General features: G+C 63.7%; 50 protein-coding genes and 1 pseudogene (2 of these 51 running past the window's edge). 29 read left to right on the forward strand and 22 right to left on the reverse strand.

Annotated features, from left to right (window positions below):
* Together QCE83_RS14675 and QCE83_RS14680 are read right to left on the reverse strand one after the other, a co-directional pair.
* Positions 1-621: the 5' portion of an IclR family transcriptional regulator gene (locus tag QCE83_RS14675; RefSeq protein WP_309811937.1), read on the reverse strand. Its footprint begins 228 nt before the window's first position; 621 of the gene's 849 nt are visible here — the first part of the coding sequence; its start codon is at positions 619-621; the stop codon falls past the left edge of the window.
* 115 nt (positions 622-736) lie between these two features.
* On the reverse strand, positions 737-1,489 hold the full coding sequence (locus QCE83_RS14680; protein ID WP_309811938.1) for an IclR family transcriptional regulator: 753 nt from the start codon (positions 1,487-1,489) through the stop codon (positions 737-739).
* Between the two features lie 161 nt (positions 1,490-1,650).
* Between QCE83_RS14680 and QCE83_RS14685 the strand changes: the two genes are divergently transcribed.
* Together QCE83_RS14685 and QCE83_RS14690 are read left to right on the forward strand one after the other, a co-directional pair.
* A complete protein-coding gene (locus QCE83_RS14685) occupies positions 1,651-2,637 on the forward strand; it encodes an AAA family ATPase (protein WP_309811940.1) in 987 nt (328 codons plus the stop codon).
* Entirely contained in the window at positions 2,634-4,379 is a 1,746-nt protein-coding gene (locus QCE83_RS14690; RefSeq protein WP_309811942.1) for a cobaltochelatase CobT-related protein, read from the forward strand. Before QCE83_RS14685 ends, QCE83_RS14690 begins: the two co-directional genes overlap by 4 nt.
* Here the strand turns inward: QCE83_RS14690 and QCE83_RS14695 are convergent.
* The 4 genes from QCE83_RS14695 to QCE83_RS14710 are packed head-to-tail and all read right to left on the reverse strand — an operon-like array spanning position 4,302 to position 8,548.
* Positions 4,302-5,270, reverse strand: a complete 969-nt coding sequence (locus tag QCE83_RS14695; protein ID WP_309811944.1) for a GTP-binding protein — start codon at positions 5,268-5,270, stop codon at positions 4,302-4,304. The two genes, QCE83_RS14690 and QCE83_RS14695, sit on opposite strands and share 78 nt — an antisense overlap.
* Positions 5,267-6,925: an amidohydrolase gene (locus QCE83_RS14700; RefSeq protein WP_309811946.1), complete on the reverse strand. Its 1,659-nt coding sequence runs from the start codon at positions 6,923-6,925 to the stop codon at positions 5,267-5,269. Before QCE83_RS14700 ends, QCE83_RS14695 begins: the two co-directional genes overlap by 4 nt.
* Positions 6,922-8,325 (reverse strand): sodium:solute symporter family protein, encoded by a 1,404-nt coding sequence (locus QCE83_RS14705; protein ID WP_309811948.1) that lies wholly within the window; start codon positions 8,323-8,325, stop codon positions 6,922-6,924. Before QCE83_RS14705 ends, QCE83_RS14700 begins: the two co-directional genes overlap by 4 nt.
* A 13-nt stretch (positions 8,326-8,338) precedes the next feature.
* Positions 8,339-8,548: a DUF3311 domain-containing protein gene (locus QCE83_RS14710; RefSeq protein ID WP_309811950.1), complete on the reverse strand. Its 210-nt coding sequence runs from the start codon at positions 8,546-8,548 to the stop codon at positions 8,339-8,341.
* Between the two features lie 320 nt (positions 8,549-8,868).
* Here QCE83_RS14710 and QCE83_RS14715 point away from each other — a divergent pair, with 320 nt between their 5' ends.
* The 3 genes from QCE83_RS14715 to QCE83_RS14725 all read left to right on the forward strand — a co-directional run bounded on the left by QCE83_RS14715 (position 8,869) and on the right by QCE83_RS14725 (position 12,193).
* The gene (locus tag QCE83_RS14715; protein ID WP_309815366.1) at positions 8,869-10,218 is read left to right on the forward strand and encodes an FAD-binding oxidoreductase; all 1,350 of its coding nucleotides are present in this window, start codon (positions 8,869-8,871) and stop codon (positions 10,216-10,218) included.
* A gap of 30 nt (positions 10,219-10,248) precedes the next feature.
* Entirely contained in the window at positions 10,249-10,638 is a 390-nt protein-coding gene (locus QCE83_RS14720; RefSeq protein ID WP_309811952.1) for a nuclear transport factor 2 family protein, read from the forward strand.
* Between the two features lie 115 nt (positions 10,639-10,753).
* Entirely contained in the window at positions 10,754-12,193 is a 1,440-nt protein-coding gene (locus QCE83_RS14725; protein ID WP_309811954.1) for an amino acid permease, read from the forward strand.
* A gap of 6 nt (positions 12,194-12,199) precedes the next feature.
* Here the strand turns inward: QCE83_RS14725 and QCE83_RS14730 are convergent, their stop codons facing one another.
* Positions 12,200-12,964, reverse strand: coding sequence for an IclR family transcriptional regulator (locus QCE83_RS14730; protein ID WP_309811956.1), 765 nt, complete (start codon positions 12,962-12,964; stop codon positions 12,200-12,202).
* 213 nt (positions 12,965-13,177) lie between these two features.
* Here QCE83_RS14730 and sauS point away from each other — a divergent pair, with 213 nt between their 5' ends.
* The 7 genes from sauS to QCE83_RS14765 all read left to right on the forward strand — a co-directional run bounded on the left by sauS (position 13,178) and on the right by QCE83_RS14765 (position 21,890).
* Entirely contained in the window at positions 13,178-14,653 is a 1,476-nt protein-coding gene (gene sauS / locus QCE83_RS14735) for an acylating sulfoacetaldehyde dehydrogenase (protein WP_309811958.1), read from the forward strand.
* Positions 14,650-16,254 carry an AMP-binding protein gene (locus tag QCE83_RS14740; protein ID WP_309811960.1) on the forward strand — a complete coding sequence of 535 codons (1,605 nt, stop codon included), beginning with the start codon at positions 14,650-14,652 and terminating at the stop codon, positions 16,252-16,254. Before sauS ends, QCE83_RS14740 begins: the two co-directional genes overlap by 4 nt.
* Before the next feature lie 61 nt (positions 16,255-16,315).
* Positions 16,316-17,659 (forward strand): MFS transporter, encoded by a 1,344-nt coding sequence (locus QCE83_RS14745; RefSeq protein ID WP_309811962.1) that lies wholly within the window; start codon positions 16,316-16,318, stop codon positions 17,657-17,659.
* 105 nt (positions 17,660-17,764) lie between these two features.
* Entirely contained in the window at positions 17,765-18,874 is a 1,110-nt protein-coding gene (locus QCE83_RS14750; protein WP_309811964.1) for a nucleoside hydrolase, read from the forward strand.
* A gap of 102 nt (positions 18,875-18,976) precedes the next feature.
* Positions 18,977-19,840: a sulfite exporter TauE/SafE family protein gene (locus QCE83_RS14755; protein ID WP_309811966.1), complete on the forward strand. Its 864-nt coding sequence runs from the start codon at positions 18,977-18,979 to the stop codon at positions 19,838-19,840.
* On the forward strand, positions 19,837-20,148 hold the full coding sequence (locus QCE83_RS14760) for a DUF1634 domain-containing protein (protein WP_309811969.1): 312 nt from the start codon (positions 19,837-19,839) through the stop codon (positions 20,146-20,148). Before QCE83_RS14755 ends, QCE83_RS14760 begins: the two co-directional genes overlap by 4 nt.
* A 119-nt stretch (positions 20,149-20,267) precedes the next feature.
* Complete coding sequence (locus tag QCE83_RS14765) at positions 20,268-21,890, forward strand: FAD-dependent monooxygenase (RefSeq protein WP_309811971.1); 1,623 nt, start codon at positions 20,268-20,270, stop codon at positions 21,888-21,890.
* Positions 21,891-21,894: 4 nt separating this feature from the next.
* On the opposite strand, the gene QCE83_RS14770 is transcribed toward QCE83_RS14765, so the two are convergent.
* A complete protein-coding gene (locus QCE83_RS14770; protein WP_309811972.1) occupies positions 21,895-22,713 on the reverse strand; it encodes a methyltransferase domain-containing protein in 819 nt (272 codons plus the stop codon).
* A 198-nt stretch (positions 22,714-22,911) separates the two neighbouring features.
* Here QCE83_RS14770 and QCE83_RS14775 point away from each other — a divergent pair, with 198 nt between their 5' ends.
* Positions 22,912-23,658 carry a glucose 1-dehydrogenase gene (locus tag QCE83_RS14775; RefSeq protein WP_309811974.1) on the forward strand — a complete coding sequence of 249 codons (747 nt, stop codon included), beginning with the start codon at positions 22,912-22,914 and terminating at the stop codon, positions 23,656-23,658.
* Here QCE83_RS14775 and QCE83_RS14780 read toward each other — a convergent pair.
* Together QCE83_RS14780 and QCE83_RS14785 are read right to left on the reverse strand one after the other, a co-directional pair.
* Positions 23,655-25,127: an MmgE/PrpD family protein gene (locus QCE83_RS14780; RefSeq protein ID WP_309811975.1), complete on the reverse strand. Its 1,473-nt coding sequence runs from the start codon at positions 25,125-25,127 to the stop codon at positions 23,655-23,657. The genes QCE83_RS14775 and QCE83_RS14780 overlap by 4 nt on opposite strands.
* Positions 25,128-25,156: 29 nt before the next feature.
* The gene (locus QCE83_RS14785) at positions 25,157-26,635 is read right to left on the reverse strand and encodes an MmgE/PrpD family protein (RefSeq protein ID WP_309811977.1); all 1,479 of its coding nucleotides are present in this window, start codon (positions 26,633-26,635) and stop codon (positions 25,157-25,159) included.
* A 119-nt stretch (positions 26,636-26,754) separates the two neighbouring features.
* Here QCE83_RS14785 and QCE83_RS14790 point away from each other — a divergent pair, with 119 nt between their 5' ends.
* Positions 26,755-27,456, forward strand: coding sequence for a GntR family transcriptional regulator (locus QCE83_RS14790; protein ID WP_309811979.1), 702 nt, complete (start codon positions 26,755-26,757; stop codon positions 27,454-27,456).
* 169 nt (positions 27,457-27,625) lie between these two features.
* Positions 27,626-30,211, forward strand: coding sequence for a bifunctional aconitate hydratase 2/2-methylisocitrate dehydratase (gene acnB, locus QCE83_RS14795; protein WP_309811981.1), 2,586 nt, complete (start codon positions 27,626-27,628; stop codon positions 30,209-30,211).
* Between the two features lie 93 nt (positions 30,212-30,304).
* Here acnB and QCE83_RS14800 read toward each other — a convergent pair whose 3' ends face one another.
* Positions 30,305-30,703, reverse strand: coding sequence for an FKBP-type peptidyl-prolyl cis-trans isomerase (locus QCE83_RS14800; protein ID WP_309811983.1), 399 nt, complete (start codon positions 30,701-30,703; stop codon positions 30,305-30,307).
* Between the two features lie 156 nt (positions 30,704-30,859).
* Between QCE83_RS14800 and QCE83_RS14805 the strand changes: the two genes are divergently transcribed.
* Together QCE83_RS14805 and QCE83_RS14810 are read left to right on the forward strand one after the other, a co-directional pair.
* The gene (locus tag QCE83_RS14805; protein ID WP_309811985.1) at positions 30,860-32,074 is read left to right on the forward strand and encodes an AAA family ATPase; all 1,215 of its coding nucleotides are present in this window, start codon (positions 30,860-30,862) and stop codon (positions 32,072-32,074) included.
* Between the two features lie 102 nt (positions 32,075-32,176).
* Entirely contained in the window at positions 32,177-32,809 is a 633-nt protein-coding gene (locus QCE83_RS14810; protein ID WP_309811988.1) for a LysE family translocator, read from the forward strand.
* Positions 32,810-32,815: 6 nt separating this feature from the next.
* Here the strand turns inward: QCE83_RS14810 and QCE83_RS14815 are convergent, their stop codons facing one another.
* Entirely contained in the window at positions 32,816-33,778 is a 963-nt protein-coding gene (locus tag QCE83_RS14815) for a 3-hydroxyacyl-CoA dehydrogenase (RefSeq protein ID WP_309811990.1), read from the reverse strand.
* Positions 33,779-33,809: 31 nt separating this feature from the next.
* Positions 33,810-34,571 (reverse strand): SDR family NAD(P)-dependent oxidoreductase, encoded by a 762-nt coding sequence (locus tag QCE83_RS14820; protein ID WP_309811994.1) that lies wholly within the window; start codon positions 34,569-34,571, stop codon positions 33,810-33,812.
* 133 nt (positions 34,572-34,704) lie between these two features.
* Between QCE83_RS14820 and QCE83_RS14825 the strand changes: the two genes are divergently transcribed.
* A complete protein-coding gene (locus QCE83_RS14825) occupies positions 34,705-35,640 on the forward strand; it encodes a LysR family transcriptional regulator (RefSeq protein WP_309812002.1) in 936 nt (311 codons plus the stop codon).
* A gap of 6 nt (positions 35,641-35,646) precedes the next feature.
* Here QCE83_RS14825 and QCE83_RS14830 read toward each other — a convergent pair whose 3' ends face one another.
* Positions 35,647-37,041 carry an MFS transporter gene (locus QCE83_RS14830; protein WP_309812004.1) on the reverse strand — a complete coding sequence of 465 codons (1,395 nt, stop codon included), beginning with the start codon at positions 37,039-37,041 and terminating at the stop codon, positions 35,647-35,649.
* Positions 37,042-37,393: 352 nt separating this feature from the next.
* Here QCE83_RS14830 and QCE83_RS14835 point away from each other — a divergent pair, with 352 nt between their 5' ends.
* The 5 genes from QCE83_RS14835 to QCE83_RS14855 all read left to right on the forward strand — a co-directional run bounded on the left by QCE83_RS14835 (position 37,394) and on the right by QCE83_RS14855 (position 42,654).
* Positions 37,394-38,251, forward strand: a complete 858-nt coding sequence (locus QCE83_RS14835) for a CoA ester lyase (RefSeq protein ID WP_309812007.1) — start codon at positions 37,394-37,396, stop codon at positions 38,249-38,251.
* The gene (locus tag QCE83_RS14840) at positions 38,248-39,678 is read left to right on the forward strand and encodes an MFS transporter (RefSeq protein WP_309812009.1); all 1,431 of its coding nucleotides are present in this window, start codon (positions 38,248-38,250) and stop codon (positions 39,676-39,678) included. Before QCE83_RS14835 ends, QCE83_RS14840 begins: the two co-directional genes overlap by 4 nt.
* An 11-nt stretch (positions 39,679-39,689) precedes the next feature.
* Entirely contained in the window at positions 39,690-40,619 is a 930-nt protein-coding gene (locus QCE83_RS14845) for a CoA ester lyase (protein WP_309812011.1), read from the forward strand.
* Positions 40,600-41,823, forward strand: coding sequence for a CoA transferase (locus tag QCE83_RS14850; RefSeq protein ID WP_309812014.1), 1,224 nt, complete (start codon positions 40,600-40,602; stop codon positions 41,821-41,823). Before QCE83_RS14845 ends, QCE83_RS14850 begins: the two co-directional genes overlap by 20 nt.
* Positions 41,824-41,913: 90 nt before the next feature.
* Complete coding sequence (locus QCE83_RS14855) at positions 41,914-42,654, forward strand: GntR family transcriptional regulator (protein ID WP_309812016.1); 741 nt, start codon at positions 41,914-41,916, stop codon at positions 42,652-42,654.
* Here QCE83_RS14855 and QCE83_RS14860 read toward each other — a convergent pair whose 3' ends face one another.
* Positions 42,655-43,617: a LysR family transcriptional regulator gene (locus QCE83_RS14860; protein ID WP_309812019.1), complete on the reverse strand. Its 963-nt coding sequence runs from the start codon at positions 43,615-43,617 to the stop codon at positions 42,655-42,657. It abuts the gene before it with no gap.
* A gap of 162 nt (positions 43,618-43,779) precedes the next feature.
* On the opposite strand from QCE83_RS14860, the gene QCE83_RS14865 reads away from it, so the two are divergent.
* The 5 genes from QCE83_RS14865 (at position 43,780) to QCE83_RS14885 (ending at position 48,436) form a co-directional block, all read left to right on the forward strand.
* Positions 43,780-45,147, forward strand: coding sequence for an acyclic terpene utilization AtuA family protein (locus QCE83_RS14865; protein ID WP_309812021.1), 1,368 nt, complete (start codon positions 43,780-43,782; stop codon positions 45,145-45,147).
* Entirely contained in the window at positions 45,144-45,482 is a 339-nt protein-coding gene (locus QCE83_RS14870) for a DUF4387 domain-containing protein (protein ID WP_309812023.1), read from the forward strand. Before QCE83_RS14865 ends, QCE83_RS14870 begins: the two co-directional genes overlap by 4 nt.
* A 52-nt stretch (positions 45,483-45,534) precedes the next feature.
* Positions 45,535-46,893: an MFS transporter gene (locus QCE83_RS14875; RefSeq protein WP_309812025.1), complete on the forward strand. Its 1,359-nt coding sequence runs from the start codon at positions 45,535-45,537 to the stop codon at positions 46,891-46,893.
* Entirely contained in the window at positions 46,890-47,768 is an 879-nt protein-coding gene (locus QCE83_RS14880; RefSeq protein ID WP_309812030.1) for an MBL fold metallo-hydrolase, read from the forward strand. The genes QCE83_RS14875 and QCE83_RS14880 overlap by 4 nt, the downstream gene beginning before the upstream one ends.
* 74 nt (positions 47,769-47,842) lie before the next feature.
* On the forward strand, positions 47,843-48,436 hold the full coding sequence (locus QCE83_RS14885) for a nitroreductase family protein (RefSeq protein ID WP_309812032.1): 594 nt from the start codon (positions 47,843-47,845) through the stop codon (positions 48,434-48,436).
* Positions 48,437-48,843: 407 nt separating this feature from the next.
* On the opposite strand, the pseudogene QCE83_RS35130 reads toward QCE83_RS14885, so the two are convergent.
* From QCE83_RS35130 to QCE83_RS14895, 3 genes and pseudogenes are all read right to left on the reverse strand, one after another.
* Positions 48,844-48,978, reverse strand: a pseudogene (locus tag QCE83_RS35130) (RHS repeat-associated core domain-containing protein); the annotation flags it as partial.
* 3 nt (positions 48,979-48,981) lie between these two features.
* Positions 48,982-49,287: a hypothetical protein gene (locus QCE83_RS14890; protein ID WP_309812035.1), complete on the reverse strand. Its 306-nt coding sequence runs from the start codon at positions 49,285-49,287 to the stop codon at positions 48,982-48,984.
* Complete coding sequence (locus tag QCE83_RS14895; protein ID WP_309812038.1) at positions 49,287-51,140, reverse strand: RHS repeat-associated core domain-containing protein; 1,854 nt, start codon at positions 51,138-51,140, stop codon at positions 49,287-49,289. Before QCE83_RS14895 ends, QCE83_RS14890 begins: the two co-directional genes overlap by 1 nt.
* Here QCE83_RS14895 and QCE83_RS14900 point away from each other — a divergent pair.
* Positions 51,139-51,333, forward strand: a complete 195-nt coding sequence (locus QCE83_RS14900; protein ID WP_309812041.1) for a SymE family type I addiction module toxin — start codon at positions 51,139-51,141, stop codon at positions 51,331-51,333. The two genes, QCE83_RS14895 and QCE83_RS14900, sit on opposite strands and share 2 nt — an antisense overlap.
* A gap of 42 nt (positions 51,334-51,375) precedes the next feature.
* Here QCE83_RS14900 and QCE83_RS14905 read toward each other — a convergent pair whose 3' ends face one another.
* The 4 genes from QCE83_RS14905 to QCE83_RS14920 all read right to left on the reverse strand — a co-directional run.
* A complete protein-coding gene (locus tag QCE83_RS14905) occupies positions 51,376-51,675 on the reverse strand; it encodes a hypothetical protein (protein WP_309812044.1) in 300 nt (99 codons plus the stop codon).
* 12 nt (positions 51,676-51,687) lie between these two features.
* The gene (locus QCE83_RS14910) at positions 51,688-56,052 is read right to left on the reverse strand and encodes an RHS repeat-associated core domain-containing protein (protein WP_309812047.1); all 4,365 of its coding nucleotides are present in this window, start codon (positions 56,050-56,052) and stop codon (positions 51,688-51,690) included.
* 339 nt (positions 56,053-56,391) lie between these two features.
* The gene (locus QCE83_RS14915) at positions 56,392-56,859 is read right to left on the reverse strand and encodes a 6,7-dimethyl-8-ribityllumazine synthase (protein WP_309812050.1); all 468 of its coding nucleotides are present in this window, start codon (positions 56,857-56,859) and stop codon (positions 56,392-56,394) included.
* A protein-coding gene (locus QCE83_RS14920) for an iron-containing alcohol dehydrogenase (RefSeq protein WP_309812053.1) crosses the window boundary here: on the reverse strand, positions 56,856-57,306 show its end. 710 nt of this gene lie beyond the right edge of the window; only the last 451 of its 1,161 coding nucleotides appear in the window; its start codon lies off the right edge, out of view; it ends in the stop codon at positions 56,856-56,858. Before QCE83_RS14920 ends, QCE83_RS14915 begins: the two co-directional genes overlap by 4 nt.

Below are 57,306 nucleotides of genomic sequence, written 5' to 3' on the forward strand. Positions count from 1 at the left end.
GTTGTCGATACCGAGGCCCCGTGCGGCGAGCCGGTCGAGTTCGGCCTCGAGCAACGCCGGGTCCGTGAGCGTGCGATGGGTTCTTCGTGTCAGCGTGAGGCGGCCGAGTATCTGGCGGCGTTCGACAAGCGTCATGTGCGACAGGAACAGCTTGCCGCTGGCGGTGCAGTGCAGAGGCACGCGCATGCCGGCCTGCATGTGCAGGCGCAGCGGCTCGGGCGTTTCGACGCGCTCGATATAAAGCACGGTATCTCCGTCCAGCGCGGTGAGGTTGCAACTCTCGCCGATCACGTCGACGAGCGAGCGCAGCAGCGACCGGCACCCGCGCGTGAACGAGTTGTTGGCGAGCGTCGCCAGTGCGAGCTGGGCAGCGCGTGGACCGAGTGCGATGCCGCGGTCGGTGCCGCGTGAATCCGGCATGTGGGTGACGTAGCCCTGCGATTCCAGCGCCTCGACGAGGCGCAGCAGCGTGGCTTTGGGAATCCGCACGCGGGCGGCAAGCTGGGACAGCGTGTACGGCTGGCCAGCGGAGGCGAGTTGTTCGAGCACCGCGAGCGGACGAAGCGTCCGTGCTTCGTCGCCGGCGAGGTCGGCGGGATCGAGATGAGTGACGTCGCGCATGAACCGGAATCGGAACGAATGGTTTCGGATTACGGGTACTTTACGCCGGTTCCAGCGTCGGGCGCTACATTTTTCGGAACGTACGGTTGCGTTTTTATTTGGAACTTCGACGCTATCAGAACGTCTTCTTCAGGTCCTCGGCGGCTTCCTTCAGGCGCGGCAGCATCTCCAGCACACGCGAAAGCGGCGAGCGGGAGACCGGCGCATGCACCGCGATAGCCGCGATACACGAGCCATATGTGTCGACGATGGGCGCCGCCGCGCACACGATGCCCTGCACGAATTCCTCGTTGTCGATTGCGACGCCCTTCCTCGCGGTGCGGTCGAGTTCCGCTTCGAGCATCTCGGTATCCGTGATGGTGTTGGCCGTGAAGCGCTCGAGTTTCATGGCGCGCACCAGCGCGTTGCGCTCCTCGCGCGGCAGCATGGCGAGCAGCAGCTTGCCGCTGGCGCTGCACCACACCGGCACGTGCGATCCAGGCCTGAGGTCCAGCCGCAGCGGCCACGGCGCCTCGACGCGGTCCAGATACAGCACCTCGTTCTCGTGCAGCATCGTGAGATTGCAGGTTTCGCCGAGATCGGCAACGAGCCGCGTGAGAATGGCATGACGCAGACGCCGAGCGCCCGCGTGCGTCATCACGCTGAGACCCAGTTGCGCCAGACGCGGACCCACGACATAGGCATTCCGGTCGCCCGGCTCGCGGATAACCAGACCGCCCGCCTCGAGCGAAGCCAGCATGCGATGCAGCGAAGGCTTGGGCATGCCCATGTCCTCGGCCATGTCCGTGAGCGACACGGGATTGCCCGCCTGCACGAGATATTCGAGCAGCGCGAAGGCGCGCAGCGTGGGCGTGTCGGGCTTGTCCATCGGCGTTTTCCGTTTGATTTCGTTCGACATTATTGTAAATGGGGCCTCAGTCCCGCCGCCATCGGCCAAATGTCTTTAAATAAACGAAATGATTTGTTCCGAAAAACAATTGAAGCTAAGATGGTCGCTCGAAAACGGCGGCAAGCACGGAGGCAGGCATCATGATGCGCGACACGTGGATGGAAGAACCGGATCAGCGCGTGCCGGTGCGCGCGCTGTTCGGCATCGATTGGGACCTGCTGGTGCCCGCGTTCAGCGGCCGTGATCCGCATGTTCCGGAAATCGATCATGCGTACCGGTTCAATCCCGAGGTCACGCTTGCGATTCTCGCGGGATTCGCGTTCAACCGGCGCGTGATGGTGCAAGGCCTGCACGGCACGGGCAAGTCCACGCATATCGAACAAGTCGCGGCGCGCCTCAACTGGCCGTGCATGCGCGTCAATCTCGACGGTCACGTGAGCCGGCTCGATCTGGTCGGCAAGGATGCAATCGTGGTCCGTGACGACGTGCAGGTCACCGAGTTTCAGGAAGGCATCGTGCCCTGGGCGTTGCAGCGGCCGGTGGCGCTGGTCTTCGACGAATACGACGCGGGCCGTCCCGACGTGATGTTCGTGATCCAGCGGATTCTGGAACGCGAGGGCAGCTTCACGCTGCTCGATCAGAATCGCGTGATCCAGCCGCATCCTTTTTTCCGTTTGTTCGCGACGACGAATACCGTGGGTCTCGGCAACCTGAACGGGATGTACCACGGCACCCAGATGCTCAACCACGCGCAGATCGACCGCTGGAACGTGGTCGCGACGCTCGACTACCTGTCGCGCGATGAAGAAACGCGCATCGTGCTCGCGCGCGTGCCGCAACTCGACAACGACCGGGGGCGCACGCTCGTCGCTTCGATGGTGAGCATGGCGGGCCTGACGCGGCGCGGCTTCCAGGCCGGCGACCTGTCCACGCTGATGTCGCCGCGCACCGTCATCAACTGGGCGGAGAACTGCGAGCTGTTCCACGACGTGAAGCTCGCGTTGCGTCTCACTTTCCTGAACAAATGCGACGAAGCGGAAAGGCCGGTTGTCGCGGAATATTTTCAGCGCGCGTTCGGCGAGGAACTGGAAACGCCGTCGCAGTGGCACGACGAGCGCAGCAAATGAACGCGGTACGAAACGACGCGCGCGAACTCACGCGACGCGACGCGCTGTGCGCGGCGACCGTGCGCGCGCTGACCGGCGACGGCACGCTGCACTATCGCGGCGGACGTCTCTTCAGGCATCTGCGGCCGGTGGCGCTGCACGCACCGCATCTGCGCGGCGAGGCCCGGGAAGCGGACGATCTCGATTCCACACGCGGCGCGGCGGATGCATCGGCGCTGCGCATCGTGTATTCGGATGCGGCACTGCATGACAGTCTTGCACCGGAAGAACCGGTCGCCCGCATGGTCTTCGACCTGCTCGAACAACTGCGCTGCGAAGCGCGCGTGCCGGACGGAATGGCAGGCGTGCGGCGCAACGTGCGGCATCGCTTCGAAACGTGGTCGCTGGCGTGCTACGAAGGCGGCTTGCTGGACAGTGATATCGGTCTGCTGATCTATACGGTTGCGCAAATCGCCGAGTCGCGTCTCTCAGGCCAAGCGGTGCTCGAACAGACCGAAGGGCTGATCGAGGCTACACGTGCGGCGCTCGCGCCTCTGCTAGGCGTGGCATTGGCGGGATTGCGGCGTGACTGTGCCGATCAGCGCGCTTATGCGAACCATGCCCTTGCCATTGCGAACCGCATCGGCGAGATGGTGCGCGACGTGCGTCATGCCTTCGTCGAGAATCACGCTTCAACCGACGACAACGAGGAAGACGCCGCGCGCACGATGCTCGGCACCTGGTTCGACATCGACGACGAAGAGGGCGAGGCGGAACGGCTCGCGCTGGCCGCGAGCGGCGCCAGCAGCGCGCGCGATGCGTCGGGCGACGGCTATCGCATCTTCACGACGCGCTACGACAAGACCATCCATCCCGCCGCGTTGATCCGCGCCGCGTTGCTGCGCGAATACCGCGAGCGTCTCGACGACCTCATCGCCGCACGCCACATCAACGTGGCGCGCCTCGCGCGCATGTTGCAGGCGGCCATTGCCGTGCCGCATCGCGACGGCTGGTCGTTCGGCGAAGAGGAAGGGCGCATCGACGGAAGGCGTCTGGCGCAGGTGATCGCTTCACCGGCCGAGCGACGCGTGTTCAGGCGCGAACGTGACACGCCCACGGCGGATTGCGCGGTGAGCTTCCTGATCGACTGCTCGGGTTCGATGAAGGCCAGTATCGAACCGGTCGCGGTGATGATCGACGTGCTCGTGCGTGCGCTCGGCATGGCAGGCGTCACCACTGAAGTGCTGGGCTTCACCACGGGCGCATGGAACGGCGGGCGCGCGAAGCTGGACTGGCTGGCGCAAGGACGTCCACGCACGCCGGGTCGGCTCAACGAAGCGTGCCACATGATCTTCAAGGAAGCCGATGCGGGATGGCGTGCCGCGCGCGGTGACATCGCCGCGCTGTTCAAGGCGGAGCTGTTTCGCGAAGGCATCGACGGCGAGGCGGTGGACTGGGCGTGCGGGCGCTTGCTCGCGCGTAACGAGCCGCGGCGCATCCTGGTCGTCGTGTCGGATGGCAGCCCGATGGACAGCGCGACCGCGCAAGCGAACGATGCCCACTATCTCGACCAGCACCTGCGCGAAGTGGTCGAGCGTCATGAGGCGTTGCAGGGTGTGGAGGTGCTGGGGCTCGGTGTCGGACTCGATCTGAGCCCGTACTATAGGCACAGCTTCGGCGTGGATCTATCCGTGGCGCCCGACATGACACTCTTCGCGAAGCTCGCAGGCTGGCTCGGCGCGCGGCGCAGGAGCAGCAGCTAACGCGCGCTGGATGTCTTCGTCGTCGATCATGCCGATGAAGACGATCTCCGTATGCGCAACGTCTCGGCATGGCGTGGCATGCCAGCGCGCGCCGACGACATGAAGCTCGATGCACGAGCCGTCGTCGAGGCGGGCGAAGCCCTTGGCGCGCAATAGCTTGCTGGAGAAGGACAGGCACGCGGCCTTGAGCTTGCGCCTGTCGAAGCGCTCATTCGAACGGAAGGTCACGCTCTGCAAGCCAGCCGGAAGTTGATGCAGCGGCACGATGGATCGCGACAGTCCGCGTGGAACCGATGCCGCCGTATCGCTGAAAAACAGCGCGCCGGGCACCTTACCCTGATCGCCGTCGAACACGATGCGCGTGTGCGCTATCTCCTGCACCCGTGCTCGCGCATGTTGCGCGAGTTCGTCATCGAGCAGATCGGCCTTGGTCAGCACGATGGCCGTCGCCGTCTCGATCTGCCGTCGCGCCATCTCGCCCACATACACATTGGCCAGCGTTTCATCGATACGCTGCGCATCCACGGCCACCACGATACCTTGCAAACGAAACGCTCGATCCAGCATGCCGACCTGCGCGATGCGCAACGGGTCCGACACGCCGCTCGCTTCGATCACGAGCAGATCAGGCCGCGTCTCGCGCGCGCTGATCTCGATCAAGGTCTCCATCAGCTTCCCGCCGATCGAACAGCATACGCAGCCGTTCTCCAGACCGATGACGTCGTCGCTGCGCTCGCGGATCAAAGCGGCGTCGATGTTGATCGCGCCGAAATCGTTGACCAGCACCGTGACGCGGCGGCCTTCGGTGTTGGTCAGCAGCGCGTTGATCATCGTGGTCTTGCCCGCGCCGAGATAGCCGCCAATGACGGCCAGCGGAATGGGCGGCTTCATGCCGGCGCCTCGAACACACGTCCGCCGAGAATCGTGCCCCACACACGCAGCTGACCGAGACGCTCGGCAGGCACCTCGTGCGGATCTTCATCGAGCACCGCGAAGTCCGCGAACTTGCCCACCTCGATGCTGCCGATCGCATCATCCATGCCGATCGTATGCGCCGCGCCGAGCGTGATCGCGCGCAACGCGTCAGGCACGCTCAAACATTCTGTTTCGCCGAGCACACGGCCCGAGGCCGTCTTGCGCTGCACCGCGCACCACGCCGTGAAGAGCGGGTTGAGCTGCGTGATCGGCGCATCCGAATGTATGCCGAACGTGATGCCGAGCGATTGAGCCGTGGCGGCCGCGTTCATGCGGTTCGCGCGATCGGCGCCCATGGTCTGCGCGTAGTGCGCATCGCCCCAGTAGTAGATATGGTTCGAGAAAAAATTCACGCACATGCCAAGACGCGCGGCGCGCTCGAGTTGCCGCGCATCGGCCATCTGGCAATGCTGCAGCGTATGCCGATGATCCGGGCGCGGATGCCGCGCGAGAATGGTTTCGATGGCATCCAGCACGAGCTCGGTGGCCTCGTCGCCGTTCGTGTGGATATGCATTTGCAGGCCGGCGAGATGGTAGGGCAGGAAGGTCTCGACGAACTGCTCGGGCGGAATCAGCCACAGGCCGTTGGCATGGCCGTTCACATAACCCGGCCAGCGCAGGCGCGCGGTATAGCCTTGTATCGAACCATCGACGATGAATTTCACCGGACCGAAACGCAGCTTGTCGGCGTTGAGTTTCATTGCTTCGAGCACGCGGTCCGGGCCGCCTTCCGGATTGCGCTGCGGACTGAACGCGGGCACCAGGCGGATCGGGAAGCGCGCATCGCGCGTCACTTCGACGAGATTGCGCATGCCCGTGTCGGAGAGGTCGTTGAGCAGGTCGGTGGCGGTGGTCACGCCCGCGAGCTGCGCGACCTTGCCGAAGGCGCGGATCGCTTCAGGATTGTCGCTCGCGGAGATCGAGAGCTTCGGCCCGATCACGCGATACACCGGGAACATGGCCGCGAACTCCTGCAGTTCGCCGGTCGGGCGGCCGCCCTTGTCCTTCACGATGCCGTCGACATCGGTGTCTTCGTCGATGCCCGCGAGCGCGAGCATCGGCGAATTCACGTTCATCAGATGCACGCTTGCATGCAGGACAGCGACGGGCCGCGTGGCCGATACCTTGTCGAGCTGCGTCACGGTCAGCCGCTCGCTGCCGAAGAAGATCGGATCGAAACCCCAGGCGAGCAGCGGCGCGTCCGTGCTGTCGAGCGCGCGTTCCGCTTCCTGCAAGCGCGCGATCACCGCATCGAGCGATTGCAGGCCCGGCCAGCGCGTGCCGTCGGGACCGCGCCGCTCGTAGTAGCCGACATAAACCGCGCTCCACATCGCGCCTTCCATCAGGTGCGAATGGCCTTCGACGAGACCGGGCATCAGCACCTTGTCGGCGAAGGTCGTGTCGGGTTCGGCGTCGGTCCACTGACGGGTTTCGTCCAGCGTGCCGACGGAGAGAATCCTGCCTTCGCGGATCGCAACGTGCGTCGCGACCGGCTGGCGCGGGTTCATGGTCAGGATCTTGCGGGCGGCGAACACCTTCACCGCCTGGCTTTCGATTGAGTTCTGGGTCATGAGTCGTTCGAGTGGATCAGATCGGCGTGGACGTGCTTGCGGCCTGCGCTCGGATTCGCGAGGAACACCACCAGCACGTTGACGGCCAGGCAGATGAGGCCGAGATTCAGGCCGGCGATATCGACATGCAGCACATACAGGACGACCGCGAGCACCTGTCCCACGAGCATGCCTGACGCGATAGCGCGTGCGCCGACGCGCAGGCCGAAGATGATCGCGATCACGCCGGGAAAGAACTGCGTGACGCCGTAGTAGGTCATGTTGATGAGCGTGAGCATCAGGTTCGGCGTCGCGAGCGTCATGCCGATGGACAGCAGCAGATACAGACCGATTACCACCTTGGCGCTCGCCTTCTGGCGCGTCTCGGGCATGTTGGGCAGCAGGTTGCGCGTGACCACCGGGCCGATGGCGAGACAGATGCCCGCGAGCACGAGCAGGCCCGACAGCGAAGCACCCGCCGCGACCAGTCCGACAAGCCACGACGGCAGCAGATGCACGACCGCGGTGAAGAACGCTTCGTTGGGCGAGCCGAGCGGCACGTTCTGCGCAATCGCGTAGTACGACGCCACCACGAGGAACGGATACATCAGCATGTACAGCGGCATGACCACTTGCGAGCGGCGAATGGTGTTGCCGCTCTTCGCGGTGAAGAAGTTCTGGATCGCGAAGGGCATGACATAGAAGCCAAGCGATTGGAACAGCATCGTGCTCATGGAAAAGGTCAGCTGATGCGCGCTCATCGCATTCGACACATGCTGGCTGGCGGCCCTGAACACGGGTTCGACGCCGGCTTCCCATGCCACGGCCAGCCCCGTGATGACGATGGCGGCCACCATCAGCAGGTCTTTGAGAATCGCAATGTACGCCGACGCCCGCACGCCCGCGATGGCGATGTACGTGAACGCGAGCAGCGCCGAGATCATGATGAGGAAGACCGGGTTCAGATTCCATCCCAGCCCTTTCAATGCCGCGACGAGACCCGTGAATTGCAGCTGTCCCCAGGGCAGCAGGAACACCAGAGACGAAACGGCGACGATCAATTCGAGCGCACGGCTGCTGAAGTGGCCCTTGAAGAGATCGGGCAGCGTGATGGCGTTGTGGCGCTGGCCCGCTTCCCAGATCTTCGGGCCGATGAAATAGCCGATCGGGTAGGCAAGCAGGATGTAGCCCAGGAACCAGACGCCATAAGTCGGTCCCTTGGCGTAGATGCCGCCGGGAAAGCCCACCATCGTGCCGATGCTGTAGATCTCGCCCGCAGCGAGAAAGAACACCAGCCACGCGCCGAACTGCCGCGACGCAACGAAGAAGTCATGCACGCTTTGCCCGCCGCGCCCCTTGCCTGCACGCAAGGCGAGCCAGATGGACAGCGCGATGAAGCCGAGAAATACGGTGGAAGCCATGTCGGTTCTCTCCTTATGCGCCGCGCGCTTCGCGCCGTTCCGTTTTTTTGTCGAACAGGACCCAGCAGAGTTGCAGGCAGACCGATGTCGCTATGAACCAGCCGAAAATCCACGCATAAATAAACGGAATGCCGAACACATAAATATCGTTCGATGCCGCCCACGGCAGCATGCCGATCACGCCGACAAACGGCAATCCGAGTCCGATCAAGACTTTGAGCATCGTCTACTCCGTATGATCATTGGCCCGCGCAGGGCTTGCAGCGCGCGGAAGAGGAAGGAATCCGGTGCAGTATGACCAGACAAAAATGGCTGCTCGTAGTGCCAGAGCAGGGCAATCGCTAGGTCCAGCAAGCCCGCTGTCCGGCCCGTCCCCTGGCACCAACGAAGGTTTTTGGCTGGCACTAAGCCGCGCACGGGGTTCGGGGCAGTATGAAGCCACTTTCCAAGGAGTTATCGGTGGCTACTCTCGAATTCGTTGCGCCGGCCCAGGGTGGCGCGTGCGCCCCATACGATCCACTCTACGACCCGCTCGTCTCGCCGATGAAGCGCGAGGCCATGGACTATGCGCCCACCTACTGGGTCGCCACGGCGGGCACGCCGCCCGAGGACGACGGTCCCTTGCCCGGCGATGCAGACGTGGACGTGCTGATCGTCGGCGCCGGCTTTACCGGGCTGTCCACGGCGCTGTTCCTTGCGCGTGAACATGGCATCCGCGCCACCGTCGTCGATGCGAACCGCACCGCGTGGGGCTGCACGAGCCGCAATGGCGGGCAAGGCCAGAACGCGAGCGGGCGGCTCTACCGTTCGCAGTGGATCGAGCGCTGGGGCAAGCAGACAGCGCTGAAGCTCGATGCGGAGATCCGCGAAGGCTTCGACACCTTCCGCAAGCTGGTGAGCGAATTCGCGTGCGATCCGCAGCCGGGCGGCCATCTGTATATCGCGCATCGCGAACGCAAGCTGGAGTTTCTCAGCAACGAATGCAAGGTGATGCGCGATGTCTTCGGCTACGACGCACGCATGCTCGACGCACAGGAAGTGGCGCAATCCTATGTCGACGACCAGGAAAGCTGCGGCGCGCTGCATGAACCGGACGGCATCGGCGTGCATCCGCTCAAGCTGGCGTTCGGCTATCTGCGCATGGCGCGCTCATTGGGCGTGAAGGTGCATCCGGGCACGCCGGTGCTGGACGTTCAAACGATTCGCGGCGTGCATCACGTGCGCACCCCGCGCGGCGTGATCCGCGCCAAGGCCGTGGCGTTCGCGACTGGCGGCTATACGCGCAACGACATGCATCGCGCGTTGAACGCGAAGATCATGCCGATCCTGTCGAACTCGCTGGTCACGCGCCCGCTGACGAAAGAGGAACTCGAGGCAACCCGCTTCAGGACGCGCGAAGTCATCACCGACACGCGCACCCTGCGTTTCTACTACCGTCTGTTGCCGGACGACCGCTTGCAGATCGGCAGCCGCAGCGCCATCACCGGCGCCGACGCCGCCAATCCCCGGCACATGGAGGTGCTCGTGGAAGGGCTGCATCGCAAGTTCCCGGCCTTGCGCGGCATACGTGTCGATTATTCGTGGTGGGGTTGGGTGGACGTGAGCCACGACATGATGCCGCGCGTCGCGCAGCCCGATCCGCAACAGAGCCTGTTCTATGCGGTGGGCTATGGCGGCAACGGCGTGTCGTTCTCGGCGCACGCGGGGCGCCGCCTCGCGGAGCGCGTGGCCGGCAAGTGGCAGCACAGCCGCGATTCCCTGCCGATCTACGAATCCGCGCTCGAATACCCGAACGTGCTGAACATGGTGCGCTGGAAGGGCTTTGCGCCGTTCCGCCGGGTCGGGCAACGCTTTCTGTATCACAAGTACCTGGCGCAGGACGAGAAGCGCTAACCCTTTCGAACCTATGGACAAGAGCGATACATGAGCACTGAGACGAACCACGACTATCTTCGCCTGCTGGAGACCTTCAACGATGCCTGGAACCGCCACGACATCGACGCACTGATGGACTGCATGGCCGAGCGCTGCGAGTTTCACGGCGTGGCCGGCCCCGACGTGCTGGGCCGCACCTTCAGCGGCCGCGACGAAGTGCGCAAGGGCTTCACGCTCGCCTGGGAAACCTGCCCCGATGCCTCGTGGGAAGAAGGCGAGCATTTCGTCAGCGGCGAGCGCGGCGTGTCGGAATCGACGTTTCGCGGCACGAAAGCGGACGGCTCGCGCATCGAGGCGCGCATGGTGGATGTCTTCACCTTCAGCAACGGCAAGATCGCGGTGAAGAACGCCTTCCGCAAGGACCGCCCCGCCCTCTGAAGCATGAGGGAAACCGGCATCGCGTGACGCAGGGAAACGCCTCGACCATTCGACAACGTATCGGCCGGCGAGGCGGGATTTGACTCAGGCAGAACACAGCAAATCAGGAGACGAGATGCAATCGAGTACGGACAAGGGCGATCTCAAGTGTGGCCTCAAGCAGCGCCACATGACGATGATCGCGTTGGGAGGCGTCATTGGCGCCGGACTTTTCGTCGGCAGCGGCGTGGTGATCCAGCAGGCCGGACCCGCCGCGATTCTTTCTTTTCTCATCACGGGCGTGCTCGTGGTGCTCGTGATGCGCATGCTGGGCGAAATGGCCTGCGCGATGCCGGCCGTCGGCTCGTTCTATGAATACGCGCGGCTCGCCTTCAGGACGGAACGCGGGCCCGGCAAGATGGCCGGCTTCCTCACCGGCTGGATGTACTGGTATTTCTGGGTCATCGTGATCGCGCTGGAAGCGGTGGCCGGGGCCAAGCTCGTGCAGTTCTGGATCCCCGACGTGCCCGCGTGGATCATCAGTCTCGTGCTGCTGGTCGTGCTCACGCTGACCAATCTCATCTCGGTCGGCAGCTATGGCGAGTTCGAGTTCTGGTTCTCGTCGATCAAGGTCGGCGCGATCATCGTGTTCCTGTTCCTCGGCGGCCTCTATGTGTGCGGCCTGTGGCCCGCCTCGATGCATACCACCGACGTCGCTACGACTTTCCTCGGGCACGGCGGCTTCATGCCGAAGGGTATCGGACCGGTGCTGACAGGCGCGGTGGCCGCGACAGGCTTCTACTTCGGCGCGGAGATCGTGACGATCGCGGCGGCGGAAGCGAAGGAGCCGGCCAAGGCAGTTGCGAAGGCAACCAATTCGGTCATCACGCGCGTGCTCGTGTTCTATGTGGGATCGGTGGCGCTCGTGGTCGCGCTGGTGCCGTGGAATTCGCATCAGATGGCCACGCCCTATGTCAGCGCGCTCGAAGTCATGGGCATGCCGGCTGCCGCGAACGTGATGAACGCCATCGTGCTGACGGCGGTGCTGTCGGCGCTGAATTCGGGTCTGTACGCGGCGTCGCGGATGCTGTTCGCACTGACGCGTCATGGCGATGCGCCGCTCGGACTCGCGAAGGTCAACAAGCGCGGCGTTCCGACCCGCGCCATCCTGCTGGGCACGGTGTTCGGCTATGTATCGGTGGTGATGTCGTATGTATCGCCGGATACGGTGTTCGCGTTCCTCGTCAACTCGTACGGCACGGTCGCGATCTTCGTGTACCTGCTGATCGCGTTTTCGCAACTGCGGCTGCGCAGCCGCATGACGAGCTTCGAGGCGAACGACCTGCGCATACGCATGTGGGGATTTCCCTATCTCACCTGGCTCGCCATCGTCGGCATGCTCGCGATTCTCATCGCCATGGCGTTCATCCCGGATCAACGCAAGCCGCTGTGGCTCGGCGTCGTGAGTCTGGGCATCCTGATCGTCGCCTACTTCGTGTTCAAGCGCGGCCGCAACGAGGTCGAGGCGCACGCCGACGAGCACGCAGCGCAGCATCTGCAAACCGCCGAACGTTGAAGCGCTTCATTCTTCCCTGAAAGTCCGTGCGGTTTCTTCAGCCGTGCGGCGCAGGTCGGGCTCGAAGGCAAGCAGCTGATCGAGCGCGACGCGTCCTACCGGCGCCTGGATCGCGATCGCGGCGCATGCGCGATTGCGGTCCAGCATCACCGGCACCGCAATCGCGACCAGCCCCTGCAAATGCTCCTGGTTGTTGATGGCCAGCATGCGGCGGCGCGTCAAGGCGAGCTCACGGCGCAGCACGTCGCGGTCGGTGATGGTGCGTTCCGAGTAAGACCGCAGCGGCAGGCGCTCGATCATGCGCTCGCGCCGTTCCTTCGGCAGGAAGCTCAGCAGCAGCTTGCCGCTCGCCGAGCAATGCAGCGGCACATGTGAACCCGGCTGCAAGTGCATGCGCAGCGGCCAGCCGGTCTCCACGCGATCCACATACACGACGTCGTTACCCGCGAGCATCGTCAGGTTGCAGGTCTCGCCGACCCGCGTGACGAGTTGTTCGAGCAACGCATGCCGCGCCGCAGCAGGCCCCGCGTGCATCAGCACGTTGATGGCGAGCGTGCGCACCCGTGGCGAGCATTCATAAAGCCTGTCGCTGGCGCCGCGCGTAACGAGCCACGCGTCCATCAGCTGCACGAGGATGCGATGCACGGTCTGCTTCGGCAGGCCGAGCGCATCGACCAGTTCGGTCATTGATAAAGGACGGTTCGCTTCCGCCAGGGTTTCGAGCACGCGGAACGCGCGCACGGCGGCGGCATTCGATTGATTCGATGTCACGCTGTCTCCTGCTTTATATGTGTCGCTTGCGTTTTTATTTCATTGTGCGTCGAAAACATTGTTTTTCGGGACTCTGGAAAGTCCCGAAATCCGCACTTTCCGATGCACGCGCCGCCGCTGCATGCGTTACTCCGGAAAACGGGACCGCGCGACGAACAGAGCTGACTAGATTGGATAGCACCCTCTCATCCATCATCAGCCGAGGTTCATCGCATGAATGACATGGCAAGCGGCGCAACCCTCGTGCGTTCACGCGCACAGGCGCCGGACTCTGATCAGGCCGCGCAGCAGGCGGAAGCGGAACGCGCGGTCGGCGCGCTCTTCGAGCGGGCGCGCGCGGCGCAGCAACGCTTCGAACACGCGGGGCAGGACACGCTCGATACCGCCGTGGCCGCCGCCGCGTGGGCCATCATGGAGCCCGCGCGCAACCGGCAGCTGGCGGATCTGTCCGTGCGCGACACGGGTCTCGGCAACGCCGACGACAAGTTTCGCAAGAACCATCGCAAGACGCTTGGCCTGTTGCGCGACCTGCATGGCGTTGCGACGACGGGCGTGATCGCGCGGGACGAGGAACATGGCATCGTCGAGATCGCGCGCGCGGTGGGCGTGGTGGCGGCCATCACGCCCTCGACCAATCCCGGCGCAACGCCCGCCAACAAGATCATCAATGCGCTCAAGTGCGGCAACGCGATCATCGTCGCGCCTTCGCCGAAGGGCTATTCGTCGTGCGCGTTGCTGATCGGCTTCATTCACGCCGAGTTCGCCAAGGCCGGTCTCGATCCCGATCTCGTGCAGATGCTGCCGCCGCCCGCCAGCAAGGCGGCGACGGCCGCATTGATGCGCCTCGCCGATCTGGTCGTCGCCACCGGTTCGCAGGCCAATGTGCGCATGGCCTATACGAGCGGCACGCCGGCCTTCGGCGTGGGCGCGGGCAACGTGGCGTCCATCGTCACCGCGCAGGCCGATGCCGATGACGCGGCGCGCAAGATCGCCATCTCCAAGACCTTCGACAACGCGACCAGCTGCTCGTCGGAGAACAGCGTCGTGATTGAGGGCGCGATTCATGCCCGCATGCTCGATGCGCTGCGCAAACAGGGCGGCGTGTTGCTGGACGCGGCGCAGAAGGCAAGCTTGCAGGCGGTGCTGTGGCAGGACGGCAAGCTATCGGCGCGCTGCACGGCGCGTTCCGCTGCGGCGATTGCGCGTGAAGCTGGCCTCGACGACATCGCCGCGCGCGAGCCGAGGTTCCTGATGGTCGAGGAAACCGGCTATGGGAAGGACCATCCGTTCTCGGGAGAGAAGCTCTCGCCGGTGCTGACCGTGTATCGCGCGCGCGATACCGGACACGCGATGGACATCGTGCGCGGCATCTACGGCTACATGGGCGCGGGGCATTCGGTGGGCGTGCATGGCGCGGACGACGCGCTGGCCGTTCTGCTCGGCACGCAGTTGCCGGTGGCCCGCGTGATCGTGAATCAGGCGCATTGCCTCGCGACCGGCGGCAACTTCGACAACGGCCTGCCGTTCTCGCTCTCGATGGGCTGCGGCACCTGGGGCGGCAACAACTTCTCGGCGAACCTCGGCTACCGGCAATACATGAACGTGACGCGCGTCGCGTATCCGATTGCGGAACGCGTGCCGGAAGTCGATGCGTTGCTCGGCGACTACTTCCGGAGGGTCGGACGATGAGCACGCTCGCTGATCGTATTGCTTCTTCCGGGCACGCGCCGCTCGATGCAACGACCCTGCGCGCCTTGATCGACGCGCGCGCCGGGCATGCTCCCGACAAGCCGTTCCTGCTCGATGCCGAGGGCGGCAATGTACTCTCGTTCCGCACGTTGCGTGACGACTGCCGTGCGCTCGCGGCGCGTTTCGAAGCGGCGGGACTGAAGCCTGGTGATGTGGTCTCGGTGTTCATGAGCAACGGCATCCAGACCGCGCGGTTGCTGCTCGCGGCGATGTACAGCGGGCTCGTCGCCAATCCGCTGAACCTGCTGTGCCAGCCATCGCAAGTGCGTTACATCGTCGAGCATTCGGATACGCGCCTGATCTTCGTGTCCGACGATACGCACGAGACCGTCGCGGAAGCGATCAAGAGCGTGGCGCGCGATATCGCGGTGGTGCGCACGTCGCCAGATGCAGAAGACTTGCCCGCTATACCCGTGCTTGCCTCCCGCACCATGCCGCCGCCTGGCGACGATGCCACGCAGATCGTCGCGAAAGGCGCCGATCCCGCCGACACCGCGCTGCTCATGTACACGTCGGGCACGACCGGCGCACCCAAGGGCGTGTTGCTGAGCCATCGCAGCCTGCTGGCCAACATGCGCAACATCAGCGCCGAGCATCGCCTGTGCGAGGACGACCGCGTGCTCGTGTCGCTGCCGCTGTATCACATCAATGGTCTCGTCGTGGCGTTGCTCACGCCTCTGCAGCACGGCGGCTCGGCCGTGATGACGCCGCGCTTTTCCGCGCGCACCTTCTGGCGCGAGGCGTCGCAGCACGGCTGCACGTGGATCAACGTGGTGCCGACCATCGTCGCCTATCTGCTCAACGGTGAAAGCGCGCAGGGCTTCGATCTGTCGGCGCTCAAGTTCTGCCGGAGTGCGTCGGCGGCGCTGCCTGCCGATCATCATCGCGCGTTCGAGGCGCGCTTCGGCATCGGCGTGATCGAGACGATGGGCATGACCGAGACCGCCGCGCCCGCCTTCAGCAACCCGTATGACCCGGCGCTGCGCAGGATCGGCAGCATCGGTCTGCCGTCGGGCGGCGAGGCGAAGATCGTCGATCCCGAAGGCCGCGAATGCGCCCCCAACGAGACCGGCGAACTCGTGCTGCGCGGCGGGCAGCTGATGAGCGGCTACTACAAGCGGCCCGAGGAGACCCGTAACGCTTTCACCGCCGATGGCTGGCTGCACAGCGGCGACCTCGGCTATCGCGACGAGGCCGGCTTCTTCTACATCAACGGCCGCGCGAAGGAACTCATCATCAAGGGCGGGGAGAACATCGCGCCGCGCGAGATCGACGAAGCGCTGCTGCGCCATCCCGGCGTGCTGGAAGCGGCTGCCGTGGGCGTGCCGGATCCGGCCTACGGGCAGGACATCGTCGCGTTCATCGTGCCGCATGTCGGCGCGCCTCCTCCCGATCCCGCCGATCTGCGCGAGCACTGTCTGCGCGAACTCGGCCGCTACAAGACGCCGTGCGAATTCCGCTTCACCGATGCCTTGCCGCGCGGCCCCTCGGGCAAGGTGCAGCGCCTGAAGCTCGTTGAGAAGCCGCAGCCGGCGGGATAAGCGGGCGCGTGCTTCACGGCAGGACTTGCACATTCCACATCAGATGGACATGGGAGACACAATGAACCAGCATCGTCAGCGCGTGAAGACGCGCCATATCATCCTCGGCGTGATGTGCCTGATGTACTTCATCTCGTACATCGACCGGGTGAACATTGCGGTAGCGGGTCCGCTGATCCGTCAGGAAATGGGACTGAGTTCCGTGCAGCTCGGACTCGTGTTCTCGGCGTTTGCGTATCCGTATGCGGTCATGCAGGTCGTCGGCGGATGGCTCGCTGACAAGTTCGGTCCCAAGCTGGTGCTGATCGTGCTCTCGCTGATCTGGGGCGCGGCCACGCTGGCGACGGGCTTCGCGGGCAGCATCGGCATGCTCGTGGTGCTGCGGCTGGCGCTCGGCATCGGCGAGGGCGGCGCGTTCCCGACCGCCACGCGCGCCTTCACGTACTGGATGCCGGTGCATGAGCGCGGCTTTGCGCAAGGCATCACGCACAGCTTCTCGCGGCTGGGCGGCGCGCTCACGCCGCCGCTGGTGCTGGCCGTGGTGGCCGCGAGCGGCTGGCGCGAGGCGTTCATCCTGCTGGGCATCGCCAGCCTTGCATGGACGGTGCTGTACTTCTTCGTGTTCACCAATTCGCCCGATGAGAACCGCCGCATCACGCCGGAGGAGACCGCGGAGATCGGCTATCGCGCCGGCGATTGCGCGCGCGCCCGCAAGAGCGTGACGCCCTGGCGCAAGCTGATTCATCGCATGTGGCTCGTGACCTTCGTCGACTTCTGCTATGGCTGGCTGCTGTGGGTCTATCTGACTTGGCTGCCTTCGTATCTGAAGGAGTCGCGCGGCTTCGACCTCAAGCATCTCGCGCTCTTCACTGCGTTGCCCTTGCTTGCGGGCGTGGTCGGCGACACGCTCGGCGGCGTCATCTCGGACCGCATCTACAAGATGACCGGCCGTCTGCGGCTCGCGCGCTGCAGCATCCTCGTGGTGGGCATGGGCGGCTCGCTGGCCTTCCTCCTGCCGATGGTCAACGCACCCAGCCCCGTGGCCGCCGTGTGGTTTCTGACCGGCTCGTTCTTCTTCCTCGAGATCACGAATCCGGTCCTGTGGACACTGCCGCTCGACATCGCGGGCAAGTATGCGGGCACGGCCGGCGGCATGATGAACACGGGCTTCGGCATTGCGGGGATGACGTCGCCGGTCGTGTTCGGCTATCTGATCCAGCAGACCGGCAGCTACAACGTGCCGTTCACGATCTCGGCGGCATTGCTCGGCGTGGGCGCGGTAGCGGCGCTGTTCATCGATACGAGCAAGACCGTGGAGGCCGACGAGGCGCGCGAAGCGCAACAGCAGCGCGACCAGCTCGGCGTGCCGGCTTTCGCGGGCAGTGCGGGGCACTGGAACGAGTGAGGACGCGGTCCATGCGGTTCCCGGATCGATCGTAGAATGAGTGGCGCCTTGCCTGCATTGCGGCGGTGCGCCCACTCTACTTATATCGATTCGGGAGACACGACCATGCAGCGTTGCAAAGCGGTAATCCTGATCATTCCGTGTGTCGTCGCGCTCGCCGCGTGCGGCGGATCCGATAACAATCAGCCCGCCTATTCGAATGCGCCGAAGATCATCATCGACTCGGACTTCAACACGATGGGCGACGACGGCCAGCTCTTCGCGATGACCACGCAGTTGATGGGGCAGGGCAAGGTCAATCTGCTTGGCCTGTGTGTCGTGACAGGCAACGACTGGCTGTTGCAGGAAGAGGCCGACGCACTGAAGGCCGTCGAGCGCATGGGCGTGCAGGACAAGGTAGGCGTCTATGCGGGCGCCAACTATCCGCTGCAATATGACGTCGCGAGCATTCGCGCGCAGCAGGCCGCCAATCCCAATGGATATTTCGGCGCGTGGATGCGTCCCGAACCCACTCAGCAATCGCAACTGACCGCGCCGCCCGACGGCTTTGCAACATCCACCAAGCTGCAAGCCCAGGCCGCCGCGGACTTCATGATCGACACCATCAAGCGTTATCCGAATCAGGTGACGATCATCGAAGTGGGGCCGCCCACCAATCTCGCGACCGCCGTGCAGAAGGCGCCGGAGATCGTGCCGCTCATCAAGCAGATCGTCTACATGGGCGGCGCGATGAACGTGCCGGGCAACGCGAACGCAGTGGGCGAACTGAACTGGTGGTTCGATCCCGTCGCAGTGCGCACGCTATTGCAGACCACGATCCCGCAGAAGGTGATTCCGCTCGACGTCACCAATACCGTTCCGCTGACCGAGACCGTCTATAACCAGATCGTCAATCCGCCGACGGGACAGACCGCCGTGACGAAGGTGTATGCCATCGAAAATGCGGGCGCGTTCGCCAACAACACCGACATCTACGACACGCTGACGATCGGATACTTTCTCGATCCCACTTATGCGACGCAGACGCAGAGCGCGTATCTCGACATCGACACGACGCCTGGAGAAGATCAGGGGCATGTGATGGTCTATCCGGATGCGCCTGCGGCCGGTGCTTCGCCGCAGAAGATCACGTATGTCACGCGCTACGACAACAACCGTTTCTTCGCCTTTTATGTCGATCTGCTCACGCGGCCCGTGCCGGTGAAGTTCCAATGAAGTTGGTGTAGCCGGATGCATGACGGGCTGTCCGTCATGCATTTTCCTACTTGTTATGACATGTTATAATTCACGTTCACTGATCTCCTGAGAGCGGATCCAATGAGCTTGCAGACAACGCTGTGGCTGTTCTGCGCAGGCCTCGGCGCAAGTGCTGCAGGCGGCATGCTCGGCATGGCGAGCGGCCTGTTCATCGTGCCCATCCTGACCATGTTCTTTCACGTCGACATGCATGCGGCCATCGGCACCAGCATCGTGTCGGTCATCGCCTGTTCGTGCGGCGGCGCGGCCGCGTTCCTGCGCGGCGGGCTGACCAATGTGCGGCTGGCCCTCGTGCTCGAAACCGGCACGACCCTTGGCGCGCTCTGCGGCGTACTGCTGGCGGGCGTCGTGCCGGTATCGGCGCTGGACTTCCTTTTCGCAGGCGTGCTGCTCGTGTCGGCATGGCAGATGTTCGTGCGGCGCGAAGATCCGGCGTCGGCCGCATCGACCGCGCCTTCGCATGGGCTCGCCGCCGTGCTCGAACTGCATTCGAGCTATCCGGATCATCGGCTGCATCGCGACGTCGCTTATCGCGTGCAGCGCGTGCCGCTGGGTCTTACGTTGATGGTCGTGGCCGGGATGGTGTCGGCGTTGCTTGGGATCGGCAGCGGCATCCTCAAGATTCCCGCCATGGACAATGCGTTGCGCCTGCCCATCAAGGTCTCAACGGCCACTTCCAACTTCATGATCGGCGTCACGGCTGCCGCCAGCGGATGCGCGTACTTCCTGCGCGGAGAGATCGTCAGCGCTTTGGCCGCGCCGGTGGCGCTCGGTTCGGTGCTCGGCGCCGTGCTCGGCGCACGCGTGCTGATGAAGGTGCGCAGCGAACGCCTGCGCGTGCTGTTTCTCTCCGTGCTCGTGATCGTCGCGGGCCAGATGGTGCTGCAAGGCATGGGCATCAACCTCGCGGAGTTCGCCGAATGAGGAAGTCGCCCGCGCATGTTTCGCTCGACCGCCTGCTCGCCGTCTTTCTTCAGGCCGGAACGTGGATCGCGTGCGGCTTGATCGGCGCGGGTCTGGTGCTTCAGGCGTGGCCCGTGCCGTGGGCCGCGCAGGCCCTGACGGCAGGCGTCGCGCTGTTCGTCTTGCTTCCCGTCATGCGCGTCGCGCTGCTGCTCGCGGTGTTCGCCCGGCAGCGCAACACGCTCTACGCCGCGATCGCCACCGCCGTGCTCGCCGTCATCGCGGCCGGCTGCGTGCTCGGCGTGCGGCTCGGTCCGCTCGCCGGCTGACGGATCGGGCGATCGAATGGCGGCACAAGCAGTGACACAACGGTTATTCTCCCTTTCGCCGGACGACGATCTCGCGCGCCACACGCGTACGCATCGCATTCCTCGGGAGAAATCGCATCATGAACGATACGACCGATGTGTTGATAGCCGGCGCCGGCCCCGTTGGCCTGCTGCTTGCCGCGGAACTGAAGCGCGACGGGCTGGATGTGTGCCTGATCGATACGCATGAAACGCGTACCTTCTTCGTCAAGGCACTGGGCGTGACGGCGCGCACGCTGGAGATCTTCGAGGACCTCGGCATCGCGCGCGATGCGATCGACACGGGCGTCTGGCTCACCGGCGCCGAAACCTTTCAGGACGGCGATCCCGTGTTCAGCGCGCAGTTTCCGCGCGAAGGCATGCCCTACGGCGCGCTTTCGCTGGCGCAATTCGAAACGGAACGCCTGCTCGAGACGGCGCTCGCCGTGCATGGCGGGCACGTCGACTATGGCGCGACGCTGCTGGATTTCACCGAGTCGGACGATGCCGTCGACGCCCGCGTGCAGATGGCGGGCGGCGACATCCGCACGGTTCGCTGCCGCTGGCTGGTGGGTTGCGACGGCGCGCGCAGCAGCGTGCGGCATCAGTTGAACGTGCCTTTCGAAGGCGATCAGTATCCGCAGACCTTCATGCTCGCCGATGTCGACGTGGACTGGAATCTGCCGCGCGGACCGATGTACCGCTTCAATCTCTCCGGCAAGGTTCAGGGCACGGCTGAAGGCGCCGTGCCGCAATCCACCACGCTTGCCGCGTTGCCGGTGCGCGGGTCGAAGCGCCGCTATCGGCTGTCGATGGTGCTGCTTCCCGACGATGCCGCGCTGCACGCCTTGAACTCGGCACCCGGGTTCGATGAAGTCGAGCGCATCATGCTGCCGATCCTGCCGCGCAACACGCGCTTGTCGTCGATGCGCTGGTCGTCGGTGTATCGCGTGAGTCATCGCATTGCACAGCACTATGCGCGCGGCCGCGTGTTCCTTGCCGGCGATGCCGCGCATATCCATCCGCCGGTCGGCGGGCAGGGCATGAACACGGGCTTGCAGGATGCGCACAATCTCGCCTGGAAGATCGGCCTGACGGCGCGCGGGATGGCCGGCGCGAAACTGCTCGACAGTTATGAAGCGGAACGGCGGCCCGTCGGGCTCGACGTGGTCGAGTCGACGAGCCGCGCCATGCATACCGTGCTCGCGCACGGCGAGATGCGGCCCGGCATGCGCGAGACGCAGTTGCTGGTGGGCTATCGCGGCAGTCCCGCTGTCGCCGACGAATGCCGGGACATGGCTTCCGAACTGCCCGCGCCCGGCGACCGCGTGCCGCAAGTGGGCGGTCTGGTGCAGGCGTTCGTCGGCCAGGTGCAGCGCTTGCAGGATCACATCGGGCGAGGCCGGCATACGCTGCTCGGCTATATCGACGAGGACGAGGACGGCGCGCGCGGGGCCGCGTTCGATGAGGCCGTCGACGCATGGCGCGCCGCGCTCGGCCTCACGGGCGGCGTGGTGCTGATCATGTCTCCTTCGATCATGAACGGTGCGAATGAACGCTATCGCACGCTGGGCGATTTCCAGGGCGAGTTCGCGGCGCAGTTCGGCGCGCGCAACGGCATGGTGTGGGCGGTGCGGCCCGATGGTCATCTGGGCTACCGCAGCGCCTCGTGCGATGGGCAGGCGCTCATCGCATGGCTTACACGCGTGCTGGATCGCGCGTGAGGCATCAGCGGCGCACGACGATGACGTGGGCCTGCATCTTCGCTTGCACTGGAGCTGTACCGAAGCGATCCGCGATTGCAGCTTCGCAGACGGCCGTGGCTTCATCGAGCGTCGCGCTGTTGCGTGCCTCGATCTCATTACGCAAGGGCGTTCCCTGACAGTACGCGACGGCAACGGCTCGTGCCGATGGCGCATGACTTTGCGCGGTCATCGTTTCGATGTGTGGTGTTGCATCGAAGCCTGCGTGAGCGAGGTCCGTCGAGATCGTGTGTGCATCGAAATAGCCGTGCGGCGTGCGCTTCATGAACAGCGGCGGATCATCGGGGAACACGTGGCCGAGCGCGGTGGTGATCGTATCGGCGAAAGCATTCTCTTCGATGCAATCCCACACGTTGAACAACAGCGTCCCGCCCGGCCGCAGCACGCGACGCGCCTCCGCGAAGGCGGCCGGCTTGTCGGGAAAGAACATCGCGCCGAACTGGCAGGCGACGACATCGAAGCTCGCATCGGCGAACGGCAGGCTTTGCGCATTGGCCTGTTGCCACGTGACGTTCGCGGGCGTACCTGCTGCGTCTGCGCGATCGAGCATGGCCTGGTTCAGGTCCGTCGCGACGATCGCGGCCTGTGGACTCAGCATGCGCGACATCGCGCGCGTGAGTGCGCCGGTTCCCGCAGCGGTTTCCAGCACCCGCGAAGGATCCAGTGCGGCGATACGGCGGGCGAGGTCATCGGCGTAGTGCGCGAAGAGCATCGGTACGAGTAATTGTTCATACAGCCCGGCAATCGGTCCGGCGAAGTTCGCATCGCTTCGAAGCATGGTCATGCTGTTTGCCTCCATGGCGCCAACGAGAGCCTGCAATGCGCCGGTTCATTATTCGCGTTTGCCTGCATGTCAATTCACTTTAGTCCGCTTTATCGGTGGTGACAGCCCAACTACATTGTCACCATGGCAGGGCCGACCCAGCGAAGCAACGAAGCAGCCGGCCCTCTACCGTCCAGTCAACTTTTCAGGGAAGACATCATGAGCAAACTCGCAGGCAAGGTCGCGGTGGTCACGGGTGCATCGAAGGGCATCGGAGCGGGCATCGCCAAGGCGCTCGCGGCCGAAGGCGCGGCGGTGGTCGTCAACTATGCGAGCAGCAAGGAAGGCGCGGATGCCGTCGTCGCTGCGATCACCGCGGCGAACGGCCGTGCGGTTGCGGTGGGCGGAGATGTATCGAAGGCGGCGGACGCGCAAGGCATCGTGAATGCGGCAATCGAAACCTTCGGCCGGCTCGATATTCTCGTGAACAATTCCGGCGTCTATGAATTTGCGGCGCTTGAAGAGATCACCGAAGAGCACTTCCACAAGCAGTTCAACGTCAACGTGCTAGGCACGCTGCTGACCGCGCAGGCCGCCGTCAAGCATATGGGCGCAGGTGCGAGCATCGTCAATGTGAGTTCGGTCGTGAGCCGCATCACGCCGGCGACTACTGCCGTCTATAGCGGCACCAAAGGCGCTGTGGATGCCATCACCGGCTCGCTGGCGCGCGAACTCGGCCCGCGGAAGATTCGTGTGAACTCGATCAATCCGGGCGTCGTGGTCACGGAAGGCACGCATACGGCGGGCGTCATCGGCTCGGAATTCGAAACGGCGGCGCTGTCGCAAACGCCGCTCGGCAGGGTTGGGCAGCCGGATGATATCGCGGCCATTGCGGTGTTTCTTGCATCGGATGATGCGCGGTGGCTGACCGGTGAGAGTCTGATTGCGAGTGGCGGGATGCGCTAACGCCCCACCGCCCCCACCGCAATATCCCCCGCGTTCCCCAGCGCCTCGACATGCCAGCACGTGTTGATCAGCGCCCGCGTCTGGTCCGCCGGCAGAATACCGTCGGCGAGATCGGCGAATTTCTTCTCCAGCTGCTGATCGCTCATCGGCACCTCCGTACTGCCGATCGCATGCTCGATGAACTTGTGCAGCTTGCGGCCATCCTTCAGCGTGATGGTCATGTCCACCTGCTCAGGCTTGATCGAAGGATCGACGATCGTATTCACCTTCTCGCGTAGCGCGACGGTCTGCGGGTCGCGCACCTTGGCGTCGCTGAATTGCTTCTCGCCGGCGGCGCCGTCGATGATCGCAATCGCCACCGCGTGATAAATGCTGAACTTGCCTTCGAGGCCGATCTGCGGCGTCTTCTTGCCCGTCAGTTCGATGACCAGCGGATGCACGCGCAAGTCGATGCGCTCGATCTGATCGGCGCTGAGATGGTTCTGGTCGCGCAACTGGATGGCGGCGTCCAGCGCAGGATGAATCACGATGCCGCATGCAAACGGCTTATACGTGTTGAGCGTGGACTCGTAGTGCGTGCCGAGCCCGTCCGTGATCTCGCGGTAATCCTGCTTGGTGCTGATCGTGTTCGCCCAGCCGCGCTTCGCCTCGATCATGCCGTCCGAGCTCGTGTAGTCCTTGCTCGCCAGGATCGCCGCGAACATGCCGTTGGCGGCGGCGCGGCCGGGATTGAAGCTCTTGTTCATCGAACCGAACGACTCGCGCAAGCCGACCGGCTGCGACGCCGCCAATCCCAGCGCCCAGACCGTCTGCTGCACGGTGAGGCCCATGAGCTTCGACATCGCCGCCGCCGATCCGAACACGCCGCAGGTACCGGTGATGTGCCAGCCGACATCGTAATGATTCGGGTACACCGCATTGCCGATGCGCAACTCGGTCTCCACGCCCAGCACCAGCGCATTGAGGAAGTCCTTGCCCGACACGGGATGGTATTGCGCATACGCGAGAATCGCGGAGACCACCGGCCCGGCCGGATGAATGATGGTCTTCAGGTGCGTGTCGTCGTAATCGAAGATATGACTGCTGACGCCGTTGATGAACGCCGCGTTCATGATGTCGAAGCGCTCCGTGCGCCCGAGCAGGTTGGCTTGCGGCGGCCCCGAGAAGGGCGTGAGCGCGGCGACGGCGCGATCGACCGTCGTGTCGTGCGAGCCGCCCACCGCCACGCCGACCCAGTTCATCAGCGTGCGCACGCCTTCGCGGCGCACCGGCGCGGGCAGGTCTTCGTAGCGCGTCTTGCCGATGAATTCGGCAAGGATGCGCGTGACCTTCGGCGGTTGTGCATTCGTGGCGCCAGGCTGCGATGCCGCGCCGTTGCCTTGCGCCAGCGCGCTCGTGCCCACGGTGGCGGACGCCAGCGCGCCCGCCGCGCCGGTCTTCAGGAAGTAGCGCCGGTCGATGTTGGCCATGGGTTCGTCTCCTTGTAATTTATCGGGCGTCACGCGGTAAGCAGCGGGCGCAGTTCGCGCACGTCCCTGAGCGTTTCCAGATGCTCGATCTTCTCGATGAGCGCGGCCGTCCGCGCGGCGCCCAGCACCGGCGCCATCAGGTCGCGCGCCTTGGCCGCGACGGCTTCGCTCGACAGCGGGTTCTCCTTCGTGCCGGGTGCAAAGCGCGTGAAGTGCTCGACCGTGCGGCCACCCGTCAGCGTGACCTGCACTTTCGCACCGCGCGGCGCGGCAGGATCATGCAGCGCGGGGTCCGGCTGCACCGTCACTTTCGCGCGTTCCCTGAGAATGGCGGGATCGCGCATCAGGGCGACATCGTGGCTGTCGCGGAACGACACCGCGCCCTTCACCAGCGCGAGCGCCACGAGATGCTGGCAGTTGACGTCGGGCATCGCGCTATCGCCGACAATGCCCTCCGCATCCGGCGGAATCCTCACGACAATGCGGCTCACGTTGTCCGGCCTCAGGCCGTATTGCTTGCGCAGGGCGAGCAGCGCGTCGAGCGGGGACTGGATCGGATAACCCACCGAGTAGGTCTTGATCGCCGTCTCGGTCACGTAGAAGCGCGAGCCGAGCCCGTCGATCATCGCGTGCGGATCAGGCTGCGTGGAAAGCGCGACGAACAGGTTGTGCGTGCCGTCGAGCACGTCGCGCACGCCCGTCATGCCGGACTGCACCATGCTCACCGCCATGACGCCGTTGCGCGCGCCCATGCCGGCGAAGTCGAAGGCTTTCTCGATGTGGTCCTTGTCCTTGACCCAGCTCCACAGCCCCGACACCTGCTGCGCCGAATAGGAGATCGCATAGCGCATCGCGGTTTCGTCGAGGCCCGCGACGGCGGACGCCGCGCCGAGCGCGCCGAAGGTCGAGGCCGTGCCTTCCGCGCTGCGATGCGAGCCGCGCACGAGATCGGGACCGAGCGCCATCAGCAGGCGGCAGGCGAGGTCATAGCCGAGAGTGACCGCGCGGATCATCGTCTCGCCGCTTTGCGCGCCGTGCTCGGCCATGGCCAGCGCCGACGGCACCACCGAACTCCCCGGATGCGCCTTCGTCACCGGTTCGAAGTCGTCGGTTTCATCGGAATGGGCGCACATGGCGTTGGCCAGCGACGCATTGACGATGCTCGTGCGCGCGTGCGTGCCGATGACCGTCGCCTGCGGCGCGCCGCCGAGCGTGCCGACGTATTTCGCCGCGAGCATGCCGGGGCGCATGCGCGATCCGGAGACCATCGCGCCAAAGGTGTCCAGAATCCGGTGCTTGCAGGCGAGGACGACGGGAGCGGGGAGCGGCATCGTGCGGGCCTGCGCCATGTAGCGCGCGAGTTGCGCGGTGATGTGTTCATGGTCCGCACTTGCGTTTTCCGCTTCACTCGCAGCGAGGACGAGGCGCGAACCGCCCAGCGACAGCGCGGCGAGTGCGCCGGCGGATTGCAACAGCCTGCGACGTTGAGGCCGATGGCGCTCGGACATGCATTGTCTCCTCGTGGTGGAAATCTTCGTGAAGTGTCGACAGATGGAGTGCCCCATCGCGGCAGAGGTAGAATCTTTGGCGTTTAATCGCACCTTACCAGACATCCGGAATGACCGTCATGAGCGAAAGTGTCGACACATTCAATCCCGCAACCACCGACATCATCGACTGGGTGGCGCGCGGGATCATCGAAGGGCGGCTCGCGCCCGGTGACGATCTGAACTCCGTCGAACTCGCACGGCGCTTCGAGGTCAGCCGCACGCCGGTGCGCGAAGCGCTGTTCGTCCTGAGCCGCGAAGGACTGGTCGACTGGCCGCCGCGCAAGCGTCCGAGGGTCTCCGCCATCAGGATCGAAGACGCGCGCGAGCTATATCAGCTGCGCGCGCTGCTGTACGCGCAGATCTCCCTCGGCGTGGTCGAGCGGGCGACGCCGCAGGACATCGACCGGCTCTGGTCCGCGCATCGGCATCTCGCCGAGGCCGCCGCGCGCGGCGACGTCGATGCCTACTTCTGGGCCAACGTCGCGTTCCGCGATGAAGAGTTGCGCGTGTGCGGCAACGGCATCTTCAAGGAAGTGCTGGATTCCATGCGCATGCGCATCAACCGGTTGCGCCGCCTGAGCACGTCGCTGCCGGGACGCCTGCAACGCTCGTGCTCCGATCATCAACGCCTGTGCGAAGCCTATGAAGAACGCGACGGCGTGCTGGCGGCGGCACTGAACCGTTCCATCGTGACGAGCGCGTTGCAGGCGATCGAAGCTTCGTGGCCGTCGGCTTCCTCGTGGGCCAAGGCGCCTGTCAGGCGTGCCGTCGAACCATGAAAACCGACGGTCGCAACAGGCTTTGACCGCAAGTCTTGTATAAGACATAAGACATAAGATAATTGACGCGACGCGGTCAGAACGCTAAAATTGCGCTCGAAGCAATGCCGGGAGCAGCCTCGGCGCGACTGGAAAGTCGTCCTTTGAAACGCAAACGAACGGTCCCCTCATGCTTGAAAATTTTCGCGCTCATGTCGCCGAACGCGCCGCGCTCGGCATTCCGCCTCTGCCCCTGACTGCTCAGCAGACCGCCGAGCTGGTGGAGTTGCTGACCAATCCGCCCGCGGGCGAAGAGCAGATCCTGCTCGACCTCATCACGAATCGCGTGCCGGCCGGCGTGGACGAGGCTGCACGCGTCAAGGCGGGCTTCCTGGCCGCCGTGGCCAAGGGCGAAACCGCGTGCCCGCTGATCTCGCGTCAGCGCGCCACCGAACTGCTCGGCACGATGCTGGGCGGCTACAACATCGCGCCGCTGATCGAGCTGCTCTCTGACGCCGAAGTGGCCGCCGTCGCCGCGGACGCGCTGAAGAAAACCCTGCTGATGTTCGACCAGTTCCACGACGTCAAGGAACTCGCCGACAAGGGCAACGCCCACGCGCGCGCCGTGCTGCAAAGCTGGGCGGACGCCGAATGGTTCACGAGCCGTCCGGAAGTGCCTGAAAGCCTGACCGTCACCGTCTTCAAGGTGACGGGCGAAACCAACACGGACGACCTGTCGCCGGCGCCGGACGCCACCACGCGCCCGGACATCCCGCTGCACGCGCTGGCCATGCTGAAGAACGCGCGTCCCGGCATCACGCCGGAAGAAGACGGCAAGCGCGGCCCGGTGCGCTTCATCGAGTCGCTGAAGGAGAAGGGCCACCTGGTCGCCTATGTGGGCGACGTCGTCGGCACGGGCTCCTCGCGCAAGTCGGCTACCAACTCGGTGCTGTGGTTCACGGGCGAAGACATCCCCTTCATCCCGAACAAGCGTTTCGGCGGCGTGTGCCTCGGCTCGAAAATCGCGCCGATCTTCTACAACACGATGGAAGATGCGGGCGCGCTGCCCATCGAACTCGATGTGTCGCAGATGGAAATGGGCGACGTCGTCGAGCTGCGTCCGTATGAAGGCAAGGCGCTGAAGAACGGCGCGGTCATTGCGGAATTCCAGGTCAAGTCGGAAGTGTTGTTCGACGAAGTGCGCGCCGGCGGCCGCATTCCGCTGATCATCGGCCGCGGTCTGACGGCGAAGGCGCGTGAGGCGCTGGGTCTGGCGCCGTCGGACCTGTTCCGCCTGCCGCAACAGCCGGCCGGCACGGCCAAGGGCTTTTCGCTGGCACAGAAGATGGTCGGCCGCGCCTGCGGCCTGCCGGAAGGCCAGGGCATGCGTCCGGGCACGTACTGCGAACCCAAGATGACCTCGGTCGGCTCGCAGGACACCACGGGCCCGATGACCCGCGACGAACTGAAAGACCTGGCGTGCCTCGGCTTCTCGGCCGATCTGGTGATGCAGTCGTTCTGCCACACCGCCGCGTATCCGAAGCCGGTGGACGTCAAGACGCACCAGACCCTGCCGAACTTCATCAGCAACCGTGGCGGCATCGCGCTGCGTCCCGGCGACGGCGTGATCCACTCCTGGCTGAACCGCATGCTGCTGCCCGACACCGTCGGCACCGGCGGCGACTCGCACACGCGTTTCCCCATCGGCATCAGCTTCCCGGCGGGTTCGGGACTGGTGGCCTTCGCAGCCGCTACCGGCACCATGCCGCTGGACATGCCGGAATCGGTGCTGGTGCGCTTCAAGGGCAAGATGCAGCCGGGCGTCACGCTGCGTGACCTCGTCAATGCCATCCCGCTGTACGCCATCAAGCAGGGCATGCTGACGGTCGCCAAGCAAGGCAAGAAGAACATCTTCTCGGGCCGCATCCTCGAAATCGAAGGGCTGCCGGATCTGAAGGTGGAGCAGGCGTTCGAACTGTCGGACGCCTCGGCCGAGCGTTCGGCAGCAGGCTGCTCCGTGCACCTGAACAAGGAACCGATCATCGAATATCTCAACAGCAACATCACGCTGCTGAAGTGGATGATCGCCGAGGGCTACCAGGACCCGCGCAGCCTCCAGCGCCGTATCAAGGCGATGGAAGAATGGCTCGCCGAACCGCAACTGCTCGCGCCGGATGCGGACGCCGAGTACGCGGCGGTCATTGAGATCGATCTGGCCGACGTGCATGAGCCCATCGTGGCCTGCCCGAACGACCCGGACGACGTGAAGACGCTGTCGGATGTCGCCGGTGCGAAGATCGACGAAGTGTTCATTGGTTCGTGCATGACGAACATCGGTCACTTCCGTGCGGCGTCGAAGCTGCTGGAAGGCAAGCGCGATATTCCGGTCAAGCTGTGGGTCGCGCCGCCGACCAAGATGGACCAGAAGCAGCTGACCGAAGAAGGCCATTACGGCGTGTTCGGCACGGCCGGTGCGCGTACCGAAATGCCGGGCTGCTCGCTGTGCATGGGCAACCAGGCACAGGTGCGCGAGGGCGCCACGGTCATGTCCACGTCTACGCGCAACTTCCCGAACCGTCTGGGCAAGAACACGAACGTGTATCTTGGTTCGGCGGAACTGGCGGCCATCTGCTCGCGTCTGGGCCGGATTCCGACCAAGGACGAGTACATGAGCGATATCGGCGTGATCAATGCCAATGGCGACAAGATCTATCAGTACCTGAACTTCGACCGTATCGACGACTTCAAGCAAGTGGCCGACACCGTGACGATGTAATTCGCTGACGCGCCACGGCGCGAAAGAAAGGGCGCCGCAGGATGAACTCCTGCGGCGCCCTTTTTCATTGCGCGACGGTTACTGCGCGATTCCTTACTGCCCGATGCCGAGCAGTTCGATTTCGAAGGTCAGGTCGCTGTTCGGCGGAATGGGGCCGACGCCCTGGCTGCCGTAGGCGGTGGCCGACGGGCAGGTCAGCTTGGCCTTGCCGCCCACTTTCATTTTCTGCACGCCTTGCGTCCAGCACGGAATCACGCGGCCGAGCGGAAAGGTGGCGGGGCCGCCGTGTTTCGCGGAACTGTCAAATTCGGTGCCGTCGGCGAGTGTGCCGCGATAGTTGACGCGGACGACGTCGCTGGCCGTCGGCTGTGCGCCAGTGCCTTGCTTCAGGTGCTCGACCACGACGCCGGAGGGCAGCTTTTCGGTGGTGTTGGCGGCGAACGCGGTGCTCGACAGGGCCAGGGCAGTGCTCAGGGCGACAAGAATTTTCATGCGCGGATCCTCGTGGAATGGTCCGGCGATTATATCGGGCTGGCCTTGCGGGGTTGAGGAGGGCACTTTCTTTGACAGCGAGGAGGTGCGGGCGGCCTTTACCCAAAATTATTTGGATGGGATAATTATCCCAAGTAAATAATTTTCGTAATTGTCATGGCCTACCATCGCACGGAGCTGGCTGAGGAAATGGCTCGGCAGATCCTTCATCCCCGAGCGCTCGATCCGCACTTCGAGGCCGGCGTGTTCCTGTCCGGGCCACGGCGCATCGGCAAGACGACTTTCATCCGGCAGGATCTGATGCCGGCGCTGCAGCGTCAGGACGCCATCGTCATGTATGCGGATTTGTGGAGTCAGGTACAGGCCAATCCTGCGGATCTGGTCACGGGCGCCATGGAACAAACCTTGGCGGACCTGCAGACGCCGGCATCCGACCTGTTCGGCCGGATTTCCCGGCAGCTCAAGCGGGTTTCAGAAATCGACATAGGGGGCGCCGGCTTCAAATTCGGCTTCAAGCTGGATCAGCTGGGCAAGAAAACCGGACCGACTCTGGCGGACGTGTTCACTGAGGTCGTGGAGAAAACACGCGCCAATGTCGTACTGATCATCGACGAAATCCAGCACGCAATGGGCAGCGTCGCCGGCAACGAACTGCTGCTGGCCCTGAAGGCGGCCCGGGACGCGGTCAATCTGGAGCCCGGCATGCCCGGGCGGCTGTTCATCATCGGCACCGGGTCGCACCGGGCGCAGGTGCAGGAAATGGTGATGCGCGGCAATCAGGCGTTTCAGGGTGCATGGTCGCAGCCGTTCCCGCTGCTGGGCCAGGACTACGTGATGTATGTGCTGGACCTGACGCGTGAGCAGCTCGGCGAACGCTTGCCCACATTGCCTGCTGCGGTCAACGCCTTCCAGCAGCTTGGCAACCGGCCGGAAGAATTGTTGAAGGCTCTGATTGCACTGCGCGACAGCCCCTCCGACCTCGCGCCCGACGCCCAATTGCCGATCATCGTGCAGGCGTTGCGCCATTCCGCGGCCGATGTCGAAATCTCGCGAGCCGAGAGCCTGGGCGATCTTGCCACGACCCTGTTCAACCGAATATGCCTGAGCGACGGACCCACCGGGGGGTTCTATTCCTCTGAAACAAATCAGGCGCTCACTGTTGAGATTGGCATGCCGGTCTCGCAGAGTGCGATCCAGAACGCACTACTGGCGCTCACCGACGCGAATCTGGTGATGTCGACGGGCAAAGGACGTTACGACGCCACCGATCCGTTCGTGAAAATCGCTTGGCGCGAGTCGCGCGGGCTGGCTTCGGCGTTGGGTCTGGATGAAGCAACGCCCGGTGAGGGCGACAGACAACCCAACTCATGAAGCTCACGGCGACTGTATCGAACACCTCTTTCCCATGTGTCCCTGTCCCGCCACCCCATGGCACGGGACAATGTTCCACCCGTCCCACCGGAGCCTGCATCGATGCCCCAGACATCCCACCTCATCGCCTTCGCGCTGGTCGCGCTCGGCATGGCCCTGACGCCCGGGCCCAACATGGTCTACCTGATTTCCCGCTCCATCTGCCAGGGCCGCACGGCCGGCCTGATCTCGCTCGGCGGCGTCGCGCTGGGCTTCGTGTTCTACATGCTGTGCGCGGCCTTCGGCATCACCGCGTTGCTGATTGCCATTCCGTTCGCCTATGACGCGCTGCGCTTCGGCGGCGCGCTGTATCTGCTCTGGCTCGCGTGGCAAGCCGTGAAGCCCGGCGGCCGCTCGCCGTTCCAGGTGCGCGACCTGCCCGTCGACAGTCCGCGCAAGCTCTTCACGATGGGCTTCGTGACCAACCTGCTGAATCCGAAGATTGCCGTGCTGTATCTGTCGCTGCTGCCGCAGTTCATCGATCCGCAACACGGCAGCGTGCTCGCGCAATCGATGATGCTCGGCCTCGTGCAGATCGCGCTGAGCATCGCCGTGAATGCGTCGGTGGCGATGACCGCGGGTTCCATCGCCGTGTTTCTCGCGCGCAAGCCCGCGTGGCTGCTCATCCAGCGCTGGCTGATGGGCACCGTGCTCGCGGGCCTCGCGCTCAGAATGGCGACTGAGGCCCGCCGCTAAAGCCGCTTAACGCTCGCCGTCTTCCTGCGCCCGCTGCGCCGCGAACTGCATCAGCCGTTCGTCGCGCCAGTCGCGGCGCGCGGCGAGGTCATCGGCGGAGAGATGCTGGCGCCGGTCCTTCTCGACCTGTGCAATCAGCGCTTCATCCCACGGGCCGTCATCGACGCGCGACTTCACGATCGAGTGATACAGCGGTCCGAGCCGGTTCGCGTAATCGGCCACGCCGCCCGGCGCGTTCAGGTCGATCGTCTCGAACGGGCCCATGAACGACCAGCGCCAGCCGAGGCCGTCGCGCACGGTCTTGTCGATATCCTCGCAACTCGCAATGCCGTCGCGCTGCAACGCCCACGCTTCGCGCAGCAGCGCCGCCTGCAAGCGATTCAGCACGAATCCCTCGATCTCCTTGCGCACATGCACGACGCTTTGCCCGATGCCGCGCATCAGGGCGTCGGTGAACTCGACGGTCGCTTGCGAAGTCTGCGTCGACGGCACGAGTTCGACGACCGGCACGAGGTACGGCGGATTGACCGGATGCGCGATCAGCACGCGCGGCGAGATGGCGAGGTCACAGGCGAAGTCGGAGGCCTTGATGCCCGAACTCGAACTGCCGATGATCACATCGGCATCCGCCACCTTGTCGAGATCCAGCATCAGCTGGCGCTTCACATCGACACGCTCGAGCACCGACTCCTGCACGTACGCAGCACCGTCGATAGCCTGCGCGAGCGAATCGGCGAGCGTCAGGCGGGCGGCGATGGTCTCCGGCGCTTCGTCGATGAGACCGTGCTTGTGCAACGCCGCCAGCTGATTCGCGGCCCACGGAATGGCCTTCTCGGCGGTGCGCGGATTCGCGTCGTACACGCGCACGTTCAGGCCGGCGCGCGCGAAGGCAATCGCCCAGCCCGCGCCCACGAGCCCCGCGCCGATGATGGCAACAGGCTTGTCCAGCTTCATCTTCGCTACGTTCATCAATTGTCTCGCTTGAGTTATTGGGTCTATGTCACGCAGCCGTCCAGCCGCCGTCGAGCATGAGCGCGCTGCCGGTCATGAGCGTGGAGGCATCGCTGGCGAGGAACACGATGGCGCCCATCACTTCCTCGACGCGACCCACGCGGCCCAGCGCAATGCGCTGCGTGACCCAGTCGCGAAAGCCGGGCGCATCGAACATGCTTGCCGTGAGCACGGTCTCGATGAACGTGGGGCACACCGTGTTCACGCGAATGGCGTGCGGCCCGAGCTCCCATGCCAGCGCCTTGGTCATGCCTTCGAGCGCATGCTTCGATGCGCAGTACACCGTGCGGCCCGGGCTGCCCACGTGCCCCATCTGCGACGACACGTTGATGATCGAGCCGCCGTTCCCGGCGCGCAGCATGCCCTTCGCGACCGCGCGCGACACATGGAAGACCGACTTTACATTGAGGTCGATGATCGCGTTAATATCGTCATCGGTCACGTCCACCAGCGGCTTCGGACGATTGGTGCCCGCGCAGTTGACGAGAATGTCGTAGGGCTCGCGCGCCTCGAGGGCGGCGCTGACGGCGGCCGAATCGGTGATGTCGAGCTTGATGAAATCGCTCTGCCCGCCTTCCTCGTTGATCTGGCCGGACGCGCGTTCGAGTTCATCGAGGGAACGCGCGACCAGCGTCACGCGCGCGCCCGCCTGGGCCAGTGCCGCCGCCGCCGCGAGGCCGATGCCGCGTCCGCCGCCGGTGATCAACGCTGTCTTGCCATGCAATGAAAAGCCCGGTGCTTTCGGCAGCATGCACTCTCCTGATCTTGATCGAATGGAACGAAGCAAGCGTAGCGAGGCGACATTCGCGCCGCTTGCATACCAGTTATGCAAAACCTGAAATCCGCCGCCGCCGACAATACCGGCAAGTCCGGAGGGTGCGCAAGTGGAACTGAAACAGTTGCGGTATTTCGAGGTCGTCGCGCGTGAAGGCAGTCTCTCGCGCGCCGCGACGCTGCTCGGCGTGAGCCAGTCGCTGCTGACACGCCATATCCAGAGTCTCGAACAGGAATTCGGCCTGGCGCTGCTCTACCGTAACGGTCACGGCATGTCGCTGACCGATGGCGGCAAGACCTTTCTCGCTTCGGCCAGCGACATCCTGATGCGCACCGACAGCGCCCTGAACCAGATGCAGGCGCTGCGCTCGAACCCGGGCGGAACGGTGACGATCGGCATCCCGCCGATGCTCGGTGAATTCCTGCTGGTGCCGCTCACCAAGCGTTTTCGCGCGGAGTTTCCCGACGTGCGGCTCAAGCTGCGCGAAAGCGTGAGCGGCTATCTGCTCGAATGGCTGATGACCGGAAAGCTCGATATCGGCGTGCTGTACAACGTGACGTCGCTGAATACGATCGGCGTTGAGCCGTTGTTGTCGGACGAGATGCTGCTGATCGGACCGCCCGATGCCGAGGTGCTGAATGCCTCGGCGGACTCCATCGCGCTGGCTGAAACCGTGGACTTGCAATGGATCCTGCCGCCGCGTCCGCATGGCCTGCGCACGCTCGCCGAGGATGCCGCGACCGCGCAGGGATTGCAGCTGAACATCGTCGTCGAACTGGACGCGATGGCGGGCATCTTCGATCTCGTCGCAGCGGGGCTGGGCTTCAGCATCGCGCCGTTCGCCGCCATCGAGAGACGCCTCGAACGCGGCACGCTGAAGGCGCGGCGCCTGCGCGAGCCGTCGCTGTCCGGCGTGCTGTCGATTGCGTTCTCGCCGAAGAAGGAAGCCACGCTCGCGATGAAGGCACTGTATCGCATCGTGCGCCAGGAAACCGAGTCGCTGGTGCGAAACGGCGTCTGGCGCGCAATCGACGAACGGGCTTAGCGCACCTCAGGCCGGCGAATCGGTCAGGGCATCATTCGCGACATTCGGCCCGGCAGGCGCTTTCCTGGCCCCGCCGCGCACGAAGGTCGCCGCGGGCATGCACAACACGAGGACGCCGGTGCAGAGGAGCACGCAGCCGAGCGCATAGGTGCCGTTGTTGATGTTGCCGGTCACCTGCTTCATGAGGCTGGTGATCCACGATCCCGCGATGCCCGAGAGGCTGCCGAACGAGTTGATCATCGCGAAACCGGCGGCGGCCGCCGTGCCGGACAGCAGACTGCCCGGATAAGTCCATACGACCGGCGTGAGTCCGAGCACGCCCGATGCGGCGACACACAGGCAGATCATCGCGACCGGCAGATTGCTCGCGAAGGCCGCGCTCAAGATGAGCGCCGTGCCGCCGACGAACGCGGGAATCGCGGCGTGCCAGCGGCGCTCGCCGGTCTTGCTCGAATGCCACGCGTTGAAGAGCATCGTCGCGGCGGCGCAGACGAAGGGCAGCGCTGTGAGCAAGCCGATGTGGAAAGTGTCCTTCACGCCCGACTCGCGCACGATGGACGGCAGCCAGAACGACAGCCCGTACCAGCCGGTCGCGTAGGTAAAGATGATCCCCGCGCAGAGCCACACGCGATAGTCGCGCAGCGCGGGACCGAACTTGTACTCCTTGTGCGCGTTCTCGGTGACGACGTTCTTGTCGAGCAGACGCTTCTCGGCATCGGTGAGCCACTTGGCCTGATGGATCTTGTCGGCGAGACCGAAGTAGACGAGGAACGCGAGCGCCATCGCCGGGACGCCTTCGATCAGCAGCATCCATTGCCAGCCGCTGTAACCCATCCAGCCGTGCGAATGCTGCATCAGCCAGCCGGACAGCGGGCCGCCGAGCACGAGGCTGGTCGGCAGCGCGAGCAACAGGCCGAAGGTCACCTTGGTCTGACGGTCGGAGGGGAACCAGTAATTGATGTACAGCAGCACGCCGGGATAGAAGCCCGCTTCGCAACAGCCGAGCAGCAGCCGCAGGATATAAAACATCGTCGCGTTCTCGACGCCGAACAGCTTCGCGAGTTCGGCGGTGAACATCGTGGCCGCGGAAATCAGGCCCCAGGTCAGCATGATGCGCGCGATCCAGCGCCGCGCGCCCACGCGGTGCAGCACGATGTTGCTCGGAATCTCCAGCGCGATATAGCCGATGAAGAACATGCTCGCGCCCAGTGCGAAGGCCGAGTCGCCGATCTTGAGATCGCCGAGCATCTGCAATTTCGCGAAACCGATGTTGACGCGGTCGAGAAACGAAAACGTGTGACAGAGGAACAGGATCGGCGCGATGCGCCACAGCAGCTTCTTGTACAGCTTGCCTTCGTCGACGGACTGCGCGGCGGCGCCGTCGATTGCGTCGATGCTCATGGGTATCTCCTCCCGGATGGTTCGTCAATGGCGGGTTGTTTCGGTGGAGCGTATTGATAGCCCGGCGCGAACGCTCGAATACCTGTTATGCAGGAGCCGCATAGCGCACGCGTGTGCATCGCCCGCACAGCCTTGTGCCGTAAGGCCTGGAGCGAAACACGCCGCACTGCGGGGCGAGCGGCGTGCGGCGTGTTTACCCCTATCGTCCGACTGTCGACAGCTTGACAGAATGAATTGCAGACCCGCCGGCAATGACCCGGCAGGCTTCTTCAGGAGACGACCGAATGCGTATGTGCATGCTCTCTCCGCGCCTTCCGGCGCCGCTTTATCTCGTTTCATCGCGGAGGCCGCAATGAAGCGTATCCGCCGCTCGATGCTCATCACGCCCGCGCATCGCCCCGACCGCATGGCGGGCGCGATGAAGCTCGCAGTCGATTCCTTTGTCTTCGATCTCGAAGACGGCGTGCCGCCCGTGCGCCGCGACGAAGCGCGCGCCAATCTCACGAAGCTCATGCCGACGCTCGATTTCGGCGGCCGCGAGCGCGTGGTGCGGATCAACGCGGTGGGCACCGCGGATGGTGTGCGCGATCTCGACGCCGTGCCGCTCGCGCATTGCGATGCCCTGCTCGTGCCCAAGGTCGAATCCGCCGAGCAACTGCGCTGGCTCGACGCCGAACTCACACATCGCAATGCGCCGGTCAGGCTGATCGCCACGCTGGAGACACCGCGCGGCGTGCTGAATGCACTGAGCATCGCCGACGCTTCGCCGCGCCTCTGCGCGTTCTTCTTCGGCTCGGGCGACTACACGATGGAAACCGGTGCCGAGATCACGCCGACCGCCTTGCTGTGGGCGCGTTCGACGATCGTCGCGGCAGCGGGCGCTGCCGCTTGCGACGCCATCGACGCGCCTTATCTGCACGGCCTGCGCGACCCGCAAGGCACGCATGAAGACGCGTTGCGCGCGCGGGAGCTGGGCTTCAGCGGCAAGGTGGTGTTCCATCCGGCACAGGTCGATGCGGTCAACCGCGCGTTCACGCCGACCGAAGCGGAAACCGCGCGGGCCCGACGCATCGTCGACGCGTTCGAGGCGGTGAAGGCGAGCGGCGAGGGCACGGCCATCGTCGATGGCGAATTCGTCGCCATCGATCTGGTGCCGCGCATGCAGCGGCTGCTCGACATCGCCGCCTACGCACAAGGGAGAACGGCATGAAGCAGGCCACGCTGACCTCGTATGACGATGCCGACGTGCGCGCGCGGACCGATGCGCATGTCTCCGCGCTGAACATCGCCGGGCGCATGGAGCGCCTGCCGCTGTCGCGCTTTCACTGGACCTTGTTCGCGATCCTGGGCGTCGCGATGTTCTTCGACGGCTACGATCTCACCGTCACCGGCTTCGTCATCCCGGCGCTGCACAAGCACGGCTGGCTCACGCCGGCGACCACGGCCACCTTCATCTCGGTGCCGCTCATCGCGGCCGCATTCGGCTCGATCGCGGCGGGACTGCTCGGCGACCGCATCGGCCGCAGGCGTCTGTTCCAGGCGACGGTGCTGGCCTACAGCCTGTCGAGCCTTGGCTGCGGCTTCGCGACGAGCTACGGCATGCTGCTCACGTTCCGCACGATCAACCTGTTCGCGATCGGCACGGTCACCGTCACCGGTTATGCGTATCTGAACGAGTTCACGCCGCGGCGTTATCGCGGGCGCTTCCAGTCGGCGGTGGCGTTGCTGCTGAACGGCGGCCTGCCGTTCGGCGCCCTGATGGCGCGGCTCATCGTGCCGAACACCGACGTGAACGTCGGCTGGCGCGTGCTGTTCCTGCTGTCGGTGATTCCGGCGCTGCTGGTCTTCGCGAACAAGCGCCTGTTGCCGGAGTCGCCGCGCTGGCTTGCGTCGGTCGGTCGCGACGAGGAAGCGGCCCGCGTGGTCGATTCGATCGAGGCCGGCATCGTGCAGCGCGAAGGCAAGACGCTGCCCGATGCCGAACTCGCCCGCGAACCGGCGCGCCATCTCGGCTGGGATGCGCTGTTCTCGCCGCTCGTGCGTGGGCGGTTCGCGCTGGCCGTCGTGTTCAACATCTGCCATCTGACGGGCCTGTTCGTGCTCATCAGCTGGCTGCCGACGCTGTTCGTCTCGCGCGGCCTCACGCTCGGCTCCACTTTCACGTTCGCGGCGGTGAGCTTCATGGGCGGCTTCCTCGGGCCGCTGCTGGGCATCGTGGTGGCGGACCGCATCGAGCGGCGCTGGTCGCTGGTGGCGGCCGCGCTGATCGCGGCGGGCGCGGGCGTCGCCTACGCGGGACAGACATCGCCGCAGGGACTCATGATCACCGGCTTGATCCTCGTCACGGCGATATTTTTTATATCGTCCGTTGGCTTTGCGACCTATATCCCCGAGATCCTGCCGACCGGCGTGCGCCTGCGCGGCCTTGGCACGGCTGCGCTGATCGGCCGGCTGGCTTCGGCGGCCACGCCGTTTGCCGTCGCGGCCGCGTTGCTCACGTTAAAGAACCCGTTCTATGTCGTGTCGTCCGTGGGCGTCGCGTATGTCGCGATGGCGCTGCTGCTCGCCGTGCTCGGTCCGAACGTGCGCGGCCGGACGCTCGAAAGTCTCGAATCCGGACTGGACCCCAAACCTTGAGGAGATGTTCGATGGCGCTGTCCCGCACCTTTCTGTTCGTCCCCGGCAATCATGCGCGCCGCGTCGAGAAGGCGCTGAACGCCGACGTCGATGCAGCAATCCTTGATCTCGAAGACGCTGTCGCGGCCAGCGAAAAGGTGGCCACGCGCGCGGCGGTTGTCGAGGCACTTCAAGCGCCGCATCGCGCGCGAGGCTATATCCGCATCAACGCGCTGGACACGGACTATGCGTTCGGCGACCTGCACGCGGTGATCGCGCGCGGCGTGGATGGCATCGTGCTGCCGAAGCTGGAATCGGTGGAACAGTTGCATACCGCCGACTGGATCATGAGCCAGCTCGAACGCGAGCGCGGCCTGGACGCGGACTCCATCGAGCTGATGCCGATCATCGAAACCGGTGCGGGCTTCGCGGCGATTCAGGCGCTGTGTGCATCGGCGGCACAGCGTGTACAGCGTCTCAAGCGCTTCGCATTCGGTGCGGGCGATTTCTGTCTCGACATGAACCTCATATGGAGCGGCGACGAGTCCGAACTGCATGCGTACCGCAGCGCGCTGGTGCTGGCGTCGCGCGCGGCGGGACTGCAAGCGCCCGTCGATACCGTATGGGTACGCCTCGACGACGCCGACGGTCTCGCGCGCTCGGCGGTTCGCGCGCGCGGCATGGGCTTCCAGGGCAAGTTGTGCATCCATCCGGCGCAATGCGACGCGGTGAACCGCGCGTTCTCGCCGACCGAAACCGAGATCACTCAGGCGCGCGCCGTCGTCGAGGCGTTCAAGCGCGCCGAAGCGGAAGGCGTTGCGTCGATCCGGCTCGACGGCGCTTTCATCGATTACCCGGTCGCGTATCGCGCGCAACGCGTGCTCGACTTCGCTGCGCAGATCGACGCGCGCCAAGAACATTTAATCCATCGGAGAAACGGCAATGACTGCAACATCGGCTGACACCCGCAACGTTCGTCCGCTCGACGGCATTCGCGTGATCGACGTATCGAGCTTCCTGGCGGGACCGTTCTGCTCGACGCAGCTCGGCGAATTCGGCGCCGAGGTCATCAAGGCGGAGCTGCCCGACGTGGGCGACGCGCTGCGCCGCTTCGGCTCGATGACGGAGGCCGGCGTCACGCTGCCGTGGCTGTCCGAATGCCGTAACAAGAAGTCGATCACGCTCGACCTGCGCAAGCCCGGCGGCGCTGAAGTGCTGAAGAAGCTGGTCGCCGACGCGGACATCCTCGTCGAGAACTTCCAGCCGGGCACGCTCGAAAAGTGGGGCCTTGGCTGGGACGTGCTGCATGAAGTGAATCCGCGGCTCATCATGGTGCGCATCTCGGGCTTCGGCCAGACCGGGCCGTATCGCGACCGGCCGGGCTTCGGGCGCATCGGCAATGCGTTCGGCGGGCTGTCGTTCCTCGCGGGCTATCCGGACCGCCCGCCGGTCACGCCCGGCTCCGCGACCATCCCCGACTACATGGCGGGCCTGTACGGCGCGCTCGGCGCGCTGCTGGCCATCCAGGCGCGCGAACGCACGGGTGAAGGGCAGTTCGTCGATATCGGCTTGTATGAACCGATCTTCCGCATCCTCGATGAACTCGCGCCGTCGTTCCAGAAGAACGGCTTCGTGCGGCAACGCATGGGTCCGGGCACGGTGAACGTGGTGCCGCACAGCCACTATCCGACCAGCGACGGCCGCTGGATTGCCATTGCCTGCACCAGCGACAAGATCTTCGCGCGTCTCGCCGAAGCGATGGGCACGCCGGAACTCGCGGGCGAAGGCAAGTGGGGGCACATTTCGGGCCGCGAGCGCGAGCGTGCGGAGGTGGACCGCACTGTCGGCGAATGGACCGCGCAGTTCACGCGCGACGAAGTGCTCGCGCGCTGCGAACAGTTCCAGGTGCCGTGCGGGCCGGTGTATGGCATCGACGAGATTTTCGAAGATCCGCAATACGCGGCGCGCGAGAACATCAAGACCATGCAGGACGCGCGCATCGGCGAACTGGCGGTGCCGAATGTGGTGCCGCGTCTCTCGGCAACGCCGGGCGGCATCGACTGGCTCGGACCGGATCTCGGCCAGCATAACGATGATGTCTATCGCGGCCTGCTCGGGCTCGATACCGAGCAGCTCGCGACCCTCAGGGAAGAAGGGGCCATCTGATATGATCCCGCATTCTTTTTCGGCGGCCCTGGCGTGTTGACAGACGAGCCTCGCGCCGCGCTTCGGGTCATTACGAAACAGCCCACCGCCATGAGCGCAGACGATCAGAAATGGGCCCTGCCGCCGCAGCATTCATTGCCGCAACTCGTCGAGGCGCGGCTGGTCAGCGCCATCCGTTCAGGCGATCTCAAGGCGGGTGAGCGCATCGTCGAAACGCAATTGGCCCGGCAGCTCAACGTGAGCCGCGGGCCGTTGCGCGAGGCGTTGAAGTCGCTCGAAGCCAACGGGCTGGTCTTCACCGTGCGCGGCAAGGGCACGTATGTCGCCGAGGTCTCGCACGACGACTTCGTGCGCATGACCGGCATCCGCGCCGTGCTCGAAGGCTTCGCCGCGCGGCTCGTGGCGGCGCGTTGCCGTCATGAGCCGGACGTCGTCGTGCAGCTGGAGCAGTCGCTCGCGGAACTGGAGCGCGCGGAAGCGGGCCATGACGCCGCCGTGCTGCGCGCGGTGGACTGGGAGTTTCACGAACTCGTCTGCACGCTCGCCGACAACGATCTCCTGCAAAGCACCTGGCATTCCATCAGTTCGCTCGTGCGGCTCTATCAGCAGGGCAATACGAGCTATGAGGTGCGCAGCGAGAGCGTCGTGCATCATCATCACGAGTTCGTCGAGGCGCTCAAGTCCGGCGATCCCGATTTCGCCGAGCAGACCTTCCGCAGCATCATCACCGACACGACCTTTCGCTCACTGGGTCTCCCCGTGCCCGAGGCGATGACGTCGATGACCGTGCCGCCGCGCGCGCCGAAGAAGACGAAGGCCGGCGCGAAGTAGTTACGCCTGTCCGGCGTGCAGCGTCGTGGCGAAGTGGGCGCGCAGATGATCGAGGAACAGCGTCGAGGCGAGGTTGAGATCGGCTTTCTCGCGCACCAGAATGCCGAAGTTGCGCGACAGGTCGATCTCCGGCACGTTCAGCGTCGCACGCGATTCGAGCGAGTAGCGCTGCGCCATGTAGCGCGGCAGGAAGGTCGCGCCGAGCCCGGCATCGACGAGCCCCAGCACCGTGCCGACATTGGTCGCGTGCTGGATCGTCGAGAGCGTGAGGCCGCGTCGGGCGAGTTCGGCCGAGAGACGCGTCTGGAGCAGCGCGTAACGGTCGAGCAGCATCAGCGGCAGATCGGCGAGTTGCTCCAGCGTGATGTCCTGCGCGCCCGCCAGCGGATGCGCCTTGGGCAGCACGACCAGCATCGGTTCGCGGGCGAGCGGTTCGAAGTGCAGCTTGCTGGAATCGCCATCGAACGCGCTGACGGCCAGGTCCGCCTGTCCGGCTTCGAGCGTCGCGAGCACGGCCTCGTATTGCAGATCGCGCACCTGGATCTGGATCGACGGATAAGCCTGGCGGAACGACTGGATCAGTTGCGGCAGCACGACGGCGGCGAGCATCGGCGTGGTGGCGATCACCGTGCGCATCTTCGAGGCCGCAGCACGCGCATGGAAGTCGGTCAGCAACTCGCGTAAACCCTGCAACGCGAGTCGCGCGCGGCGGGCGAGTTCTTCGCCCTCGGGCGTGGGCGTCACGCGACGGGTCGTGCGTTCGACGAGCTTCGTCTTGAGCATCGCTTCGAGCCGCTGGACGCGGTTCGTGACGGAGGGCTGCGAGACATGCATCTTCTTCGCAGCGGCGCTGAAGCTGCCGAGGTCCGCCACGGCGAGAAAGGTTTCCAGCTCGATGAGATCGAAACGCAGATTGATCCCGTCAATGCCTTCATCCGGAACAGAGTGGTCGTCCTGCTTCATGCCGCCGTGTCCTCCGTTCCCGATTTATAACGCCATCTTATAAATCGATATTCTAATGCGAATAGAGTTTCGCGAGGCCGTTCTCGATAATTGGGCCATTAGAGACTGGACCGGAAAGCGCGTTGCAACGACGCGGCCCGGCTGGTCGAGAACGGAGACTTCATGAAGGACGAAATCAAGATCCTGACGCCGAACGGCATCCTGGGCTACGGCATCCCGGCGGCCGACTTCTGGCGCGGCATCGATCAACAGCCCGACGCGATGATCGTCGATGGCGGCTCTACCGACCCCGGTCCTTATCTGCTCGGCTTGCCGAAGACACTGGTGACGCGTGAAGCGTATCTGCGCGATCTGTCGCTGATGCTCGAAGCCTGCGCGACGCGCAAGGTGCCAATCTATATCAGCTCGGCCGGCGGCCCCGGTATTCGTGCGCATGTGGACTTCATGGTCGATGTGATCGAGGAGACCGCGAAGCGCGACGGTTATCGCTTCAAGATCGCCAAGATCTATTCGGACGTGGATCCGTCCTACGTGCGCGATGCGATGGGCGAAGGCCGCATCACGCCGTGTGCATCGGCGCCTGAGTTGCAGGTGTCGGACGTGGGCGCGTCGTCGCACATCGTCGCGCAGATGGGTGCCGAGCCCTTTGCGAAGGCACTGCGCGAGCATCCCGATCTGGACATCATCGTGGCGGGCCGTGCCTACGATCCGGCGCCGTTCGCGGGACTGTGCATGCTGCACGGAATCGAGCCGGGCATTTACTGGCACATGGGCAAGATCGTCGAGTGCGGGGCGAACTGCGCAGAGCCAAAGGGCAAGGTCATCCTGGCGACGATCCGTCGCGACAGCTTCGACCTCGAACCGATGAACCCGCGCGAGCGCTGCACGCCCGCTTCGGTGGCGGCGCACACGCTGTACGAGAAGACACGTCCTGACTTGCTGACGGGCCCGGGCGGGGTGCTGGATCTGCGCGAGGCGACCTACGAGCAGCTCACGGAGCGAGCAGTGCGGGTGCGCGGCAGCCGCTTCATTCCGGCCGACGACTACACGGTGAAGCTCGAAGGCGCCGGTGTGGTAGGGATGCGCACGATCTTCATCGGCGGGATTCGTGATCCGATCCTGGTCGAGCAGATCGACACGTTCCTCGAAGGCATCAAGCAGCAGGCGCACGAGACGTATCCGGAGCTGCGCTCGGGCGAGGCGACGCTGAACTTCCACGTGTACGGCAAGAACGGCGTGATGGGCAGCTTCGAGCCGCAGACACAAGTGGTGCCGCACGAGATCGGCTTGCTGGGTGAAGTGACCGCAGCGAACCAGGAACTCGCGAATGCGATTTGCAGCAGCGTGCGTATCGATGTGCTGCACACGCCTTATCCGGGCCAGGTGGCGACGGCAGGCAACTTCGCGATTCCGTTGAACCCGCCGGAGAACCCGATTGGTCCGGTGTGCAAGTTCACGGTGTATCACGTGATGAAGATCGACTCGGCGGAGTCGCTGTTTCCGGTTGAGATCGTGGAGGTAGGCGCATGAGCACGGTGCAGACACAAAACAAGACCTTGCGCGAACTGGCGAAGGTGGTGCGCAGCAAGAACTCGGGTCCGTTCGAGATCACGTTCGACGTGATCTTCGACGAGGTGGAGTTGTACGAACGCGTGAAGGCCAGCGGGGTGCTGACCGAAGCGCTGATCTGCAAGCTGTACAACGTGACGAAGGAGGACATCGTGACCTTGATGTTCTTCGACCCGGCGCGAGCTTTCAAGCTGACGCTGAAGCGTTCGTGGGCGCAGGGCAGTGTGGGCGAGCGCGACACATTCGGCGCGCAGCAGCACGCACCGTTGCTGACGATTGAAATTCCCGGCGTCTGACAGCGCCACTCAAACAAAACCAACGACACACGCAACACGCAGAGGAGACAACATGGTCAACGATTCGGACATCCGGCGAGTTTCATTCGCCAGCGCCATCGGCGCAACGCTTGAGTGGTACGACTTCTTCATCTTCGGATCGGCCGCCGCGCTGGTCTTCAACAAGCTGTTCTTCCCCGCCATCGATCCGGTAGCCGGCACCATCGCGGCGCTGGCGAGCTTCGCGATCGGCTTCATTGCGCGTCCGGTGGGCGGCATCGTGTTCGGCCACTATGGCGACAAGATCGGCCGCAAGGCCATGCTCGTCCTGAGTCTCGTGATGATGGGCGGCGTGACCTTCCTGATCGGCCTGTTGCCGACTTACGAAAGCATTGGCCTGGGCGCGCCCATCCTGCTGACGACGCTGCGTTTCCTGCAAGGCTTCGCCGTGGGCGGCGAATGGGGCGGCGCCACGTTGATGGTAATCGAGCACTCGCCCGCGAAGAAGCGCGGTTTCTATGGCGCGTGGCCGCAGATGGGCATCTCGGCCGCACTGATCCTCTCGACCGGCGTGATGGCCCTGACGACGGCGTTCACCACGCCCGAGCAGTTCGCTTCGTGGGGATGGCGCGTGCCGTTCCTGCTGTCCGGCATCCTGGTGGTGGTGGGCATCATCATTCGCCGTCGCGTGTCGGAGTCGCCGAGCTTCCAGAAGCTGCAACGCTCGCACACCGCCGAGAAGATGCCGATTGCCACCGTGCTCGCCACGCAAAAGAAGCGCACGCTGCAGATCGTCGCTGCACAGGCCGCCGAGAACACCAGCTTCTTCGTGATCTCCGTCTATGCGCTGGTGTACCTGACGCAGAACCTGCACATCGAGAAGCCGCTCGCGATTCGCGCGCTGATGATCGGTTCCTTCTTCACGCTGTTGTCGCAGCCGATCTTCGGCGCGCTGTCCGACCGCATCGGCCGCAAGAAGGTGTACATGGGCGGCATGATCTTCCTGGGCGCGTTCATCTTCCCGTTCTTCAAGATGCTCGATACCGGCAGCTATCCGGTGATCGTCACGGCGATTTCGGTCGCGATGGTCTTCGGCCTCGGCAGCACGCTTTCGGCACAGCCCGCGCTCATCAGCGAACAGTATCCGGCCGCGATCCGCTACAGCGGCGTCTCGGTGGCGTATCAGCTCGCCACGGTGATCTGGAGCGGCCCGACGCCGATCCTCGCTGCGCTGTTCGTCATGTGGGCGGGCGGATACTGGCTGCTGGCGGCGTACATCGTGTTCGCGGCGGTGGTGTCGGTGCTCGGCATCATGCCGCTGCGTGAAGCGGCCGGCGTTGAACTGTCCGCGCTGGAAGAGAATCTGCACCGTGATACGGGCGCGGCGCGTCAGCCGCACGCTACTGGACTGTCGGGAGAACAGGCATCGTGATTCGCTTCAGGATCGGCAATGTAACGGCTACGCTGGTTGAAGAGACCGTCGACAAGTCCTTCGACTTTCTCAAGTTCTTCCCGCTGGCGACGCCGCAGGACGTGGAAGACAACCTCTCGTGGATCGCGCCGGGCCATTACGATCCCGCCACGGGCCGCATGCTCCTCAGCATGCACTCGTGGCTGCTGGACACGGGACGGCACAAGATCCTGATCGATGGTTGCGTCGGCAACGACAAGGAGCGGCCCGGCCGTCCTGACTGGTGCAACCTGCAGACGCCGTATCTGGAGCGCCTCGCGAAGGCAGGTGCGACGCCCGAGCAGATCGACTATGTGCTCTGCACGCACCTGCATGCGGATCACATCGGCTGGAATACGCGGCTTGTCGGCGACCGCTGGGTGCCGACCTTTCCCAACGCGAAGTATGTGTTCGGGAAGACCGAGAACGAGTATTGGGCGGCGCGCTACGCGAAGGAATCGACGGGCCATCACATACTCGGCTACAAGGACAGCGTGCTGCCGGTGATCGAGGCGGGCCAGGCCATGATGATCGACGACTACGCGGAGATAGCCGACTGCCTGTTCATCGAACCGGCGCCGGGTCATACGCCGGGTCATGTCGCGATCTGGCTGAAGTCGAACGATGCGCATGCCGTGATGACCGGCGACATCCTGCATCACCCGATCCAGGTGAAGTATCCGCACTGGAGCTGTTTCGGCTGCATTGACCAGAAGCAATCCGCCGAGACGCGTCGCCGGATTCTGGAGAAGACCTGCGAGCAGCGCGCGCTGCTGCTGCCGGGACACTTCATGGCGCCTTTCGCGGGCTATGTCGACGAGACGCCCGAGGGCTTCGCCTTCCGTCATCCCGAGTGATATTGGGTAGGTTCTTGCGGCCGGGACTTTTGCGTGCGTCCCGGCCTTTTGCCATTCATCGAAAACGTCACACCATGACACATCGTCCCGCACCGGCTGATACGGCTATTCATCCCTTGATCGCGGACCGCTGGAGTCCACGGGCGTATGCGGATCGTCCTGTCGGGCATGCCGAGGTGATGAGCTTGCTCGAAGCGGCGCGCTGGGCGCCTTCGGCATTCAACGCGCAGCCTTGGCGCTTTGTCGTGTTTGAAAAGGCCGTGGATCCGGATGCGTTCGAGCGGGCCTTTGGGACGCTGATCTCGTTCAATCAGTCGTGGAATACGCACGCGCAGGTGTTGATCGCGGTGCTGGCGGATACGCTGACGTCGAAGGGCGCGGAGAATCCGAGCGCGAGCTACGATGCCGGTGCTGCTGCGATGGCGTTGTTGCTGCAAGCCAGCGCGCAAGGACTTGCCGCGCACGCGATGAGCGGGCTTGATGCCGATGCATTTCGTGCGGCGTTTGAGCTGCCGGCGCGATTCAAGGTGTTGAGCATGATCTCGGTGGCGCATCATGGCGACGCGCAAACGCTGCCCGATGCGCTCGCCGAGCGTGAGCTGGCGCCGCGCGCGCGGTTGCCGATTGGGCAGATTGCGCAATTTGGGGGGTGGGTGGGAATGGGTTGAGGGTGAAACGCGGCGGAAGTGGGAGGGTGCATCGGGGATTTCGTGGGAGTTTTCGGGCCTCGCCGATGAGCATCTGATCTTCTTCGCAGCCGTATGTACGCAATGCTCGACCTTCGTCATCCGCTTGCAGTGCCCGCCACGCGCTTGCCATGGGGGCGATCGAAGCGACTCTGGCGCTGGTGTTCAAGCGCCGAGGTCGCGAAGGTTGAGCGGCGATCAGCGCGCCAGATCAACCGCGATTGCCGATTCGCCTGGTGGTCGGTCTGCTCTGCCTGAAGCACGCCTAGAACGACAGCGAATAGTCGGTGTGTGAGTAATGCGTGAAGCGAATCGGCTCATGGACATCGATGTTCAATGTGCGAGCCAGTCTCGAGCGCTACCAACATTCACGGCCCCCTGACCACCAACTAGTGATAGGGTTTCAGCACACCATTCAATCCAATCGGATCCGGGCTGACGAAGATACCGGCGCCCGGAGCAAAATACCGATACCGGTTGTAATGCAGCCCCGACTCGTCATCGAAGTACTGCCCTTGCAATCTATCTCACAAACTGCGAACAAACCGCTCTAAATCTTCCTTCCATTTACTCGATGTGATCTTGCTAAAATAAAGCCTCTTTGGTTGATTATTGTCTTCGACGTACAGAATGTCCGCCAATTTTTGAGTTCCTCTACCAAGGTCGTCGAACAAATAAAAAATCAGATCGAGTGACTTCCTGGATTGAATCTTCTCTATTTTCCAAACCACTCTCTCATCATCAACAATGAATAAATCGCTATCCTCGTCGGAAATCATCCAACCGGCGTTCTCCAAAGCCTGCTTTAATTCGACCATTCGCGCCATGGTCATCACAGACTCTCCCAAAAATGCTTCGGTGGTGTAATACCGCTATTTCTAAAGCCGACACTAAGTTTTTCCTGATTTATAGTTGCACCTTCTTTTGACCAAGTATCTATCGAAAGAATTTGTCCTTTCTTGTCTGTGATGGTAAGGCTGTAACTATCTTCTCCAACTTCCCGAACATAATACCCTGCGTCGGGGTATTTTCCACCTTTAAGCTGTACTCCGTCCGTGACGTTTTGCTTACCGCGATCAAGATACTCTGCTGGCGACAGATTGGAATGTCGGTGCGCGTGATCCTTGAGTCCTGAATCACCCGCACTGAGTCTCCTTCTGCTCTTCCACCGTGGCGACGCACATTTCTTCTTTTTCTTTAGGCCAAGGGGATCAATCCATCCAAATGTATTCGGTCCAAACTCAAAAACATTCAAGCCGCCAAGCAGCCCAATGGGGTCCTGAGAGATGAACTGCCCAGTGTAGGGATCGAAGTACCGATGCCGGTTGTAATGCAGCCCCGACTCGTCATCGAAGTACTGCCCCTGCAACCGAATCGCCTGCTCGACCTTCCGCGTTTCGCACCAATCGATCCCGCCCGACACACTGTAGTGCGTTTCCCAAACGATGTCACCGTCCGCGCTGCTTAGCCTGACCGGCGCACCATTCGGATCATTCTGATAGAAGTAAATCCGCTTGCAGGCCCCATCATCGACCTGCATCGCCAAAGGCTCGAAGCCACCCTGCCGATACACATAAAACCGCGCTTCGCTCTCGATAAGCGCCGTCTGCCGCACCTCGCCGGCCATTGCATCGCCGTCCCACAGGAACCAGGTCCGCGCCCCCTCATCGCGATGCCTCTGCCCCGTTTCCGGCCTGACATCCGCCGCCTGCTTGCCGATACGCCGACCGAGCGCGTCATATCGATACACCCATCGCTCGTTTGCGGTGTTCTCGAAACCCACCATGCGCCCGAACACGTCCCACGTGAACCGCTCGACGCCCCGCGCAGGATGCGTACGCTCGCTCAGCTGCCCCGCCGCATCCAGCCACCAGCGCGCGCCGTCCGGATGGTGCCATTCACGGCCCTGATCGGTCGCGCGCACTTGCGAGAAGCGATCACCTTGCGCGTCATACACATACCGACGCAGCCGCTGCCCCGGATCCGTATGCGCGACGATTCTTCCGAGCGGATCGTATCGATACCGATCCACGCCCAGCCGGCTATCGCTGCGAGCGACCAGGTTCCCGCTGACGTCATATTCATAGCCGATATGCGTCTCGCGATGCCCCGTACGCCGCGCGGTCTGTCGCGCAAGTCGCCCCGCGCTGTCGTAGCTGAAGGCATGATCGAGTCCCGGTGCGAACTCGATCCCGCTCAAGCGGCTCGCCAGATCATGCGTGAAGCGGATCGGTTCATGCGTATCGATGCTCAGCGTGCGAGCCAATCCCGACTCATCGTATTCATGGCTGAGCGTCTGCCGATAACACACGTCGCCATTCAAGCCACGCATCTCGCGCTGCTGAATCTGCAACTGACCCGCCGCGTCGTACTCGTAGGTCAAGCTGCCGAGCGTATCGGCGTGCTTCTGCGTCTCGCTCGTGAGCCGCCCGTCGAGGTCGTAATCGCGCTCGATCGCCGCATGCGCATTGCGCGCTTCGATCAACTGACCGCGCTTGTTATAGGCGTAGTGCTCGTCCTCGCCGCTGCTCTCCGCGATGCGACTCACGATCCGACCCAACGGATCGCAGCGGATGTTCAACACGCGCCCGAGCGGATCGACGGTGCGCGTCAAATGCCCCGCCGGATCGTACCCATAGCCGCGCGCTTTATACCCGATGCCTCCTAAAGCACGCCCCGCCGTCATGGATCGCTTCGTGACCGTTCAGCAAATCCAACGCAACTGCTGTTCAAGGAAGTCGCATTGGCAGCGCGAAGAACCGCCGATTTATCCGTGGCTCGAACTCGCCGGGCGCTGGATTGAACAGGCCGGGATCAGACTAGGGCAGCGCGTCAAGATCAATGTTGAACACGGACGGCTTGTGATTTCCGCTGGATAAAGACACAGGGCCGCTTAACGGCCCTTGTCTATCCTTGTTTTTTTAATTGAACTTATTTGAACGTACAACCGAAACATAATCAGGAGGCATCGTGGCCAGCGTGCTTTCAGACTGATCTCCGCTCTCTCTCCACCAATACTCTTTATAATGATCCGGTTTTTTATATTCAAATAAAGAGACTATACCAAGTAAAGCACAGGGTGAGAACGCAGAAAAATCCCACCCATCCTTTTCCGCCCAATAAGTCTCTTTTTCAGGGTCGATCCATACCTTGTATCCTTTTTTTGACAAGATATTAAAAACTGAGTCATGTACGTTAGAATATTCCGATAATGCAGGCATGTCATCTCTTACTTATTTTATCAAATCACCAAGATTCGTGATTGCGTCGATTGGAACACCACCTCGGAAGAGCACTTCCTCCGCTCTTCTTACATTACGTCGATCGGTCAGTGACCTATCTTTTCCGCTTACAGCTTGCAACACGTTATTGTGATCAATAAAGGTTGTGCCTCCCGCTGTGGCTTTATCAACATCAATCTTAGCAAGACCATTTCCTGAGTCAAATATGCTTGCCGCCCCTGCAGATTCTGATGCGGAGATATGGCAAGTTGGTTTTCCCTTTACATGCTCAGAAATCGACTTCGAATTTCCTTTCGGCTTTAGGCCCAATCCACTCTTAAGTTGATCCAAGTCTTCTGAACTGAGATATCTGAATACCGTTTTCCCTTTATTTTTCTTCTGTAGTCCGTTTGGATCAATCCAACCAAAGATGTTGGATGCAAACTGGTAAGGATTGGTACCTCCCGCTAGGCCGATCGGATCCTGACTAATGAAACTGCCCGTACCCGGATCAAAATACCGATACCGGTTGTAATACAGCCCCGACTCATGATCGAAATACTGCCCCTGCAACCGAATCGCCTGCTCGACCTTCCGCGTTTCGCACCGATCGATCCCGCCCGACACACTGTAGTGCGTTTCCCAAACGATGTCACCGTCCGCGCTGCTTAGCCTGACTGGCGCACCATTCGGATCATTCTGATAGAAATAAATCCGCTTGCAGGCCCCATCATCGACCTGCATCGCCAAGGGCTCAAAGCTATCCAGCCGATACACGTAAAACCGCGCTTCACGCTCGCCGAGCGCCGTCCGCCGCACCTCGCCGGCCATTGCATCGCCGTCCCACAGGAACCAGGTCCGCGCCCCTTCGTCGCGATGCTTCTGCCCGGTTTCCGGCCTGACATCCGCCGCCTGCTTGCCGATACGCCGACCGAGCGCGTCATATCGATACACCCATCGCTCGTTTGCGGTGTTCTCGAAACCCACCATGCGCCCGAACACGTCCCACGTGAACCGCTCGACGCCCCGCGCAGGATGCGTACGCTCGCTCAGCTGCCCCGCCGCATCCAGCCACCAGCGCGCGCCGTCCGGATGGTGCCACTCACGGCCCTGCTCGGTCGCGCGCACTTGCGAGAAGCGATCACCTTGCGCGTCATACACATACCGACGCAGGCGCTGCCCCGGATCCGTATGCGCGACGATTCTCCCCAGCGGATCGTATCGATACCGATCCACCCCGAGCCGGCTATCGCTGCGAGTGATCAGATTTCCACTGACGTCATATTCATAGCCGATATGCGTCTCGCGATGCCCCGCACGCCGCGCGGTCTGTCGCGCGAGCCGCCCCGCGCTGTCGTAGCTGAACGCATGATCGAGTCCGGGTGCGAACTCGATCCCGCTCAAGCGGCTCGCCAGATCATGCGTGAAGCGGATCGGTTCATGCGTATCGATGCTCAGCGTGCGAGCCAATCCCGACTCATCGTATTCATGGCTGAGCGTCTGCCGATAACACACGTCGCCATTCAAGCCACGCATCTCGCGCTGCTGAATCTGCAACTGACCCGCCGCGTCGTACTCGTAGGTCAAGCTGCCGAGCGTATCGGCGTGCTTCTGCGTCTCGCTCGTGAGCCGCCCGTCGAGGTCGTAATCGCGCTCGATCGCCGCATGCGCATTGCGCGCTTCGATCAACTGACCGCGCTTGTTATAGGCGTAGTGCTCGTCCTCGCCGCTGCTCTCCGCGATGCGACTCACGATCCTTCCCAACGGATCGCAGCGGATGGTCAGCACGCGCCCGAGCGGATCGACAGTACGCGTCAAGTGTCCCGCCGGATCGTACCCATAGCGGCGCGCCTGCCCGAAGTAGTCGATCTCCTCGATCAACCGGCCCGCTGCATCGCGTTTCAAATGCCAGGTCTGTCCAAGCGGATTGCTCACGCCAATCAGCTGTTCTTCCGTATCGTAGTGATAGCGGGTGACGCTGCCGTCCGGATCGGTGCGCGTCTGAAGCTGCCCCTGTCCGTAATACGTGAAGCGCGTTTCCTGCCGCGCTTCGTCTTCGTAGCGGATGAGGTTGTCCTCGCCGTCATACTCGCAACGCACCCATGCCCCACTGGGAAGATCGCAGAGAATCAGACGGTCCTTCTTGTCCCATGCATAGCGGGTTGTTCCTTCGCCCGGCGCTTCACGGTGGAGCAGATTTCCGCGCGCATTGTGAGCGAAGTGCGTGACGCGTCCCAGTGCATCGGTCAGACTGGCCAGATAGCCATACGCGTCGTAGTTCAGCGTCGTGCAACGCCGCGCCGCATCCGCCACTTGCGTCAGCTGCCCAAGCGCGTCATAAGCGAACGCGCTCGAACACCCCGACGGTGTCACCTGTTCGATCAGATTGCCGCGCGTATCCCAGACCTGGCGCCAGACGCCTCCTTCGGGATCGGTGATCGCGACCGGCCGATGCTGTTCGTCATACGCGGTCTGCACCACCGTGCGATCCGGCAGCCGGTGCGCGAGCAGGTTGCCGTACCCGTCGTACTCCCATTCCGTCGCGTTGCCTGCGGGGTTGATTTCCGCGATCGTGCGGCCCTCGCCATCGTATTGATAGCTGCGCACGCCGCCCGCACCATCGATGCGCGCCACCGGCCATCGCTGCTCGTTGTATTGCAGCACCGTGAGATGGCCCAGCGAATCCGTGAAGCGCGTCTCCAGATGCGCCAGGTCGTACTCGAAGTGGTAGTCGTACAGGCCGCCGTCGCCCCATGCGTGGCTCACGCGCCATTGGCCGTCCTCGTGCATCGCATGGCTGTAGTAGAACGACAGGCCGTTGCGATCGGTATGCCTCACCATCTGGTGCTGCGCATACTCGAAACAGTAGGGCGCGTCGTGCGCATCGAGCACGGCGCCCAAATTACCCAGCGCGTCTTGCCGATACGTGACCAGCGGATGCACGCCGCCTTGTGCATCGTGCAGCGCGAACGCCCCGAGACAGCCCGCGACGATGCCCGAGGCAGCACGCAGCTCGCGCCCCGTGGGACGGCCTCCCGCGTATTCGATGAAGCGCATCGACACGCCGTGGTGAAGCGCATCGGTGCGCCGCTCGATATGCCAGGCGTTGCCATTCAGGTCGGCCATCCGGGATAACGGCAGACCCAGCGTCTGCCCCCGGTCCACGACCGGCACGCGCGCGCGCCAATCGTCCGGCAGCAAGAACGCGTATTCGAGACCCGCCCGCGTACGAATGCGCAGTTCGTCGTGTTCGATATAAAGCGCGTGACCATGCTGGCGGTCATGCGTCCGAGCGGGCCATCCGGTTTTGTGCGGCATCTGATCGAACGCGGTGGCGTGATCGGCGAACGTGACCGCCGCGCTGTATTGCGCCTTCTCGTGACCTTCATCGCGCAGCAAGTCCACGCGAATGTCGGCCGGACTGCGCCAGCCGCGGCCCAGGCTTCCCGGGAAGGCGTCGTGACTCGCGTAGTAGCGATCCCACACCAGCGGCAAGCGCCCGTCGATGGTGAAATCGTGCTGCTGCACCACCACTTCACCGGTGATCGAGTTGACCGGCTCCGCGTCGAAGATCACGCACTTGATGAAGCCCGACGGGAAGTTCTTGAACAGCCTTTTGGCCAGCGCCGAGCCGCGAAACGCCCTGAACAGTCCGGCCGCCATCGCCATCATGTTCATCACGGGCGGGCCGCCCACCAGCACGGGACGATCAGCCGGGATGGGCAGCATCGTCGCCGTGGGCAAGGACATGTACTTGCGTTCCGTATGCGCGCTGTTGTGCGACATCGGCAGCATGCCGGCGCACCAGCAACTCAACGCCGGCAGCGCCTCGAACGACATCGGGTCGCCATTGGCCAGCACGGTGCGGCTGCCCATGAACGACTCCGCATCCTGCGACGGTCCCCGCGCATCCGATGCGGCAAAGCCCGCGCCCAACGGAAAGTGCAGGCCGGGCGCGTGGAAAGTGTGCGTGCCCGCCGTCGCGCGCAGCAAGCCGTTGATCGTGACCGGCGCGCCCCCGCCGCCCAACCCGACGTGGCCGCCCAAGGCATCGCTCACCTTGCGCTGCAGCGCGTTCGCCGCTTTCAGCGCGTCCATGCCGCCTTTGACGGCGTCATTGTTCATGACGGCATCGACGGCGCCCAGGCCCGACTGGACCAGATCGCTTTGCATCACATCGGCGATCTGCTCCTCGACGAAGCTGAACACGATGCTGCCCATCACCGCCAGCGCAGCATTCGCGTACTCGCGCAGGTCCAGCACGACGCCCACATGCGGGTGCGGCAGCGGAACCGGCGCGGGCGACGGCGGGAGATTGACCCAATGCACGTCGATGCCGACCACCGGCGTCAGGTGGTTCACTGCCAGCATCGTCATGTCGCTTGCGTTCCGGTGCCCAGGTTATTACTGTCGGCGTCGTGCGCCAGCGGCTGGACCAAGCATCCCGTTATTCAGTAACCCGGCATTCGACACGATGAGACCTCGACAATCGATTTGAAACGGAACACGCGGATTGCGTATTCGACCGACTGTCAATGTATCCCCGCGAGTGCATGCGATATAACGCGACTTTTCCTAATTATTCAGAGTGCGCACGCAGTCAAGAACAGGTATCTGAATCAATTAATGCCTATAGGCATCATTAATCTAGAATGAAAATAAAAAAGGCATCCGATTAAAAAAACCGGATGCCTTCGTCATTACTGAAGCGAGTGATCAGACGAGAAGCGCCACACGCTCCAAAGTTTCGATACAAGCATTCGCCACTTCACGGCCCTTCACGTTCATGTGATCGTGGAAGAAGCGCAGATGCTCGTCGCCTGCATGAAAGTGGTGCGGCGTCAGCACCGCCGAGAACACCGGCGTGAGCGTGTCGAGCTGGACCTGCATCAACCCGTTGATGACCGCCTGCGCAACGAACTCATGACGATAGATCCCGCCATCGACGACCAGTCCCGCTGCCACCACCGCATCGAAACCGCCGCGCGTGGCGAGCAGCTTCGCGTGCAGCGGCAGTTCGAACGCTCCGGGAACTTCGAAGCACTCGACAGCGCCCGCATCGAAACCCAGTTCCGCGACGCGCGCAAGAAACGCAAACCGGCACTGATCGACGATCTCGCGATGCCAGCACGACTGCACGAACGCAATGCGCAAGGGTTTGACCGGTTGCGACAGCGCGTTCATAGCGCAGCCTTGTAGATGTCCAACGCGGCGGCTTCCGTCATCTCGCGCGGATTGTTGATGAGCAGGCGCTGCTGTTTCATCGCGTCGGAGGCGAGCATCGGCAGATGCGATTCCTCCACGCCCACTTCGCGCAGCGTGCGCGGAATGCCGGTCTCGTTGACGAGCGTCTGCATCGCCTGGACGAAGGCTTCGGTCTTCGCTTCGGCGCTGTCGCCGGGGGCCGCGCAGCCGAGCACGTCCGCGAGTTTCGCATAGAGCGCGGCAGCGGCGGACGCGTTGTAGCGCAGCACGTGCATCAGCACGAGCGCATTCGACAGTCCATGCGGCACGTGGAAGTGTCCGCCGAGCGGATAGGCGAGCGCATGCACCGCGGCGACGGGCGCATTCGAGAACGCCTGGCCGGCGAGCGTCGCGCCGAGCAGCATGGCTTCGCGAGCGGCGCGGTCC

Origin of the sequence: Caballeronia sp. LZ034LL (assembly GCF_031451215.1) — a bacterium.
Taxonomy (GTDB): domain Bacteria; phylum Pseudomonadota; class Gammaproteobacteria; order Burkholderiales; family Burkholderiaceae; genus Caballeronia.

Bases quoted from the DNA above. Each gene is read 5' to 3' on its own strand.
- QCE83_RS14860 (WP_309812019.1), bottom strand. From the start codon at position 43,617: ATGAAGCAGGACGACCACTCTGTTCCGGATGAAGGCATTGACGGGATC.
- QCE83_RS14685 (WP_309811940.1), top strand. From the start codon at position 1,651: ATGATGCGCGACACGTGGATGGAAGAACCGGATCAGCGCGTGCCGGTG.
- acnB (WP_309811981.1), top strand. From the start codon at position 27,626: ATGCTTGAAAATTTTCGCGCTCATGTCGCCGAACGCGCCGCGCTCGGC.
- QCE83_RS14885 (WP_309812032.1), top strand. From the start codon at position 47,843: ATGACACATCGTCCCGCACCGGCTGATACGGCTATTCATCCCTTGATC.
- QCE83_RS14715 (WP_309815366.1), top strand. From the start codon at position 8,869: ATGAAGCGCGAGGCCATGGACTATGCGCCCACCTACTGGGTCGCCACG.
- QCE83_RS14855 (WP_309812016.1), top strand. From the start codon at position 41,914: ATGAGCGCAGACGATCAGAAATGGGCCCTGCCGCCGCAGCATTCATTG.
- QCE83_RS14835 (WP_309812007.1), top strand. From the start codon at position 37,394: ATGAAGCGTATCCGCCGCTCGATGCTCATCACGCCCGCGCATCGCCCC.
- QCE83_RS14695 (WP_309811944.1), bottom strand. From the start codon at position 5,270: ATGAAGCCGCCCATTCCGCTGGCCGTCATTGGCGGCTATCTCGGCGCG.
- QCE83_RS14850 (WP_309812014.1), top strand. From the start codon at position 40,600: ATGACTGCAACATCGGCTGACACCCGCAACGTTCGTCCGCTCGACGGC.
- QCE83_RS14705 (WP_309811948.1), bottom strand. From the start codon at position 8,325: ATGGCTTCCACCGTATTTCTCGGCTTCATCGCGCTGTCCATCTGGCTC.
- QCE83_RS14750 (WP_309811964.1), top strand. From the start codon at position 17,765: ATGCAGCGTTGCAAAGCGGTAATCCTGATCATTCCGTGTGTCGTCGCG.
- QCE83_RS14790 (WP_309811979.1), top strand. From the start codon at position 26,755: ATGAGCGAAAGTGTCGACACATTCAATCCCGCAACCACCGACATCATC.
- QCE83_RS14840 (WP_309812009.1), top strand. From the start codon at position 38,248: ATGAAGCAGGCCACGCTGACCTCGTATGACGATGCCGACGTGCGCGCG.
- QCE83_RS14785 (WP_309811977.1), bottom strand. From the start codon at position 26,635: ATGTCCGAGCGCCATCGGCCTCAACGTCGCAGGCTGTTGCAATCCGCC.
- QCE83_RS14770 (WP_309811972.1), bottom strand. From the start codon at position 22,713: ATGACCATGCTTCGAAGCGATGCGAACTTCGCCGGACCGATTGCCGGG.
- QCE83_RS14905 (WP_309812044.1), bottom strand. From the start codon at position 51,675: ATGCCTGCATTATCGGAATATTCTAACGTACATGACTCAGTTTTTAAT.
- QCE83_RS14760 (WP_309811969.1), top strand. From the start codon at position 19,837: ATGAGGAAGTCGCCCGCGCATGTTTCGCTCGACCGCCTGCTCGCCGTC.
- QCE83_RS14900 (WP_309812041.1), top strand. From the start codon at position 51,139: ATGGATCGCTTCGTGACCGTTCAGCAAATCCAACGCAACTGCTGTTCA.
- QCE83_RS14870 (WP_309812023.1), top strand. From the start codon at position 45,144: ATGAGCACGGTGCAGACACAAAACAAGACCTTGCGCGAACTGGCGAAG.
- QCE83_RS14810 (WP_309811988.1), top strand. From the start codon at position 32,177: ATGCCCCAGACATCCCACCTCATCGCCTTCGCGCTGGTCGCGCTCGGC.
- QCE83_RS14815 (WP_309811990.1), bottom strand. From the start codon at position 33,778: ATGAACGTAGCGAAGATGAAGCTGGACAAGCCTGTTGCCATCATCGGC.
- QCE83_RS14875 (WP_309812025.1), top strand. From the start codon at position 45,535: ATGGTCAACGATTCGGACATCCGGCGAGTTTCATTCGCCAGCGCCATC.
- QCE83_RS14800 (WP_309811983.1), bottom strand. From the start codon at position 30,703: ATGAAAATTCTTGTCGCCCTGAGCACTGCCCTGGCCCTGTCGAGCACC.
- QCE83_RS14680 (WP_309811938.1), bottom strand. From the start codon at position 1,489: ATGGACAAGCCCGACACGCCCACGCTGCGCGCCTTCGCGCTGCTCGAA.
- QCE83_RS14890 (WP_309812035.1), bottom strand. From the start codon at position 49,287: ATGACCATGGCGCGAATGGTCGAATTAAAGCAGGCTTTGGAGAACGCC.
- sauS (WP_309811958.1), top strand. From the start codon at position 13,178: ATGAATGACATGGCAAGCGGCGCAACCCTCGTGCGTTCACGCGCACAG.
- QCE83_RS14755 (WP_309811966.1), top strand. From the start codon at position 18,977: ATGAGCTTGCAGACAACGCTGTGGCTGTTCTGCGCAGGCCTCGGCGCA.
- QCE83_RS14820 (WP_309811994.1), bottom strand. From the start codon at position 34,571: ATGCTGCCGAAAGCACCGGGCTTTTCATTGCATGGCAAGACAGCGTTG.
- QCE83_RS14690 (WP_309811942.1), top strand. From the start codon at position 2,634: ATGAACGCGGTACGAAACGACGCGCGCGAACTCACGCGACGCGACGCG.
- QCE83_RS14895 (WP_309812038.1), bottom strand. From the start codon at position 51,140: ATGACGGCGGGGCGTGCTTTAGGAGGCATCGGGTATAAAGCGCGCGGC.
- QCE83_RS14830 (WP_309812004.1), bottom strand. From the start codon at position 37,041: ATGAGCATCGACGCAATCGACGGCGCCGCCGCGCAGTCCGTCGACGAA.
- QCE83_RS14720 (WP_309811952.1), top strand. From the start codon at position 10,249: ATGAGCACTGAGACGAACCACGACTATCTTCGCCTGCTGGAGACCTTC.
- QCE83_RS14910 (WP_309812047.1), bottom strand. From the start codon at position 56,052: ATGACGATGCTGGCAGTGAACCACCTGACGCCGGTGGTCGGCATCGAC.
- QCE83_RS14745 (WP_309811962.1), top strand. From the start codon at position 16,316: ATGAACCAGCATCGTCAGCGCGTGAAGACGCGCCATATCATCCTCGGC.
- QCE83_RS14775 (WP_309811974.1), top strand. From the start codon at position 22,912: ATGAGCAAACTCGCAGGCAAGGTCGCGGTGGTCACGGGTGCATCGAAG.
- QCE83_RS14740 (WP_309811960.1), top strand. From the start codon at position 14,650: ATGAGCACGCTCGCTGATCGTATTGCTTCTTCCGGGCACGCGCCGCTC.
- QCE83_RS14805 (WP_309811985.1), top strand. From the start codon at position 30,860: ATGGCCTACCATCGCACGGAGCTGGCTGAGGAAATGGCTCGGCAGATC.
- QCE83_RS14765 (WP_309811971.1), top strand. From the start codon at position 20,268: ATGAACGATACGACCGATGTGTTGATAGCCGGCGCCGGCCCCGTTGGC.
- QCE83_RS14915 (WP_309812050.1), bottom strand. From the start codon at position 56,859: ATGAACGCGCTGTCGCAACCGGTCAAACCCTTGCGCATTGCGTTCGTG.
- QCE83_RS14725 (WP_309811954.1), top strand. From the start codon at position 10,754: ATGCAATCGAGTACGGACAAGGGCGATCTCAAGTGTGGCCTCAAGCAG.
- QCE83_RS14865 (WP_309812021.1), top strand. From the start codon at position 43,780: ATGAAGGACGAAATCAAGATCCTGACGCCGAACGGCATCCTGGGCTAC.
- QCE83_RS14780 (WP_309811975.1), bottom strand. From the start codon at position 25,127: ATGGCCAACATCGACCGGCGCTACTTCCTGAAGACCGGCGCGGCGGGC.
- QCE83_RS14710 (WP_309811950.1), bottom strand. From the start codon at position 8,548: ATGCTCAAAGTCTTGATCGGACTCGGATTGCCGTTTGTCGGCGTGATC.
- QCE83_RS14845 (WP_309812011.1), top strand. From the start codon at position 39,690: ATGGCGCTGTCCCGCACCTTTCTGTTCGTCCCCGGCAATCATGCGCGC.
- QCE83_RS14700 (WP_309811946.1), bottom strand. From the start codon at position 6,925: ATGACCCAGAACTCAATCGAAAGCCAGGCGGTGAAGGTGTTCGCCGCC.